This window comes from Mesorhizobium japonicum MAFF 303099 (assembly GCF_000009625.1).
Lineage (GTDB): Bacteria > Pseudomonadota > Alphaproteobacteria > Rhizobiales > Rhizobiaceae > Mesorhizobium > Mesorhizobium japonicum.
On the sequence record NC_002678.2, the window covers coordinates 5,188,071 to 5,245,741 of the forward strand.

Genomic DNA, 57,671 nt, shown 5'->3' on the forward strand with positions numbered 1-57,671 from the left:
CAAGGCGGCGCTGTCCGACGCGGCGTTCCGGCCCGCGGGAATGCCGCCGGCGGCATTCACCCCGGATTCGGTGATTCTCGGTTCGCCGGGGTGGCTTGTCTCGCACGAGGGGGGCGAGCATGCCCGGTTACGCACGATCGTGGCGCCGGCCTTCAGCAACCGCAGGGTGAAGGTGCTCGCGCAGCAGGTCGAGGCGATCGCCGCGCAGTTGTTCGAGACGCTGGCGGCCCAGCCCCAGCCCGCCGACCTGAGGCGCCACCTCTCCTTTCCGCTGCCGGCCATGGTCATCAGCGCGCTGATGGGCGTGCTCTACGAGGATCACGCCTTTTTCGCCGGGCTGTCCGACGAAGTGATGACGCACCAGCATGAAAGCGGCCCGCGCAGCGCGTCGCGCCTGGCCTGGGAAGAACTGCGCGCCTACATTCGCGGCAAGATGTGGGACAAGCGCCAGGATCCGGGCGACAACCTGCTGACGGATCTGCTCGCGGCGGTCGAGCAGGGCAATGCGACCGAGGAAGAGGCGATCGGCCTGGCGGCGGGAATGCTGGTGGCGGGGCACGAGAGCACCGTCGCGCAGATCGAATTCGGCCTGCTGGCCATGTTCCGCCATCCGCAACAGCGCGAACGCCTAGTCGGCGATCCATCCCTGGTGGACAAGGCGGTGGAGGAAATCCTGCGCATGTACCCGCCGGGCGCGGGCTGGGACGGCATCATGCGCTATCCGAGGACCGACGTGACTATCGCGGGCGTGCATATTCCCGCGGAGAGCAAGGTGCTGGTCGGCCTGCCGGCGACGTCGTTCGATCCGCGCCATTTCGACGACCCGGAAATCTTCGACATCGGACGCGACGAAAATCCGCACCTGACGTTTTCGCACGGGCCGCACTACTGCATCGGCATGGCGCTGGCCAGGCTGGAACTCAAGGTGGTGGTCGGCTCGATCTTCCAGCGCTTTCCCGCGCTGCGCCTGGCCGTGGCGCCCGAAGAACTGAAGTTGCGCAAGGAGATCATCACTGGCGGGTTCGAGGAGTTCCCGGTGCTCTGGTGACGCGCGGACGCCGCCCGGAATCGCGATCTACTCCGCAATTTGCCGGCGCGCCCAGCGCGCGCCGGTCAGATCAGCCAGCCAACAGGTAACCAAGATGGACGTGCAAGAAACCACGGCAGCATGCCGGGACGCCTTCGCCGAACTTGCGTCGCCAGCGTGTATCCAAGACCCGTATACGTTCATGCGGTGGTTGCGCGAGCACGATCCGGTGCATCGTGCGGCGTCGGGCCTCTTTCTGTTGAGCCGCCACGCCGACATCTACTGGGCGCTCAAGGCCACGGGCGATGTGTTTCGGGGACCGGCGCCGGGCGAACTGGCGCGCTATTTCCCGCGTGCGGAGACCAGCCTGTCACTCAATCTCCTCGCGTCCACGCTAGCGATGAAGGAACCACCGACGCATACGCGTCTGCGCCGGCTGATCTCGCGCGATTTCACCATACGCCAGATCGACAACCTGCGGCCGAGCATCGCACGCATCGTCGCAGCGCGCCTGGACGGCATGGCGCCCGCGCTGGAGCGCGGGGAGGCGGTGGACCTGCATTGGGAATTCGCGCTGGCTGTGCCCATTCTGGTCTTCGCCGAACTGTTCGGCATGCCCCAGGATGACATGTTCGGGCTCGCCGCCGGCATCGGCGCCATTCTGGAAGGCCTGAGCCCACACGCCAGCGATCCCCAGCTCGCCGAGGCGGACGCGGCCAGCGCGAGGGTGCAGGCCTACTTCGGCGACCTCATACAGCGCAAGCGCACCGATCCCCGCAACGACATCGTGTCGATGGTGGTCGGCGCACACGACGACGATGCCGACACGCTGTCGGATGCGGAGTTGATCAGCATGCTGTGGGGCATGCTGCTGGGCGGCTTCGCCACCACTGCTGCGACCATCGACCATGCGGTCCTAGCGATGCTGGCGTATCCCGAACAGCGGCACTGGCTGCAGGGAGACGCCGTGGGGGTGAAGGCATTCGTCGAAGAAGTCCTGCGCTGCGACGCGCCTGCCATGTTCAGCTCCATCCCGCGTATCGCCCAGCGCGACATCGAACTGGGCGGCGTGGTGATCCCGAAGAACGCGGACGTGCGCGTGCTGATCGCGGCCGGCAATCGCGACCCGGACGCCTTCTCCGATCCCGACCGCTTCGATCCCGCGCGGTTCTACGGCACCACTCCTGGCATGTCGACCGACGGGAAGATCATGCTGAGCTTTGGCCACGGCATCCACTTCTGCCTCGGTGCGCAACTGGCCCGGGTGCAGTTGGCCGAGAGCCTGCCGCGGATCGAGGCGCGCTTCCCCACGCTGGCATTGGCCGAGCAGCCGACCCGGGAGCCATCCGCGTTCCTCAGGACGTTCCGCGCGCTGCCGGTGCGACTGCATGCTCAGGGGGGCTGAGATGCGCGTCGTGATCGATCAGGATCTATGCGGAACCACCGGGCAGTGTGTGCTGACGCTGCCGGGCACCTTTCGCCAGCGCGAACCGGACGGCGTGGCGGAAGTGTGCGTGGCGACGGTCCCGCAGGCGCTGCACGCCGCCGCGCGGCTCGCGGCCAGCCAGTGTCCGGTCGCCGCCATTCGGGTCATCGAAAGCGACGCTGGCGAGCGCGCCAGCGCCGACCCTGCGCCTTCTCCGGCGCAGGCTGAGCGGCATGCCGCGAAAGACCAACGCAACCCAGGAGGACGGTTTGAAGGCAAGGTGGCCGTGGTGACCGGCGCCGGCGCCGGCATCGGCAAGGCATGCGCCCTCGCCATCGCGCGCGAGGGCGGCAGAGTGGTGGTGGCCGACATTGATGGCTCGGCGGCCGTCGCCTGCACCGCGCAGATCGCGGCCGAAGCGGGCCACGCGCTGGCCCTGGCCATGGACATCGCCGATGCGCAGGCGGTGGCAGCGCTGTTCGAGACGGCGGAGCGGCACTTCGGTGGGGTCGACCTGCTGGTGAACAACGCGAGCGCCATGCATCTGACACCGCGCGACCGCACGATCCTCGACCTGGACCTGGCGGTCTGGGATCAGACCATGGCGACCAATCTGCGCGGCACGCTGCTCTGCTGCCGGCAGGCCATCCCACGAATGATCGCCCGCGGCGGTGGCGCGATCGTCAACATGTCGTCGTGCCAGGGGCTCAGCGGTGACACCGCGCAGACGTCCTACGCCGCGTCGAAGGCGGCGATGAACATGCTGTCGGCCTCGCTCGCCACCCAGTACGGTCATGCGCAGATCCGCTGCAACGCGGTTGCGCCGGGTCTCATCATGACCGAGCGTCTCCTCGCCAAGCTGGACGAGTGCATGCAACGGCATCTGAGCCGGCACCAACTCCTGCAGCGCGTCGGCCGCCCCGAGGACGTGGCCGCGCTGGTGGCGTTCCTGCTCTCCGACGATGCTGCGTTCATCACCGGCCAGGTCCTGTGCATCGACGGCGGCATGCTGGCGCATGTGCCGACGTACGCCGACGGTGGCAACAGCCGCGCCGCGCGGCCTGCCGGCGACACCGCCAAAGCGGCCGCGGGGCCGCGCTGCTGATGGACATGCTGCTCAACCCGCTGGACCGTCGGCACCGGCTGCGGGACGACATCCCGGTCGTGCCCGGCGCTTTCCCCCTGGTCGGACATCTTCCCGCCATCGTATGCGACCTGCCGCGCCTGCTGCGGCGCGCGGAACGGACGTTGGGCAGCCACTTCTGGCTGGATTTCGGCCCTGCCGGACACCTGATGACCTGCGTGGATCCGGATGCGTTTGCACTGCTCCGGCACAAGGACGTGTCCTCGGCGCTGATCGAAGAGATCGCGCCCGAATTGCTTGGCGGAACGTTGGTCGCCCAGGACGGCGGCGCGCACCGGCAGGCGCGCGACGCGATCAAGGCGGCGTTCCTGCCCAAGGGGCTGACCCAAGCCGGCATCGGCAACCTGTTCGCGCCCGTCATCCAGGCGCGGGTGCAGGCGTGGCGCGACCGCGGCGACGTAACCATCCTGCGCGAAACCGGCGACCTGATGCTCAAGCTCATCTTCAGCCTCATGGGAATCCCAGCGCAGGACCTGCCGGGATGGCATCGCAAATACCGGCAACTGCTGCAGTTGATCGTCGCGCCCCCGGTCGACCTGCCTGGACTGCCCTTGCGGCGCGGCCGCGCCGCCCGCGACTGGATCGACGCGCAGTTGCGCCAGTTCGTCCGCGACGCGCGCGCACATGCCGCGCGCACTGGGTTGATCAATGACATGGTGAGCTCCTTCGATCGCGGCGACGATGCGCTCTCCGACGACGTCCTGGTCGCCAATATCCGCCTGCTGCTGCTTGCCGGTCACGACACCACCGCCTCGACGATGGCCTGGATGGTGATCGAGCTGGCGCGGCAGCCTGGGCTATGGGACGCCCTGGTCGAGGAGGCGCAACGCGTGGGCGCGGTGCCGACCCGGCACGCGGACCTGGCGCAGTGTCCGGTCGCCGAGGCGCTGTTCCGCGAGACGCTGCGCGTGCATCCGGCGACCACGCTCCTGCCGCGTCGCGCGCTGCAGGAATTGCAACTCGGCCAACGGCGCATTCCTGCGGGCACCCCTCTGTGCATCCCGCTGCTGCATTTCTCGACCTCTGCGCTGCTGCACGAGGCGCCTGATCAGTTCCGCCTGGCACGGTGGCTGCAACGCACGGAGCCGATCCGGCCGGTGGACATGCTGCAGTTCGGTACCGGCCCACACGTCTGCATCGGTTACCACCTGGTATGGCTGGAAATGGTGCAGTTCTGCATCGCCTTGGCACTGACCATGCACAAGGCCGGGGTGCGGCCGCGGTTGCTGAGCGCCGTCGAAAAAGGTCGGCGCTATTTCCCGACCGCACATCCGTCCATGAAAATCCGCATCGGATTCTCATGAGCTGGCATCGCATGCCCCGTGTGGCGAGGCAGCTACTCGGCGCGCGCGCTCGGTGCGACCCCGCCAACACCGCGGCGGCTCGGACGCTCGCCGTGGCCGTGCCAGATACAAGGACATGAACGACATGCAGACCGATTCCACGCTACACGACGACGCGCAGGCGCGCGGCGCATCCGGCAGGCTGCCGTCGGAGATCTGGATGCAGGACGGCGTAAGGCGGGTCGAACAGGCGCTGGCGCGTCTTCTCTGCGCCGAAGACGACGGTGAGACCGAGCTGATGGCGGCGATGCGCTACGCCACCTTGCATGGCGGAAAGCGCACCCGCGCCTTGCTCTGTCTGGCTACCGGCGCACTGGCCGACACGCCGGCGCCCATGCTCGACGATGTCGGCGCCGCCATCGAGATGATGCACGCCTGTACCCTGGTCCACGACGACCTGCCCGCAATGGACGATGACGTGCTTCGCCGCGGCCTTCCGACCGTGCACGTCAAGTTCGGCGAAGCCACTGCGATCCTGGTCGGCGATGCGCTGCAGGCGCACGCCTTCCTGACCCTGGCGAGCCTGGATGCGCCGAGCGACAACCGTATCGCGCTCGTGCGCGAACTGGCGCAGGCGGTGTCCGCCGAGGGTGCCGCAGGCGGGCAGGCCATGGATCTGTCGCTGGTAGGAAAGCACGTCGAGCTGGACAGGATCGTGGCGATGCACCGGATGAAGAGCGGAGCACTAGTGCGCGCGTCCGTTCGCATGGGCGCGCTATGCGCCATCGCGGAGGATGCCGCCCACGCTGCGCTGTACTGTGCGCTCGATCGCTACTCCGCCTGTTTCGGCCTGGCGTTGCAGGTGGTCGACGACATTCTCGACGCGACAGCGGATACCGCGACGTTGGGCAAGACCCCCGGCAAGGACGCGGCGGCGCAGAAGCCGACCTGTGCGTCGATCATGGGGCTGCAGGCAGCGCGCCAGTTGGCGCTGGATCTGTTGCGCGACGCCGGGGAGGCCATCCCCCCGCTGGGAACGCGTGCGGAACGGTTGGCGCAGATGCTGCAACGGGCCAACGCGTATCTGTTCAAGCACGCGCCATGCGCATGAGCGCGCCCGTCCGCATGGAGTCGCCCCTGTGCCGCTGCGATCGATCGGCCGGCGTGAGCGGTGCATGCTGCACTGTGTCCAAGTCGGCGGCGGCGATCGCAGCGGTTGCCCAGCACAGCCGCGGCTCACGCGGCGCGCTGCGCGCAAGCCTATGCGGCGGACCGGCCCCAGCATGGGGCGCGTCGCCGCGCCGGAGCAGGGCGGCCGTCCGGCGCTGCCCGTGCGCCGGGCCGCGACGGGCCTGCGGCGACGTGCGCGGCGTCTGCCCGATCCAGGTTCCCGTCAACTGTCTGCAGAAGGAACATACCGCGTGAACGCGCTGTCCGAACAGATCCTTTCCGAATTGCGCCACCTGCTGATCGAGATGAGCGACGGCGGCAGCGTCGGTCCGTCCGTCTACGACACGGCGCGAGCTCTGCAGTTCCACGGCAACGTCACCGATCGGCAGGACGCATACGCGTGGCTCATCGCGCAACAACAGGCCGATGGCGGATGGGGAAGCGCGGACTTCCCGCTGTTCCGCCATGCGCCCACCTGGGCGACGTTGCTGACATTGCAGCGTGCCGATCCTCTTCCCGGCGCGGCCGACGCAGTCCAGGCTGCAACCCGGTTCCTCGAGCGCCAGCCCGATCCCTACGCGCATTCGGTGCCGGAGGACGCGCCGATCGGCGCGGAGCTGATCCTGCCGCAGTTGTGCGGCGAGGCCGCATCCTTGCTGGGCGGCGTGGGGTTTCCGCGCCACCCGGCGCTGTTGCCGTTGCGGCAGGCGTGCCTTGTCAAGTTGGGGGCGGTGGCGACGTTGCCGAGCGGCCATCCGTTGCTGCACTCCTGGGAAGCCTGGGGAACGTCGCCGACCACCGCATGCCCCGACGACGACGGCAGCATTGGCATCAGTCCGGCGGCCACCGCCGCGTGGCGTGCGCACGCCGTAACACATGGGAGCACGCCGCAGGTCGGGCGCACCGACGCGTATCTGCAGGCGGCATCGCGGGCGACGCGCAGCGGCATCGAAGGTGTCGTTCCCAACGTCTGGCCGATCAATGTGTTCGAGCCATGCTGGTCGCTGTACACCCTGCATCTGGCCGGGCTGTTCGCGCATCCCGCGTTCGCCGATGCCGTGCGCGTGATCGTCGCGCAGCTCGACGCCCGCATGGGCGTGCGCGGTCTGGGCCCGGCCTTGCACTTCGCAGCCGATGCCGACGACACCTCCGTTGCGTTGTGCGTCCTGCGCCTTGCAGGTCGCGACCCGCCGGTCGATGCGCTGCGCGATTTCGAAATCGGCGAGCTATTCGTCACCTTCCCCGGCGAGCGCAATGCCTCGGTGTCGACCAACATCCATGCCCTGCATGCGTTGCGACTGTTGGGAAAGCCCGCCGCCGGCACCAGCTACTACGTCGAGGCCAATCGCAACCCGCACGGTCTATGGGACAACGAAAAATGGCACGTTTCGTGGCTGTATCCCACCGCGCATGCGGTCGCTGCGCTGGCGCAAGGCAAGCCCCAGTGGCGCGACGAGCGCGCGCTGGCGGCGCTGCTGCAGGCGCAGCGCGATGACGGCGGCTGGGGCGCCGGTCGCGCGTCCTCATTTGAGGAAACCGCCTATGCGCTGTTCGCGTTGCACGTCATGGACGGGAGCGAAGAGCCGACAGGGCGCCGGCGCATCGCGCAGGCGGTGGCGCGTGCGCTGGAGTGGATGCTCGCTCGCCATGTGGCGCATGCATTGCCGCAGACGGCGCTGTGGATCGGCAAGGAACTGTATTGCCCCACCCGGGTCGTGCGGGTGGCCGAACTCGCCGGGTTGTGGCTGGCGCTTCGTTGGGGGCGGCGCGTCCTGGCCGAGGGAGCAGGAGCGGCGCCATGATCCAGACCGAACGCGCGCTGCAGCAGGTGCTGGAGTGGGGGCGTTCCCTGACAGGGTTCGCCGACGAGCATGCCGTGGAAGCGGTCAGGGGCGGCCAGTACATCCTGCAGCGCATCCACCCGAGCCTGCGCGACACCTGCGCCCGCACTGGCCGCGATCCGCAGGCCGAAACGCTGATCGTGGCGTTCTATCGCGAACTGGCGCTGCTGTTCTGGCTCGACGATTGCAACGACCTTGGCCTGATCGCGCCGGAGGAGCTCGCCGCGGTGGAGCAGGCGCTGGGGCAGGGCGTGCCGTGCGCGCTCCCCGGATTCGAGGGCTGCGCTGCTCTGCGCGCTTCGCTGGCCGCGCTTGCCTACGATCGTCGCGACTATGCTCGGCTGCTCGACGACACTCGGTGCTACTGCGCGGCGCTGCGCGCCGGACACGCGCAGGCGGTAGGGGCGGAACGCTGGTCCTACGCCGAGTACCTGCACAACGGCATCGATTCGATCGCCTACACGAACGTGTTCTGTTGCCTGTCGTTGCTGTGGGGGCTGGACATGGCGACCTTGCGCGCGCGTCCGGCGTTTCGCCAGGTCCTGCGGCTCATCTCCGCGATAGGGCGCCTGCAGAACGATCTGCATGGACGCGACAAGGACAGGTCGGCGGGCGAGGCCGACAACGCGGCGATCCTGCTGCGGCAGCGCTATCCGGCTATGCCTGTGGTGGAGTTCCTCAACGACGAGTTGGCCGGCCATACGCGCATGCTGCACCGGGTGATGGCGGAAGAACGCTTTCCCGCGCCGTGGGGAGCGTTGATCGAGGCCATGGCGGCCATCCGCGCGCAGTACTACCAGACCTCGACCAGCCGCTACCCCAGCGACGCTGCGGGGGGAGGCCAGCGTGCGCCCGCCTGAACGGCGGGATGCGGCTGCGTGCGCGCGCTGCCGTCGGTCCGATCCGATGCAACGCCGTCCCCCGATGCGACGGATGGAGCGAGCATGAGCGATAGCGACAACATCCCGAGCCGGCGCAAGGACGACCATCTGGACATCGTGCTGGATCGGCGAACGGCGCCGGCCACGGTCGCCGCCGGCTGGGAGTACATCCGTTTCGAACACTGCGCATTGCCCGAGTTGGACCTGACGCAGATCGACCTGCGCGCCTCGCTGCTGGGCAAGACCATGCGCGCGCCGCTGCTGATCAGCTCCATGACCGGCGGCGTGCTACGCGCCGAGGCCATCAACCGGCATCTGAGCGAGGCAGCACAAGCCTTGGGGATCGCCATGTGCGTCGGTTCGCAGCGCGTGAGCCTGCAATCCCGCAACTCCCAGGGGCTGACGCGCGCGCTGCGCCGCATGGCCCCAGACATTCCCTTGCTGGCTAATATCGGCGCCGCGCAACTGCGCGAGGCCGACGGCCTGGACCTGGCGTGCCGGGCGGTGGATGCGCTGGAGGCCGATGGACTCATCGTCCATCTCAATGCGCTGCAGGAAGCGGTACAGCCGGAGGGCGACCGCGACTGGCGCGGCGTCCTGGCGCAGATCGCTCGCGCCGCGCGCAGCGTGGACGTGCCGATTGTGGCCAAGGAAGTGGGGTCGGGCCTGTCCGCCTCGGTGGCCTGCGCGCTCGTCAAGGCGGGCGTGGCGGTCATCGATGTCGCCGGCGCCGGCGGCACCAGTTGGGCCGCGGTGGAGGGCGAGCGCGCCCGCGATGCCGCCGACCGTGCAGTGGCGATGGCGTTCGCCGACTGGGGGATTCCGACCCCGGCCAGCGTGCAGGCGGTACGTCGGGCGCTGCCAACTGTGAAGCTGATCGCGTCGGGCGGGATCCGCGACGGCGTCGACGTGGCCAAGGCCATCCGCCTGGGCGCGGACATCGCCGGGCAGGCGGCCGGCGTGCTGCGCGCGGCGACGGTGTCCACCGAGGCGGTTGTCGCGCATTTCGAGATCGTCATCCGCCAGTTGGCCGTTGCCTGCTTCTGCACCGGCTCGGCTGATCTGGCGGCGTTGCGTCAGGCGCGGTTGTTGCCCTCGGCGCATCTGCCCGCCGGTTGATGCCGGCGTCGCCCGCACGTGGCGGCGGGCGCCTAGCAGGCTGCTGAATACCTACGCCAAAGATGACTACTGATCCACCTTGGCGAGGCGGTTCAATGCGCGGGAGCTCGTGATCACCAGAAGGGAAGTCGATGCCCAGGACGTGGCTTGGTTGGAGACGCTAAGGAACGTCAAACTGACGATTCTTGTAACGTGGTCGGGGATCGAGAGCGACAGGATCGAACCGGTCTCGTCCCGCATAGCGGAACGATAGCTCCACCGGAAGCATTCGGTTCTGCCACAGCATCGGCCAGGCAAAAATAACTTGCGTTGCGCAGATAAAATGCCCTGATCCTGCCATTCCTCCATGGGCACGTGGGCGGGGAGAAATCTCATACAACTGGCAGCGAAGGGAGGCTCGGCCCAATGAGCGGGGTGGCGCGTGAAGAAGTTAATCCGGTGTCATCGGCAACGTTCCCGCCGCTCGAGAATTCAACTTTCCGTCCGATCTGGATTGCCACACAGGTATCCAGTCTAGGGTGGCTGATTCAAATGGTTGCCATCAGTTGGCTGATGGCGACCATTTCGACATCGGATGTGATGGTCGCCTTGGTGCAGGCTTCGACAACCTTGCCCACATTCCTCCTGTCAATTATCGCCGGCGCCCTAGCGGACAATTACAGCCGCCGCAATCTCATGTTCGCTGGCTGGTGCGTGATAGCATCGTCCTCGACGATGCTGACTGTTCTTGCAGGTCTCGGAATTTTCAATCCATGGATGGTTCTTGCATTCAGCTGTTTGGCCGGAGTAGGCGCCGCTTTCACCGACCCCGCCTGGCACGCGTCGGTTGGCGATATCCTGCGAAAGCGCGATGTTCCGGCCGCCGTCACGCTTATTTCGGTCGGATATAACGCCGTCCGAAGCATCGGTCCCGCTCTCGGTGGAGTCGTCGTTGCTTCCTTTGGCCCTTTGACGGCTTTCGCAGTGGCGACGCTTACATATCTGATGCTGCTGTGGACCATAGGGCGCTGCAAATGGCAAGTTCGCCCGTCACCGCTGCCGAGTGAACCATTGACCACGGCGATCCATGACGGAGCGCGCTTCACTGCCCTGTCATCCGAAATCAAGGCAGCAATTGCCCGCGGTGCCCTCTTTGGGCTGACGAGCATCTCTATACTAGCGCTCTTGCCTCTCGTCGCCCGCGATCAGCTGGGGGGAGGGCCAGTCGTTTACGGCATCCTGATGGCCGGCTTCGGGACCGGCGCCTTGTTCGCCGGCATCTGCAACAACATTCTGAGACGGAGGCTGTCCCAGGAACGTTTGACGACACTGTCGTGCATCGCCTGTGCGGCTTGTTGTCTATCGCTTGCTTTCACCCCCTCGGTGGCGGTGGCGGCTATCGCGCTGGCGCTCGGCGGCGCGGGCTGGGTCGTGACCTGGACCGGGCTGGACGTAAGCGTCCAGTTGGCGAGTCCAAGGTGGGTCGTTGGTCGCACGCTCTCGATCTATTACGCCCTTTCATCCGGCGGCATCGCGGCTGGCAGCTGGCTGTGGGGTACGGTGGTCGAGAGCTATTCGCTGAGCTCGGCTCTGGAGCTTTCAGGTGGCGCGCTGCTGCTGGTCGCTGGCACCGGCTTCCTGCTGCCCATCCGTCAATGGAAAGATTCCGATCAGGCTCCTCTTGGCTTCGAAACGCCTCAGGTTGCCCTGGATTTGAAGCCCCGAAGCGGGCCGATCGTCGCCAAGATCGAATATTCAATACCCGAAGCAAATGTCGAAGCGTTCCTGGAGCAGATGCGGGAACGGCGGCGAGTACAAAGCGGCGTTGGTGCGCGACACTGGAATCTCCAGCGCGACCTCCAGCAGCCTTCGCGTTGGACAGAAACCTTCCGCACCCCGACCTGGATGGACTACCTTCGCCTGAACCACCGCCTTACGGCAGCCGACAAGGAGTTGGACCAGCGTCTCCTCGCATTGCACCTGGGAGAGCTTCCTCCTCGAACCACGCTTGCGATCGAGCGGCCGACTGGAGCTGGCCGCAAGCGGGACCAATCGATGCGGTTCTTTTTCCGGCGTTGACATCCGTCCAGGCGTCCGCGCTGGTGAGACAGGATGGGTTGGAAACGAGCCACCGCTCTCACCATCCGTTTTGCAGATCGGCTTCGATCCATTCGAGTGGTTGCCGAGCCGGCATACTGGGCGGCTCAGACGTATCCTTGTCGGAGAGATTCCTCGGCACTCGAGCGTCTTGCAGCGCGTTGCGCTCAAGGTCACCGGCACCTGTTCGGTGCGTTCCCAAACAGAGCAATGGCTTTTCGCGCCGCAACCCCGAGGTGGGTAATTCTGGTTTTTGCTGGGTTTAACTCTACGAAATATGAACAGGATCGGCTTCACGGCCCGTCTGGTTCGCACTGGCCACAGAGGAATACACAGATATGGCGACCGGAACAGTGAAGTGGTTCAACAGCACCAAAGGTTTTGGCTTAATCCAGCCCGATGACGGCGGTCAGGACGTTTTCGCCCATACTCCAGCTGTAGAACGGGCTGGACTTTCAAACCTCGTTGATGGGCAGAAGATCAAGTACGAGATCGAGCAGGACCGCCGTAGCGGCAAGTCCTCCGCAGGTAGTCTCAGCAAGGGTAGGCTGATTTTCTCGTCGGACCCGCAGAGCGCGAAGGATAAGTCAAGCCGAAGGTACCATCGTCATTCGCGGGGCGTATCGCGACGGACTCTCTTTTACGAGACGATCCTGATGCGTCACGCAAACGGTGAATCACGAACGCTCTCGCCGCAAACCCCTTCCGCCCGGAAATCTGCCCCGGTTACGGCTCTCGGCGTATCCCAGAGTTGGGAGAAGCTTCTGCCAGACTACAACTGTAACCTCATATCGGTTTAGCAGGTCAAGCGTCGGTGGTACCCTGATTGGGTAACTTAACGACTTTGGAGGCCGAGCAATGGATCGCGATAACAAACGGGCACGCGCAGCTGCAAGTTCATCCCAAGACGTGGGGAATCGCAGTACCCTCCGTGACCTTCCATACGGACCATTGACCGATGTTGCAGAACGGCTGGTAAGCGCTAAACCCGCGCGATACAGCGCGAAATCTTGGGACCTTCAAAGAACTCGGGAGGCGAGAGCGCATAGCCGTTCGGGGCACTCGAACCGAGCCAGAAACTGACCTCGCGAAGTTTGAAACGCGGACCAATCAGCTTGGACGATCAGCCGTCGATCTGGGAGATAAATTGACTGCCGGGTTGGGACACACCTCGGATGAAGTAGCATTGGAGCAATTCAGAGCAGTCAGTAACGTGTCTCATTACCTTCGGCCAGAGACACAAGATAGTATTGTTAATCGCATTGGCAACATGGATCCACCTTCGCAAGCTATCGGAGCGCTTTACGCTGCGCAAAACTTCAGCAAGTTTAACGCTGAAAATAAAGCTCGCATTTTTGATCAGGCCGCTGAATTGGCTACCGATCCGGATGGCCACGTCAGGTCGACAGCATCCAATGCTATGTACGCGATGTATCACCAGTTAGATCCAAATCAACAGGGCCAAGCTCACTCAATTCCCGGCATGCAAGACATCTTGCCGCAGATGCCTCCTCCGCGGCATGCAGCAGAGGAACGCAGTGCGGATCTGGACGCCCACATAGCAGGTATTGGGGCTGCAGTCCGTGATACAGTTGGCCCGCAAACCTCCCACGAACAGCTGCAGCGGGGTGGTCAAGTCGGCCGGGACATAAGCCACTCCTACAATCACGCCCGAGAGGATCTAATGGAGGCTAGGAGAAGCAGAGATCGCACCGGCCGTTGAGGTCTCGGCCATGGCAGTAACGCTTCCTCTCCCGAATTCCGTTCACGGCCTTGCTGTTTCCAATTCCCTGGCCGTCGACGTAGCTGCTTAGTGAAACTTTCAAAATCCACGTCTGCCGGGTGGCGCGATGCAAGCATCGCACCACCCGCTGCGGCATCGATCTGTCGAGCGTCGGCATCGCGACCTCGGTTCGGTGTCTGAAGCAAGCGCAGCATCAGCACGGCTAATTCGGCCATGGAACAATGTCTTCTACAAAAACGACGTCCCCCAACATAGCCATTAGCATCGCGTGCTCACTCGCCTTGGGGTTCTGTGCGGCAAGTCTGTACGCAACCTTCCGCCACGGGGGTAGCGGCGAGGCTCTGATGGCGTTTGATGTCCGTGCCTTTTGGTTTGAGACGCCCTTCTATTTGGGTATTTGTTCAGCAGCGCCTGCACGCCGTCGGCGCTCAGCTTGCCGCCGTGCGTGTTCGGAAAGAGAGCCGTTGCGCCCCGCTTCCTGGGCTCGTTGAGCCAGCCCCGAAGGGCTTGCTGTGCAACCTTGGTGAGCGGCGTACTTCGCTCGTTGCGGCCCTTGCCAACGCATCGCACGTGGGCACCGTGCCCCAGCATCACCGAGTCCCGGTCGAGATCGATGATCTCCGAGACCCGCAACCCCGTTTGCGCGGCCAGCAACAGCAGAGTGTGATCACGCCGTCCCAGCCATGTGCTGCGATCCGGACAGGCCAGGATCGCTTCAATCTCGGGCCTGGTGAGAAACTGAAGCTGTCGCTTGTCGCATCGCTTGCTCGGGATCGCGAGCACGCGTTGAATCTGGGCGCTATGGGCCGGCTCCTCGAACGACGCATATCTGAAGAAAGACCGAATGGCCGTGAGGCGGAGGTTCCGGGTCCTCACTGAGGCGGATCGCAGTGTCTCAAGGTCCTCCAGGAATGCACCGATGAAAGGCGCGTCCAAATCCCGCAGTGTCAACTGCGACGGAGACCTGCCAAGGCGTGTCTGCGCGAATGCAAACAGGAGCCGGAAGGTGTCGCGATAGGAGGCGATGGTGTTGGAGCTTACGCCTCGATGTCGCATGAGCCGATCGGTGAACCACCGCTCGATCAGCACGGCCAGATCGTTCGAGGCACTCATGAGCGAACCTCCCACCGCTCATCCAGCAGTCGCGCGGCATGGGTCATTAGCTCCGGCGCGGCGGATAGATACCAGTAGGTGTCGCGAACATTGGCGTGGCCGAGAAAGGTCGAGAGGACCGGCAGTTCCCGCTCGACATCTTCGCCCGCACGCAGTTGCACTGGGCATGCCCTGTGCTCGGCTATTCGAGCTTCTCCAATGCCTGCCTAATGTCATCTCCGGCGTCCTCCGGCAACGGCAAAATAGGGCGCGGTGGCTGGACGTGCGCCAGACCGAGGTAGTCGGCGATGACGAACATAACGCGGAAGCTGCCGTAGTGTTTGAACAAGGTCCAGAGCGGCCCGAAAGCGCGGTTCAACCGAGTGGACTCCACCGCGTCGCCGGACTGCGCTGCACGCGTCAGCGCAAGCGCCGGGACCGGCAGCAGACCTGCCGCAACGCTGTACCAGGTGTCACATCCGGCAAGCAGGGCATCCGCCGCGCCCCAATCGCCGCTGTATCCGATTGTGAACGTGTCAGGCGTCATCGACCGCAAACGTGCCAGTTCCCCCGCGTAATCGTCATTCGCCGCCAGAGGCATTTTCACCGCGACGATGTTGGACACCTCTGACAGCCGGGCGATCAATGCGTCGCTGAATGTGAAGCGCGTGGTGCTTGGATTGTTATATATGCACAAAGGCAATTCCCCCGCCTCGGCCACCGCGACGAAGTGCTGGAAGACTTCGTCCTCGTTCAGGGGAACGTAGGACATCGGTGCCAGGAGCAGGCCGTCAGCGCCAGCGGATTTGGCATCGCGCGCCAGAGCCTGAGCTTCATTGGTACGCAATGCACCCACACCCACGACAAGAGGCGTTTTGCCGCCGATGCATTCCACGGCAGCCTGAACGGCACGCTTGCGTTCTTCCCTGGTGAGGTAAGCATAACCGCCCGTGCTCCCCAGAAGGCCGATGGAGTCCGCTCCGGCGCGTTGAATACGCTCGAGAAAACGAGCCAGACCCTCGGTGTCGACATGCCCTTCCGCATCGGTTGGCGTAAGGGGGAACGCCGACAGGCCGCGAAACAAAGTCATCATCCATTCCTTTCGAAACTACATACGGGAAAGCAGCATACGCAGCCCGGCGAACGCGAAGAACATCGCCAACAGACTTTCGATCCAGCGGCGGCAGCGGCGATATAGAGCCACCATAGGCGGTGTGGAGAAGACAATGGCGTAGCCGCAGAATATCGTGACACTTAGGATGGCGCAGCCACCCAATATCGCTGCGATGCTTTGCCACGATGAATTCGGACCGATCCCCAGCGTGACGAGCGCGATCCATGCCAGCACGGATTTTGGGTTCGCCAAATGCATCAAGAGGCCCTTCCTATAGAGCTCACCCCGCGAAAGAGCGACTTGGTCGGTCGATGCGCGCACCGCCAGCTTCTCGTTCGACGTAAGCGCCGACCGTCCCGCCCTGAAGGCGAGGAATAGCAGGTAAAGCCCCCCGAAAACCTGCAGAACGAGCAGTGCCTGGGCGTACCTGGCCAACAGGGCGGAGATGCCGGTGGAGGCCATAAAACCCCAAAAGATCGAGCCGCTGACGACGCCGGAGGCGAGCATGAGCGCAGCACCTCTGCCGCGCGCCATCGCAACCCCCATAATGCGCATGTTGCTCGGGCCGGGGCTCCCCGCGGCAATGACATATGCAGCAAAGACGATGAGCAACTGATGGAGATCGACATTCATTCTCTCAGCCCTTGATAATCTCGATCGGATCGATCGCGCCGGATGCCCCGGGCGGCCATGGATCCACTCGCTCGACCGGAAACCTCATCCGGCGATGGCAATTTCTTGGCTCGCGATTTTGCAGCCAGGCATCAAGGCATTCAGCCCTCCGACCATGGCATCCGTCGCCTCTGCCAATGCATCGTCCGGCATGGTCTCCAACGCCTCCAGTACGAACCACATCCGGCCTGTTAGGGTCTTCAGGCGGGTTCGAGTGCCCTGTCGCCAGTTCCAGCGTCGGCAGGTGACGCCAATGTCGTCGCGCCAGATGACCTCACCGGGCAAGGGAGGATCGTTGACCGCCTCTCCATTCACCATGGTGTCGAACGTCTCACTCCCGTCAGCGACCGTCAGGTGGGGTCTTCCGACATAGGCGTCAAAATTCTCTCCACCCACCGGGACTGCGTATTTCAGGCTGATGGCGTTGTAGAGATCGACGATCGGGTTGATCGTCGAAAGAGTGCCGTCTTTCAGAACCCGCTTTCTGAGGGCCTGGGCTGAGCACGGCGTACGGTTAGGCTTCGCGCCAAAGACGGCGTAGGCGTCGGACCAACTCGCCAGATGAGCTTCTGCCCAAGCCGGGCCATCCGCCAACGCGCAATCGCAGGCTTCACCAAGCAATCGGGGATCGAAACGTCCTTCTTCAGCTGAAGTGGCATCGACGTAGACGCTCACGGCTCTAAATCCCGATGCAATACTCTTAATTCGAGCGTCGATGATGGGACCCTCAAACATCCAGGCAACTCCATCAGTTCGAGCGCAAGCAATCCATGACCGGCGCGACCAGTCACGATCGCTTCCCTGACTGCAAGCCAATATTGCAGTTCACTGGTCCAAACTAAACTGCCACTTTTGGAGATTTTAATTGGTCCAGTATGAGGAGGGTTCTCGCAGCACGGGAGCGACGCGTCGAATTTATCAATCCCTGATCAAGCAGATCCAGGCCGGAGCGTACGGGTGTCGGTGACGCCACCCAGTTCTCCGCAAGCAAGCGGCCCACAAGTTCCCCATGATCCGGTCATGCTGTTGTGAACCCTAGAGCAGGATGATTTTAGGTTGAACAAATCCGGCGTTTTCGAAGTAGTTGTTGCATTCGGTTGCGGTGAGGCCATCGAGGATTTCGCCGATCGCGCTGCAGACAGTATCGACGGTTCGGCGCGCCGCCTTTCTGAGCCAGTGCTTGAGCTTGGCAAAGCTTGCTCGATCGGGTTCAGATCGGGCGAATATTTCGGCAGGAGCAGGAGTCTGGCACCGACGCCGCGAATGGCGCGGCGCATTGCCTTGCCCTTGTGCGAGCCGAGATTGTCCATGATCACGATGTCACCGGGTTTAAGGGTCGGAACCAGAACCTGCTCGACATAGAGCCGGAACCGCTCGCCGTTGATCGGTCCGTCGATCAGCCATGGCGCGTCCAGGCGATCATGGCGCAGTGCCGCCAGGAGTCATGGTCTGCCAGTGGCCGTGCGGGACCTCGGCATAGAGCCGCTCCCCGACCGGCGCCCAGCCGCGCAACGGCGCCGATGAACACCAGGCGTGAAGGATCGATCGCTGCGCGATACTTCAACCATTGCTGACGCCGGCGCGCGATGTCGGGACGCCTCTGTTCGGCCGCGACCAGCGTCTTTTTTTATAACTAAGCTTCTCCTCGCGAACGAAGGCCCAGACCGAGCGATAGTCCACCTTCAGGCCGCGTTCGGCCAGTTCCGCGACCAGCCCACGCAAGGTGAAGGCCTCATTGCGGCAGCGCTCAACCAACCAGTCGCGGTGGGCGCCGCGGATCTTCTTGGGCTTGTGTCCACCGATCTGGCCGGGGCTGACGCTGCCTGTTTCTCGAAAGCGCCCCACCCATCTGATTACCGAGCTGATGCCGACATCATAACGCGCCGCTGCTTGCCGGCGCGAAAGCCCCTCCTGCTCAACCGAAGCGACAACCCGGTCCCGAAGATCGTTTGAATATGGCTTGCCCATCCATGCCGGCCTCCTTCTCCCAGCCAGCATCTTGAATCTGATTTGCAGACCCTTGGGAATCCCCTTCGATTCAATCCAAATTCATCCCGCTCTAGGGCATTATGGTCGATGCCAGCGCCACCAGGGTGCCGTCGTACTGTTCGAAACCCCCCGATTGTTACCGCGGTTTTGCTTGACGCGCGCGATGACCTTAGCTGAGGCCTAGGATGAAGCGCCGATTGGAGGGACGGATCGACCGCGCGTTAGATGCGTAAAGCGTCGTAAACCGCTTGATGTCTGCGGTGTCGACCTCGACCGGTTCCATTGCAACCATCCACTCCACGTTTTCGGTGCAGGGCGGAGTCGTTAATGATCCCTCATAGGTCCAATAGCCGAGCGAGGCCGGCAAAAGCCCGTTGGGATCGAACTCGTCAACTGCCATCTCCTCGCCGGGCCGGGCCGGAAAGACCTTGGCGAGACCGGCAAAGCTGTTATTTGTCGCGCCAGGCATAAGAAGGGCGCTCAGCACACCCAGAGTATCGCTCTTTGTGTCTTTATGGACAAAATGCGCTTCCATCGGGAAGCTCATGCCCGCCACGTGATGCTCGCTCGGCGCGTGGAAATGCAACTGTGCCAGTTGGTAGACGCGATCCCCGCGGGTCAAGGTGCTGCCTTCCGGCATGTTGATTTGAATGGTGTGGCCGTTGTTCACCATCCTGCCGCCGCCCTTGAGCCAACTGATGTCGATGCGCGGTATATCCGCCTTTACTGTGCCGGCGATGTCGATGGGTGACTGCTGCCTGCCCGCCGAACAGGCGAAATTTCTCGTGTCCAGATCGGCCCAATGCTCCGGCCCGACCGAGCCGCCATATCCCCAATGGGCGCTGGCCGCACGCGCGGTCTGGGCGCAGATCGGGCACACGCCCAGCGCGATGAATGCTCTAATCAGGTTACGACGATGCATATTGCCTCGCTCCTTGATGCGAACCTTATGTCCTTGCTTCCAATTGGTGCAGTCAAGGCACAGCCGCAAGGGCGGGCGTAGGTTGAGCCGCGCCACCAGCGTACACGCCAGCCAGTCCTCGTCGAACTGGTAAACTGGAAGAAGCGTCGCCGCCGGCGATCGTTGGAGGCTACGCTCGCCGGTCCGTGGAAATGGCTGGCGACGTGGCTCAGATTCACCGTGCCGCCGCTGATCAGGCCAACAACCAGCACAGCCGGCGTCGCCGGTCCGGCTGTTACTCGGCGGTATGTGGCGCGTAACGTTGAAGCGGGAGTGTCGGGCAGGCAGTGCATTGCAAAGGATCCCCTCTTTGGCGAGACGAATTCCTCCATTCCAACTGATTCCCGACCTCTCCGCCACCCACTGTGTAGCCTGCCCGCCACGCTCCCAAGACCATAAAGGCATGGATAAAACTCGCGAATACGCCTTGGAAAGCAGGTCTCAAAGGGCAAGGGGACCTTCCATCTGGAAAATGCCAAGCAAAGCTCGCGTTCGGACGATCCATGCGGTTGCCAGGCTGGCTGCCTCCGGTCAGGCGAGATCCGGATCCTTCCGCGAGGATAGCTGTAAACGTCCACAGGCTGCATCGCTGTGCGCTTTGCCCTTCGATGGCGGGAACACAACCCGCACGGAGGCGACGAATGATTCAGCTGATCACACCTGGCCTCTACAGCGAATTCGCAGGCGAGCTCAAAGAGATGCACGGGCTCAGATATCGGGTTTTCAAGGAGAGGCTCGATTGGGAAGTTCAGACCGGAGGCGAAATGGAAACAGACACCTTTGACGACTTGAAGCCTGTCTATCTGCTGCTCAAGGGATCCGATTGGCGAATTCGTGGCTGCGTGCGCCTCTTGCCAACCACTGGGCCGACCATGTTGCGCGACACATTCCCGGCGCTGCTGGGTGAAGCTGTGGCGCCCGCGAGTCCCGACATATGGGAAAGCAGCCGTTTCGCGCTCGATTTGCCCCCATCAACGCCCAAGGCGGCAGGCGGCCTTGCCCAAGCAACCTACGAGCTCTTCGCCGGCATGATCGAATTCGGCTTGGCCAACAATCTCACCCGGATCGTGACGGTGACCGATACGCGTATGGAACGGATCCTTCGCCTCGCAACGTGGCCATTGTCGCGCATCGGAAAGCCGCAGCCCGTCGGCAAAACGGAGGCGGTGGCCGGGTTTCTCGAGATCTCTCACGCCAGCCTGTTGCGCATCCGCTGGAGGGGACGTCTGAATGGGCCGGTACTGTGGCGACCGATTCTCGGCCTGCCGCACGGCCCATGCGGTAGCTAAGACGTGGTGCGTGGCCCCAGGGATCGGAAGAGAGGGTTTGCTTCTCGTCGCCGAAAGGAGTCATTGCGTCCGGCCTGGAGAAGCAAACCGAGGAATGATGCATGAAGCAGCGTCCGCACAATTGAACGGCGAGATCAAAGAGTGCGCTGGGGCTACCCATTCGCACTCGGCCCAAGTATTCCCCGTCTCCTCCGGCCGGCTTGCATGCTATTAACGCAGGTGAGGGCGCCGGCCATGATATGCGCAGCCCGTTGAAGGCGGAAGCGTACGCCCCGGTTCACATCACCCGCATTGGACTGAGATTTAGTTCATCCATGGCGTGGATGATGGCTATCCCAACAATCAATTTTACCGAACTGACTGGATTCCATTAGAAGACTCTAACTGAGCGCATGCCGGGCGGCGTCCCTCGTCTGCGTCGGCTAAGGCTGCCGGGAAGACTTCGGAGAAGAACATGTGCGGAATTGTTGGCATCGTTGGGCAACAGCCGGTGTCGGAACGCCTGGTCGACGCATTGAAGCGTCTGGAATACCGCGGCTATGATTCGGCCGGCATTGCGACGATCACCGATGGCACCTTGCACCGCCGGCGCGCGGAGGGCAAGCTCGTCAATCTCGAGAGGAGACTCAAGGAAGAGCCGCTGGGTGGTACCATCGGCATCGCCCACACCCGCTGGGCAACCCATGGGCCACCGACGGAACGCAATGCACACCCGCACTTCACGGATGGTGTGGCCGTCGTCCATAACGGCATCATCGAGAATTTCGCCGAACTGAAGGACGAATTGGCGGCGACGGGAGCCGAGTTCCAGACCGACACCGACACTGAGGTCCTTGCGCATCTCTTGGCAAGGCACCGCCGGGAGGGCATGAGGCGTGGTGAGGCGGTGCATGCCATGCTGAAAAGCGTCAGGGGTGCCTACGCGCTTGCCATCCTCTTTGAGGATGATCCGTCGACCATCATCGCGGCGCGCAATGGACCACCGCTGGCGATCGGTCACGGCGACGGCGAGATGTTCCTGGGCTCCGACGCGATCGCGCTTGCTCCATTCACGAATGAAATCACCTATCTCATCGACGGTGACTGGGCCGTTGTCGGCAGGACGGGCGCTGATATATTTGATTACGACGGCCACCCCGTCGCGCGTCCGCGCCAGACCTCCGTGGCCGTGGCCACTCTGGCCAACAAGGGCAGCCATCGCCACTTCATGGAGAAGGAAATCCTCGAGCAGCCCGAGGTCATCGCCGATGCGCTCGGTCATTATATCAATTTCATCGAAAATGGTGCCGATGCGGTTTCTGGCATCGACTTCGCCAAGATCCCGAGCTTGGCGATCTCTGCCTGCGGCACCGCATATCTCGCCGGGCTGATCGGAAAATACTGGTTCGAGCGCTATGCGCGCCTGCCGGTCGAAATAGATGTTGCATCCGAATTCCGCTATCGCGAGATTCCATTGTCGCCGCAGTCTGCGGCTCTGTTCATTTCACAGTCGGGCGAAACCGCCGATACGCTGGCATCGCTGAGGTACTGCAAGCAGCTTGGGCTGAAAATTGGCGCTGTCGTCAATGCGCGCGAATCGACCATCGCTCGGGAGGCCGATGTGGTCTTCCCGATCCTTGCCGGCCCAGAGATCGGCGTCGCCTCCACCAAGGCCTTCACCTGCCAGCTAGCCGCTCTTGCCGCACTCGCCATCCACGCAGCCAAGGCCCGCGGAACCGTGACCGAAGATGAGGTGCAGGCGCTCGTCGAGAGCCTCGCCGAAATGCCGCGCCTCATGAGGCAGGTACTGGACAGCATCCAGCCGGAGATTGAGCTTCTGTCGCGCGAACTGTCAAAGTGTCATCATGTCCTTTATCTCGGCCGTGGCACAAATTTCCCGCTGGCGATGGAGGGGGCGCTGAAGCTCAAGGAGATTTCCTACATCCACGCCGAAGGCTATGCGGCGGGTGAATTGAAGCACGGTCCTATCGCATTGATAGACGAGAACATGCCAGTGATCGTCATCGCGCCACATGATCGCTTTTTCGACAAGACCCTCTCCAACATGCAGGAAGTGGCCGCCCGCGGAGGGCGCATTATCCTCATCACCGATGGAAAAGGGGCAGCCGCATCGAAACTCGATACGATGCACACGATCGTGCTGCCGGCCACCGACGAGATTATCGCGCCGATGATCTTCTCGCTGCCGATACAGCTTCTTGCGTACCACACGGCGCTCTTCATGGGCACAGATCTCGACCAGCCACGCAACCTGGCAAAATCAGTCACCGTCGAATGATGTGACGCCTTCATTAGTCGCAACGCTCGCCCATTCGGAAAAAACTCCAAGCACTTCAACCGGGGCTCAAGCGCGCCGCTACCGCCTTGCCGTTATTTGCTGGAGCATGCCGTTTAGCGACGATTGGTTATCCCTTTGGCCTCCCCTCACGCTGCTTGGCTGTGCCTACTGGCAAACCCGGTCGAGAAAAGCATCGAATACGCAGCAATAGCGCTAACCACAAAGCGATCCTCCTGCCGCATGCGGATAAAACCCTTCGCTGTCCCTATTTCGTCCTCGCTCGATGATTGCGGCTCGCCGCGGTCTTCGTCGGTGAGACGGTTGCCCTTTGACTTTGCCAGGCGGCCAGCTGCGATGTGCGGGCTGTAGGAATCCCGTGTAACCTCGTTCTGGATCTAACGCTCACCGATAGGCCCGGCCAGTCGCAAGAGGACCGGGCGATGATCGGACACTTCCAGGAACCGCTCGATGGTTCGGTCGAGCGCGAGGATCATGAAATCGTGGCCGCACGGCAGGAGATTGGGCGAGATAAAGACATGGTCGATCAGCGACTTGAAGGGCGCCTTGACGCAGGTGATTTGCTTGTCCGAAGCATCCTGCGCGGCGAGCGCGGTCAGGCCGGCGGCGGTCAGCGCGGTCTCCGGAAGCCAAGGTTGCATTGAGTCGCCGCCGATTCAGTCGTTATCGAAGCTGGGACACTAGGCGAGTTCGGCGATTGCTTCGGCGATCACGCGCCCACCCATCTGCCGGCGGCCTCCACCGTGTCGCCGGACTGCGCCGCACGCGTCAGCGCAAGTGCCGGGACCGCCAGCAAACCTGCCGCAACGCTTTGCCAGCTGTCACATCCCGGCAGGCGGGGCATCGGCCGCGCCCTAATCGCAGCTGTATCCGATTGCAAACGTGCCAGCGCTTATCTGCCGCAGGCGTGGCAGGTCCCCCGCATAATCGTCATTCGCCGCCTGAGGCACCGAGATGAAGCTCTTCCTCCCGTTAGAATGAACGTTCGAAACGGAGGATGCCGCCGACACTGCTCTTTTTGTTGGCATTCGCCCAGCTAATGGAAGGGTCGACCTTGCCGACGGCGAAGTCGCCGTAGCGGTCATAGTCGAGTTCGGCTGTAATTGTGAAATCTGCAAGAAACGTATAGGCGACGTTTGCAGCGACACCATAGTTCCTGAGCTGATCACCCGAGAGCTGAAGATTCAACGAAGTTGTCTCATTGAGCTTGTAAGTGGCGCCGGCCCAGAAAGCCCAGTTACCGCCCCAACTTTTGTAGAACCCGCGACCATGAGCGTCGATTGCGTTAGTGACGTCATCGTTGAGCTTGCCGCTGGAGCCGTAGCCGAACATTCCGAATAGCGAGAGTTGGTCGGTAACATCGACGTCGATGCGGACCTTGCCCGCGACCGATTCGTAGTTGCTATCATAAGCGACAACGCCGGTGATCGCGCCCCAGTGTTGTGTGTATTTCACTCCGCCGACTAGGTGCGGAACGTAGCTGTCGATGGTGCCGACCAGGCCCGAGCCTTCTTCGAGTGAAACCACAGCCGAAAAGCCGTTACCGGCGTCAAAGTAGTACTGAACCACATTAGTATCGAAGGCGCCGTACGGGATAAGCATCTGATTGAGCACGTCGCCCGCGTAGCCAATAAACATGTCGAAGGCGGACCAGTCCTTGCCAACTCGGAGGCCACCAAGCTGAACCCAGGCGAAAGTCAACGTGATGCCTTGGCTGAAGGCATGGTATCGAGGACTGTCCGAACCGGAATAGGCGGTGTGCTTGCCGTAGTTCATGCGGGTCTCGATGTAGGTCTGCAATGTACCGAGTTCGGTCTCTTGCCCGGTCCAAGTTTTGAATGTGAAGCGCGTGTGGTTTTGCCATATGCCCTGGGCCTCGCCAGTCTTCACATCCGTGGTTCTAGCTTGGTCATACGACACGACATCGCCGAGGCCGATGTCGTAACGGACATAGCCGCCGATGCGCAGGCAGGTCTCGGTGCCGGGGATGTAGTAGTAACCAGCGCCGTAAACGCCGCAGATCTTGACGTATTCAACGGGCTCAGGCTCGGCCAGGACGATGGCGTCGGCGGCTCGGGCACAGGAAACGGCGATCAGGGCCGCAGCTGAGCCGAGCAGGAGGCTCGTGATGTTCATTCTTGATCTCCGTTCAAATATTAAAGAAGGGGACGTCAACGAACGAGCCAGCCCCTTCCTGTCCCCACAATCGAAAACGATGCACATCGCGCTGCGCCCATCGCAGTATGACGCACGGGTCATAATAATGATTCAACAACAGAGGCGATGAAGCTGAATCATACTTTAACACGATAAGATGTTGTTCTCATATCACCTGCTTGAAATGCCCGGGGGAGGAATCAAACACTTCTGGGTCGATCGCCATGATTATCTCCGATAGCTGCGGGCGTACCGGCTTCAGAAAATCACCCCGCAAGCGACGTGCCAACCTCACGACCAAGCTACGATTGACACTCAAGTTTGCCGTCGGACCTTGGCTTGCGTTTCCTTTTTTGCTCTGAGGGTCAAGCTGAGCACGAAAAGCAAATGTTTCGGACATGGTTCGTCTGTTCGCTTCGCGACAGTATCGTTCAATGGCGATAGCTTTTGTTTGTTTTGAGCCTCGACATTGTTGACATCATGCGAGTGCACCGCTCGGTACGTCAGCCGAGATGCCCCACTGATGCCGACATGCCTAGGCGTAAGCGTCCTCGTTAGGGCGAAGGGCCACACCTCGGCGGTGGCGAGGTGCACCAGCTTTCCAGCTAGTCCGGACAAAGTGGTTCCGAAAGGCGGGAAGGTCGAGACGAGCCGTTGTAAGCCCCTCTCTGAATCGGAAGCCGTGCACGGGCCATTTTTGTTTTTACGGAAGCACATGCGAATTCGCTCGATTGTCAGTTGCGAGCGATGCTTGAGTTGCGCTTCACTCCGGCGCTTTGCCGGGCCACAGGAGCGCGATTTGTCGGTGATCATGCGCCTGGCGTAGCGCATTGGTTCATCAAGCTTGCAGCCTTGGCAGGGGCGGACCTGGACGGTCTCCTCGAGCACAATTCCCGCTCTGACAGACGGTGCGCCACGGCCAAAGCCTCGTGCCGGCAATTAATACGACGAACTCATCGAGATGCCAGGTATCGCTACGTGACGCCGTCTTACGCACCAGCCGGCGAGCAAAAGTCTGGTCCCAACGCCGAATCGACTGGTCGGATGCGGCAAGCTGCGTTCCATCGGACGCGGAAGGGAGGGGATAGGATAGGATAGGATAGGATAGGATAGGATAGGATAGGATAGGATAGGATAGTAACACCAAACGGTGGGCGGGAAAGTCTCGACGGGAAACCCATGGCGCTTGTCCCTGACCAGCGCGTGCTCATACCATCGCTGTCCAGCCAAGGCTGAATGGGGCTATCGCTGCGAAATAATCGGGCCCAAAGCGGACCGGACTGATATAGCGCAAAGACACAGGAGAGCGCAGTGGTAAGGATGGAAGGCAACAACATGGGACGGTAACTGTTGCAGACCACAAAACATCGCGAAGCCCGCCTGCCTTGGTACACCATCTATCCGACTGTCGCGGAGTTCTCTGGGGCGGTCGGCGCCGACGCTTATGAGGAATGGCTCAGGAACCTACCGGCTAACGATCCGGCGTCACTCTACTTGCACGTTCCGTTCTGCCGATCAAAGTGCTGGTATTGCGGCTTCCCCACCACCATCACCCGCCATGATGCGCCGATCGTTAATTATCTGGCGGCGCTGCGTGACGAGATACGTTTGGTCTCGGAGCACGCGCCGCAGGCGCTGCCCGTGAGCGATGTGCATTTCGGCGGCGGAACGCCAACTCTCATGGGGCCAGTTGAATTCCTCGCCCTGACGGAATTCCTGCGCCGCCACTTTGCGCTTGCGGAAACAGCTACGATCGCCGTCGAGATCGATCCACGCACGTTCACGGCCGATATGGCCGAAGCCTTGCAAGCAGCCGGCGTGAACCGCGCGAGCCTCGGCGTGCAGAGCTTCGATCCCATTGTTCAAAAAGCGATTAACCGGGTCCAGAGTGAGGCGCAGACGGCGGCTGCCGTCGAAATGCTGCGTCGGCATGGAGTGACAAGCATCAACTTCGACCTCATCTTTGGTCTCCCGCATCAAACGGTGCAGTCTTGCGTCGAGACCACGAGGGCGGCGGTCGCCATGCGCCCCAACCGGCTTGCGGTGTTCGGCTACTCGCACATTCCGTCCTTTATTAAGAATCAGCGCCTCATCGAGGAGGCATCGCTTCCGGGCAGCGCTGCCCGCGCCGAACAGGATGCGGCCATTGCCGTGACGCTGATTGCCGCCGGCTACCGAGAGATCGGGCTCGACCATTTCGCCTTGCCGGACGACGATCTCGCGCTGGCACAGAAAACCGGTCGCCTGCGGCGCAACTCGCTGGGCTACTCGGCCGACACCTGCAAAACCCTGATCGGTTTCGGCGCGTCGGCTATCGGGCGTGTCGGCGAGGGCTACGTCCAGAACGAGGTTACACGGGATTCCTACTGCCGGCACATCGCAGCTGGCCGTCTGGCGACGTCAAAGGGCTACCGTCTCACCGACGAAGACCGCGCGCGAGCCGCAATCATCGAGCGACTAATGTGCGATCTCGAGGCCGATGTGCCGGCAATCTGTGCCGCCCACGGATCTGATCCGATCCATTTTCTCGATTCAGCTGAACGCTTGGCGATGCTTGCCAAGGACGGGATTGTGGACATCGAAAAGGGTTTTGTCCGCGTACGGCGGCAGCATCGCTTTGCGATGCGCGTTGTCGCTGCCGCATTCGACGCTTTTCTCGACCGGGTTGCCCGCTGAGTCAGCCAACCAAGTGTGAGGAGGCCAAGGCGACGCCGAAGCGAAATTTGACGCCCATGCGGTTTCCTTTCTTCGAGGTCAGGATTTCACAGCCTTCGCCGGCGTAGCAGGCCTCAAGCGGCTTCCCGCCCTCGAAGAAAGCCACGGTGTCGCCATCGATCGTGATCCGCTCGAATTGGTGCGATAGCCGATCTCGTAGTAGGCACGTACTCATCTGCGCTCTGGTCGCCGCTCTCCGCCTTATAAGCCATGACTGGATCGAGCGTTCCATCGTCATTCGACAGGGCGCGCTGCTTGATCTGGTCGTCCTCAAATGTAGATCGGCTGGACCGCGGGATCGTGGCTATATGCGTGATCTTTCTCAGCTGCTTGATCGTGGATATTGCCGCTCCCGCCGACGGCCACGATGTGGAAGGGCTTGCCCTCCACGGCGATCTCGCCGTTCCTGGTGAACGATCCCGCCGACACGATATAGGGCTTGAGGGTCGGTCACGACGATGTTGTCCCCTGCCGCGGCGATGCACGGCCGTGCCCGTCCATCGAATAGAGGTCGTGAGCTTGAGCGAGTTGGCGATCTTGCCAGCCACGAAGCTTGGCGTTCTGGTGACGCTCAACAAGGCGACCGCAGCAATGGAACGTGCTGCCAGAGAAGCCGAATCCGTTGAGGCGGGCGGCAAGCTGCGGCCGCGCGTGCAAATCTGTAGGGTCAGGGAACTATTGAAGGGCAGAAAGCCCACGCTTCCACCTGTCTATGACATTATCTCTGCCGCTGCCGCCCGGCAGGTGGCCGCCGCGGTTGCCAACGCGACAGGAAATACGGGACCCGCCGTCCTTCAAATATTCCATCGCCGGCAGCGGACAGAAAGCCACGAACGATCAGTCGCCGACACCTGTGAACAAGCCGTGTGCGACATTGCAATCATCCATTTATTGGCTCAACTGCCCACATGGCCGTGAATGAACTGGATTTGTTGGTTTTCCAGATGGCAGTGGAAAGCGTCCGCTCACTCTGCTTGAGCTTCAATGACAAAGCGGCGGAGATAGCCGCGAGGAGCCGCGGAAACCTGCTTTTCGATGTGCGGATCGATGATGACGCCGAGGTCCAACGGCTCGCAGCCATCCGATATCGAGGTGGGCAGATTGGTGTGGTGACGTTGGACAGACAAGGCCTTATTAGCCGCTACTGCGTCGTCGACGGTACCTTCTCCCGCTTCATTGCACCGTTGGAGAATTGGACCAACATGCCGGTGTCAATGCAGGCCAAAATCGATGTCACTCACCATGCCGGCCTCTTCCTAGGCGCGTTGCGAAATGCCGGTCATATGCTTCGCAACTAGGGCGGAACGCGTCTGTGGATCTTTGCACCCGCCTGGGCGTTTGAGCAGGCGGCTCATCGAGGTTCTGCAGCGCGCGGATGTGCCACGGCCGGGGTGATAGCCGCCTCTGCCCAACAGATCGCCGGCGAGGGCTTGTCGGACAATGAATGTCGTCAATTCACAGTCCGAGAAATGGTGTCTGGCTCACAAGAAGCACAGCGAATTGAGACTGAAACGCAGTCCAGCTGGGAAACCCAGCGCGAAGGCCGGAAGGTAACTTATCTGCGATAGAGGCAACGGGAAGGCGCCTTCCACTTATAAGGCAGCGCCCAATATGTCGGTACTCGCCTGAGGAATTCCCATGGCGGGCAGGGCTACCTCGCGATCCGATCTCGATAGGCTTGTTGTACCTCAGACCGGACTCGATGTTACGAATTTCCTCAGCGGCTTGCCCGCATGCCACCGCCAGCTCCCCGACCACGTGCTCACGATAGGCACGAACGATATGAGTCCCCTCCGACATAGCAGTCCACGGGAATGCGCGAATATTGATACACCTCGAAAGAGAGCAACGGCGCGCCAAACAGCCCCTCATCGCACCAAGTCGTACATAGGGCGCATTCCTGTTCCGGCCGTCCCGGGCGATGCTCGATCCATCTCTCCAGAACAGCGGAGCAAGCCAGTGACGCCCACGAAGCTTCTGATTGGGCAGATCGCCATTGTGTTCGCCATCGTTCTCCTCGGCGTGTGGGCTGCCACGCAATGGTGCGCTCATATGCTAGCCTTTCAGGAACAACTCGGCGCGCCATGGTTTGTCGCGGCTGGCTGGCCGATCTACGAGCCGTGGAAACTGTTGGAATGGTGGTTCCAATTCGATGCCTATGCGCCCGAGGTATTCGACAAGGCGGGCATGCTTGCGGGCACCAGTGGATTCATGGGCTGTGCCGCTGCGATCGCTGGTTCCCTCTGGCGCGCGCGCCAGCGCGGCTTGGTCACCACCTATGGCTCCTCTCGATGGGCGGCGACGCGGGAGATCGAGAAAGCAGGGCTGTTTCAGCCGGCAGGCGTCTTCCTCGGCAAACTGAAGGACCGGTATCTGCGTCATGACGGGCCTGAGCACGTCATGGCCTTTGCGCCGACACGTTCCGGCAAGGGCGTCGGACTGGTTGTCCCAACCCTTCTCTCCTGGTCCGGCTCGGCCGTCATTCACGACATCAAAGGCGAGAACTGGCAGCTGAGCTCCGGCTGGCGGTCGAGGTTCTCGCATTGCCTTTTATTCAATCCGACTGATCCGCGATCGGCCCGCTACAACCCGCTGCTGGAGGTACGCAAAGGTTCGGACGAGATTCGCGATGTCCAAAACATCGCCGACATTCTAGTCGATCCGGAAGGCGCGCTGGAGCGGCGGAATCATTGGGAGAAGACCAGTCATTCACTCCTGGTCGGCGCTATCTTACACGTCCTCTACGCCGAAGAGGAAAAGACTCTTGCCCGCGTCGCCACCTTTCTGTCGGACCCGCAACGCTCGTTTGCCGCGACTTTGCGGCGAATGATGACGACCAACCATCTCGGCGCGGCCAATAAGCCTCAGGTCCATCCCGTCGTGGCCTCGGCGGCACGAGAGGTGTTGAACAAATCGGAGAACGAACGTTCAGGCGTCCTCTCGACCGCCATGTCTTTTCTCGGCCTCTACCGTGATCCGACCGTGGCGGCGGTAACATCGGACTGCGACTGGCGCATTGCCGATCTGATGGATGCGGAGTGGCCGATGTCGCTCTATCTGGTCGTGCCGCCATCGGACATCTCGCGCACCAAGCCCTTGGTGCGACTGATCCTGAACCAGATCGGCAGGCGGCTGACGGAGCGCCTCGAGGGTGACCCAAAGAAGAGCCGCAAGCATCAACTGCTCATGATGCTGGATGAGTTTCCGGCGCTCGGTCGCCTCGACTTCTTTGAGACCGCGCTCGCGTTTATGGCCGGTTACGGAATTCGTGCCTACTTGATCGCGCAATCGTTGAACCAGATCTCCAAAGCGTATGGCGACAACAACGCCATTCTGGACAACTGCCATTTGCGAATTGCCTTTTCCTCCAATGATGAGCGCACGGCCAAGCGAATCTCGGACGCGCTTGGCACGGCCACGGAACTCAGATCCATGCGCAACTATGCGGGCCACCGGCTGGCACCTTGGCTCTCGCATGTCATGGTGAGCCGCCAGGAAACCGCCCGCCCGCTGCTGACACCGGGCGAGGTGATGCAATTGCCGCCCGCGGACGAACTGGTGCTGGTTTCGGGATTGCCCCCCATCCGGGCCAAAAAGCTGCGATACTATGAGGATCACAATTTCACCGAGCGGGTGCTACCTTCGCCGGTGTTGCGCGACGGACCCTACGCGGACTGCCCGATGTCGCGGCCGGACGATTGGACTGGGCAAGTACGCGGCGTCGACCGTCGTCTTGCGTCCGACGATGAAAGCGCTGGCGCCGCGCTTGCGGACGAGGGAGGTGTTCAGCAGCAGCGCCATCCTGGCCTACCCGAAGAACATACCGCCGTCACCCAGGAACCGGACCAGGACGATCTGTCCAGACCCGCAGACGATGATAGCGAGGCGATGGCGGACAAGCGCGTCATGGACCGGATCTCCACCGTCGCAGGTGCCTATGGCATCAACGAGGGAAGGGGCGATGATAAGGATATCGTCCCCGGCTTCTGAACGCTTTCCGCAGCTCGGGCGTATCTCAGCGTAGATAACGGCCGTAAGCAATTTTGGGCATCTCGATAATGCTTGTTCCGCCGCCGGCCCGCCAGCGCCGGCCAGTTGGAACAAGCGCATGAAGCCCCACCGCATTCGTCACCAGTTTCTGCTCGAACCGGAATTGAGCGAGAAGCTGGACAACCTCAGCCGCGATCCCTCGACCACAAAATCCGCGGTCGTCGCGAAGGCCGTAGAAGCTTTCATCGAGCGGCGTGGCGAGAATGAACTCGATCGGCGCTATGGCATGAGGCTGGACCGTCTTTCCCGCGAGCTCGGTCACGTCAGGCGCGATGTCGACATGACATTGGAAAGCTTGGCGCTCTTCATCCGCTTTTCGATCACGCTTCATGCCCACACGCCTGTTCCGGACAAGGCGACGCAGGCGATTGCCCAGGAGCGTTTCGACAAATTCGTCGAGCAGGTCGGTCGCCAGATCGCATCGGGGAAACGCTCGCTTGGCAAAGACAATGGCGGAGGAGGGGAAGGATGAGCGCTCATCCAGAGGCCGACCACCGACGCCGCGCCATGCTGCGCACCGCCATGGGTCCGACGATCACTGAGGCGCTGGCCGATCCATTGGTCATCGAGGTGATGGTCAATCCCGATGGTGCGCTGCGGCTCGACCGGCTGGGAGAAGGCCGAATCGATACGGCCGTGCATATGCATCCTTCCGAGGCGGAACGCATCATCCGCCTGGTCGCTTCCCACGTGCGTGCCGAGGCGCATGCGGACAATCCGATTGTCAGCGCCGAATTGCCATCGGGCGAACGCTTCGAGGGACTGCTGCCGCCTGTCGTGCTGGCGCCTTGCTTTGCCATCCGCAAACCAGCCGCAAAGCTCTACACGCTGGCCAACTATGTTGCGGATCGCATCATGTTGCCGCTGCAGGCCGATGCGTTGATAAAGGCAGTCCGAGAACGGCGCAACATCCTTGTCGCCGGAGGCACGTCGTCGGGTAAGACGACGCTTGCCAATGCGCTGCTGGCCGAAGTCGCCGAATGCGACGAGCGAGTGATCCTCATCGAGGACACCCGCGAACTGCAATGCGCAGCAAAGGACTGCGTTGCCCTGAGAACCAGGCGGGGCTCGGTCACACTCGCCGATCTCGTGCGCTCGACGCTCCGGCTCCGTCCCGACCGCATCATCGTCGGTGAAGTCAGGGGCGCGGAAGCGCTGGACATGCTCAAGGCATGGAACACCGGGCACCCCGGCGGCATCGCCACGGTTCATGCCAATTCGGCGCGCTCTGCCCTCTATCGCATCGAGCAGCTTGCACAGGAAGCTGTCGTCACCGTGCCGCGCCGCCTCATCGCCGATGCCATCGATCTCATCGTCTTCATCGCGGGGCGCGGCTCGTCGCGCCGCATCGATGCAATCGCTGAGGTCACAGGTCTCGACGGCAGCGGCGACTACGCCGTCTCCCCACTCACGCCTCCGCAACTCCAGCAACTCTGAAAGGCCCCCTTATGCGCAAGAAGCTCCGCTTTCTTTCGTTTGCCGCGCTCGCGTTTCTTCTCACAGTTCCGGCGCACGCTGCCGGCTCCGGCATGCCTTGGGAACAGCCGCTGCAGCAGATCCTGGAATCGGTGCAGGGACCGGTCGCCAAAATCGTCGCGGTGATCATCATCATCACCACCGGCCTGACCCTTGCCTTCGGCGATACTGCAGGCGGTTTCCGCCGGCTGATTCAGATCGTCTTCGGCCTGTCGATCGCCTTCGCCGCATCGAGCTTCTTCCTCTCGTTCTTCTCCTTCGGCGGCGGGGCGCTCGTCTGATGACCGCCGGAGTGCAACATATCGAGGGCTTCGAGGTTCCCGTTCACCGGGCATTGACTGAACCGATCCTGCTGGGCGGCGCGCCGCGGGCGGTGGCGATCCTCAACGGCACGGTGGCTGCTGCCATCGGACTAGGCTTGCAGCAATGGATTGCCGGGCTAGTGCTCTGGCTTGGCGGCCACACGCTCGCGGTCTTTGCCGCAAGGCGCGATCCCGACTTTGCCAGCGTGCTTGTCCGTCACCTTCGCCTGAGGGGATGGCTCGCATGCTGAACCTTTCGGAATATCGCGGCAAGGCCGACCGGCTTGCCGACCATCTGCCCTGGGCAGCACTGGTGGCGCCCGGCATCGTGCTCAACAAGGACGGCAGCGTTCAGCGGACTCTTCGATTTCGCGGGCCCGATCTGGAAAGCTCGACCGAAGCCGAACTCCTCGGCATCTGCGCCCGGGCCAACAATGCGCTTAGACGCCTTGGCTCCGGCTGGACATTGTTTTTCGAGGCCGAGCGCATCGAAGCGCTGGGCTATCCGTCCTCGCGTTTCCCGGACGCGGCGTCATGGCTGGTTGATGAAGAACGGCGTGCTGCCTTCGAAGGCAAGGTCGCGCATTTCGAGAGCCGCTGTCACCTGACCTTGCTGTCCATGCCGCCACCGGACGCCCAGGCGCGGGCGGAAAGCGCGCTCGTCGACTCGCATCATTCAGAAGGCGAAAGAGACTGGCGCCAGGAGATGGCGCGGTTCCGTGACGAGACCGACCGTGTGCTGGATCTTCTGTCGGGCTTCATGCCCGAAGTGCGTCCGCTCGATGACGCCGAGACGCTGACATACCTGCACGACACGATCTCGACCCGCCGCCATCCGGTCGCCGTGCCGGAAACGCCAATGTATCTGGACGGCATCCTGGTCGATGTGCCGCTTACCGGCGGCTTGGAGCCGATGCTCGGTGAGCAACATCTTCGCACCCTTACCATCCTCGGCTTTCCGAACCTCACCCGGCCCGGAATCCTCGATGCCCTCAATCATCAGGATTTCGCCTATCGCTGGATGACGCGCTTCATTCCGCTCGACAAGACCGAGGCCACCAAGACGCTGACCCGCTTGCGCCGGCAGTGGTTTGCCAAGCGCAAATCGATCGTCGCAATCCTGCGCGAGGTTGTAAGCAACGAACCCGTTCCGCTCGTCGACAGCGACGCCGACAATAAGGCGCTCGACGCCGATGAAGCACTTCAGGCGTTGGGCGGCGATCATGTCGGCTTCGGGTATCTCACTGCAACGGTGACGGTATGGGACGAGGATCGCCAAGCCGCCGCTGAGAAACTTCGCGCGGTCGAGCGCATCATCAATGGGCTCGGGTTCACCACCATCCGCGAAAGCGTCAATGCGGTCGAAGCCTGGCTCGGCTCGCTGCCGGGTCATGTCTATGCCAACGTTCGTCAGCCGCTCGTTCACACGCTGAACCTTGCCCATCTCATGCCGCTTTCCTCGGTGTGGGCCGGTCCTGCGGCGAACGAGCATCTGGCTGAAGTCACTGGACGAGAGGCCCCGCCGCTCCTCATCGCCGAAACCAGCGGGTCGACTCCGTTCCGGCTTTCTTCCCATGTCGAAGATGTCGGCCACATGCTGATCGTTGGACCGACCGGCGCCGGAAAATCGGTGCTGCTTGCCCTGATCGCCCTGCAGTTTCGTCGCTATGCCGGCGCGCAGGTCTATGTCTTCGACAAAGGCAATTCGGCGCGCGCGGCAACGCTCGCCATGGGTGGAGAGCATCATGTCTTGGGTTCGGACGGTGCGCTTGCCTTCCAGCCACTGCGCAATATCGGTGATCAGGGTAGGCGCAGCTGGGCAGCTGAATGGATCGCCGGCCTGATTGCCCATGAGAACGTCACCCTCACGCCGGAGGTGAAGGAGGCGATCTGGTCGGCGCTCAACAGCCTCGCCACCGCGCCGGCGCAGGAGCGCACGCTGACCGGTCTGTCGGTCCTGCTTCAGTCCAATGCACTGAAGTCCGCCTTAATGCCCTACACGCTCGACGGTCCCTTCGGCCGATTGCTCGATGCCGACGACGATCGGCTGGCCTTGTCGGATGTGCAGTGCTTCGAGACCGAGGAGCTGATGCATAGCCAAAGCGCTGTGCTGCCTGTGCTCACCTATCTCTTCCATCGCCTTGAGGAGCGGTTCGACGGGCGACCGACGCTGCTCATGCTCGATGAGGCCTGGGTCTATCTCGACAATCCGCTTTTTGCTGCCCGCATCCGCGAATGGCTGAAGGTGCTGCGAAAGAAGAACGTATCGGTGATCTTCGCCACGCAGTCGCTTGCCGACATCGCCGGCTCTGCAATAGCGCCGGCGATCATCGAGAGCTGCCCACAGCGCATTTTTCTCCCCAATGATCGTGCCGTGGAACCGCAGGCACGGACTGCCTACGAGCGCTTCGGTCTCAACGACCGGCAGATTGAACTGATCGCCCGGGCCACGCCGAAGCGGCACTACTATTTGCAGTCGCGCTGCGGCAACCGTCTCTTCGAGCTCGGGCTCGGCCCCATCGCGCTTGCACTTTGCGGCGCCTCGGGTCCAGCCGCGCAAAGCCTGATCGACAGGGTCCTGTCCAAGCACGGGCAGGACAGCTTTGTCTTTCGCTTCCTCGGCGCCCGCGGCCTGGATTGGGCGGCCGAGCTTCTCCAGCAATTCCCTCAACCAACCAAGGAGCAATCGCCATGATGCGGCGCCGCTTTCTCTCGGGCCTGATCACCCTTTCGTTGATCGCCAAGCCGATGGCCGACTACGTGCAGCCGGCCTACGCGCTCATCGTGTTCGATCCGTCGAACTACGCACAGAACGTGCTCACGGCGGCGCGCTCGCTGGAGCAGATCAACAACCAGATCCAGTCGCTCCAGAACCAGGCGACCGTGCTGCAGAACATGGCACGCAATCTTCAGGGTCTGGATTTTTCTTCCGTGGGTCAGCTTACCGGCTCGCTCCAACGGATCGACGGTCTGATGGACCAGGCGAGTGGCCTGAGCTTTGATCTCAACAAGCTTCAGGACCAGTGGCGTAATCAATATCCGGAAAGCTACGACGCCACGATCAAGGTCAGCGATGTGGCGAGCGCCGCACGTGACCGCTGGCAAAGCGCAATGCAGGCATTCCGTCAGACCATGGGTGTTCAGTCGCAGATCGTCGAGAATGTTCGCGGTGATGGTGACCTGCTTGCCGATCTCGTCAACCGCAGCCAAGGCGCGGCCGGTGCGCTTCAGGCAAGTCAGGCCACTAACCAGCTCCTTGCGCTTTCGACCAAGCAGCAGATGCAGATCCAGACGCTGCTCGCAACGCAGTTCCGCGCTGAGGCCGAGGATGCGGCGCGCAAGGCGCAGTCCGAGGAGGCCGCGCGCGAGACGACAAAGCGCTTCCTCGGCACAGGCAGGGCCTATCCCGGCAACTGATCACCAATCTCTTGACGACGAGGAAGGCGGCATGAACGACCTTGGGGTCATTGATCGCTTCATGGAGACCTTCATCCGCTACATCGATAGCGGGTTCGGTCTGCTCTCGGGCGATGTCGCCTTCCTTACCACGACCCTGATTGGCATCGACGTCACACTTGCCGGCCTCGCCTGGGCATTCGGCGGCGAACCCAACATATTCGGCCGGCTCATCCGCAAAGTGCTCTATGTCGGCGTCTTTGCCTTCATCTTGAATAACTTCAAGAACCTCGCCGACATCATCTATCGGTCTTTTGCCGGTCTCGGCATCAATGCGTCATCCGGCAACCTATCTGCCGACAATCTCCTGCATCCGGGCCGCATTGCCGCAACCGGTTTCGAGGGCGCCTGGCCGCTTCTCGATCAGGCAAGCCAGCTTCTCGGCTTCCCAGAATTCTTCGGCAACGCGCTCACCATCTTCGTGCTGCTCGTGGCCTGGTTCCTGGTCATCATCGCCTTCTTCATCCTCTCCATCCAACTCTTCATCACCATCCTCGAATTCAAACTCACCACTCTGGCCGGATTCATTCTTGTGCCCTTCGCGCTTTGGAACCGGTCAGCGTTTCTCGCCGAGCGCGTGCTCGGCAATGTCATCTCGTCGGGCATCAAGGTGATGGTGTTGGCCGTCATCATCGGCATCGGCTCCACGCTCTTTGGCGAGTTCGCTTCCGCGCTGCAAGGCAAGGAGCCGGATCTGGCCGCCGCCATGTCACAGGTCCTGGGCGCCTTGGCGCTCCTTGGTCTCGGCATTTTCGGACCTGGGATAGCCTCCGGTCTTGTCTCGGGCGCGCCGCAGCTTGGCGCGGGCGCCGCACTTGGAACCACGGCAGCCGCAGCCGGTGCATCGCTCGTTGCCGCAGGCGCAGCATTTGCCGGCGCGCGCACGGCAACCGGCAGCGGTCTCACCGCACTCCGTGCCGGCACGACCATGGGGTCAGCGGCTTCTACGGCCTGGCAGATCGGGCGCGCAACATCGCCCGAGTCCGGCCTGTCCGGTGTAGCTGCTGGAATGCATGGTGTGACCAGCGCCGCCGCCGGCGCCGCAATGCGGGCGGCACGATCTGCCGCAGGAGGCTTCGGGCGCAGCGTTGATGCCGGGCGCGAAGCTGCCTGGACCGCGACCGGTGGTGCGCCGACCGCATCCATGACCGGAAGCCCTACTGGTCCGGTCGCCGATGCCGCGCCCGGCTGGGCCAGGCGCCTGCGTTCCGAACAGACAGCCCGTGCCCACCGTCACACCGCCATGCAGGCCGTCCGTGAAGGCGACAGGCCGGGAGGCAGCGCCAATCCCTCTCTCAACGACAAGGACGACTAAATGCTATTCAAGCGACCCATTCAACGTTACGGCAAGACGCCCGAGCCGGTCACGCCGTATCAGAAGGCCGCGCAGCTCTGGGACGAGCGCATAGGCTCATCTCGAGTGCAGGCCCGCAACTGGCGGTTCATGGCTCTTGGCTGTCTGACCTTGGCGGCCGGACTTTCCGGCGGACTCGTGTGGCAGTCGATGCAGAGCCGCGTCGTGCCTTACGTCGTCGAGGTCGACGGCTTCGGCGAGGCACGCGCCGTTGCGCCGGCAATCCGGGACTACGAGCCCTCCGATGCCCAGATCGCGTGGCATCTCGGCCGCTTCATTCAGAATGTCCGTTCCGTTTCCACCGATCCGGTGCTGGTGCGGCAGAACTGGCTTTCGGCCTATGACTTCGCCACCGACCGCGCGGCGCTCTTTCTCAACGAGTACGCCAAGGCGAACGATCCTTTCGGCCAGATCGGCACACGCAGCGTGTCGGTGCAAGTGACCAGCGTGGTCAGGGCTTCCGACAGCTCGTTCCAGGTCAAATGGGCCGAGCAGGTTTTTGAGCGCGGCAGCCTTGCCAGCACGACGCGCTGGACCGCGATCCTCACCATCGTGATCCGCCCGCCAAGTAATACTGACCAACTGCGCAACAACCCGCTCGGCGTCTTCATCAATGCGATCGACTGGTCGCGCGAGCTCGACAGTGCTGCGCCGACGTCCGTTTCCCCAAAAGGAGTCCACCAATGAAGAATAGAATGTCGTCGGTCCGTGCCGTGCTGATCCTGTCGGCCTCTACAGCAGTCCTCTCCGCCTGCGCGTCGAAGCCGGTACCGCCGCCTGAGATTTCCTATGATGCTGCCGATTTCAAACCAGCCGCAATCGAGAAGCCGCCGGAGAAGCCGGTCAAGATAGTCGAAGTGCCAAAGCCGCTGCCGTTGCCAGGTCAGCTACAGCCCGATCCGGGCAGGGTGGCCGATGACAAGCGCTCTCCTGAAGAACGGGTCTCCGATGCCAATAAAGCAGCGACGCAGCAACCCACCAGGTATGGGTACGTGAATGCGGTTCAGGTCTATCCATTCGCCGATGGCGCACTCTATCAGCTCTATGCCGCGCCGGAGCGCGTTACCGATATCGCACTCCAGCCGGGCGAGAAGCTAACAGCCGTGTCGGCCGGCGACACGGTGCGTTGGGTGATCGGCGATACCGTCAGCGGCACCGGTGACAATCAGCGCACCCATGTGCTGGTAAAACCCTTCGCGCCGGGACTTAACACAAATCTGGTGATCACCACGGAACGACGCACCTACCATTTGCAGCTTCAAAGCACCGAGAAGACCTCAATGGCGGCGATCTCCTGGACCTATAGCGAGGACCAGATCATCGCGCTACGCCAGCGCAACGCTCAGGCCGAGGCGGCCGCGCCAGTATCGTCGAATGTGACGCTGGAAAACATTCGCTTCCGCTACTCGATCAGCGGCGACACACCGCCCTGGAGGCCGACGCGCGCGTTCGACGATGGCAGCAAGGTCTATATCGAATTCCCCCGTCGCATTGATCAGGGCGAGGCGCCGCCCCTCTTCATCGTCGGTGCTGACGGGAACAACCAGCTCGTCAACTACCGCATGCGCGGCAACTACTACATCGTCGACCGTCTCTTTGCCGCCGCCGAACTGCGGCTCGGCACCAAGCAACAGCAGGTGGTGCGCATAACAAGGACCGACGGCCGGAAACCGACGCGGCGCATGGCACTCTTTCCACGTCTTGGCAGGTGAAGGGGAACTTCATGACCGATACGTCCCGCCCCAATACCCCTCCAAAACTCGATCCCGAGCAGCTGCAGTTGCGAGCCTCGCCCCGCCGCGCTGTCCGATTCAGGCGCGGTGTGATCATCGCCATCGCTGCAGTCGGATCCGGTGCCATTCTGGGCGTCACGATGATGGCGCTTCAAGGACCGGCATGGCGTATCAAGCACCAGGCAGAGGACCGCTATAACACCGAGCGCAAGCCACCCGCCGAGGGACTAGAAGCGCTTCCCAAGGACTATTCCGGGATCATGCCGAAGGCCCCTGTGCTCGGACCGCCACTGCCCGGCGACCTCGGTCGCCCCATCCTTGAACGCCAACGTCAGCTCGGCATCGCGCCAGGGCAGGATATCTCCGCCGAGGAGCAGCGCCTTGCCCAGCAAGCAATTGAGGCGCGCGAGTCGCAAGTCTTGTTCCGGATCGACAATCGACCCAGACAGACAGATGTCGCCGGAGGCGGGCCGAGTGCGCAGCAGCCGTCTGAGGCGCTTCCGCAATCCGGAGCGACGCGCACGTCAGCTTCCGTTGCCCCAGCCGAGGGTGACCAGAACAACCAACAGCGCAAGCTCGATTTTGTCAGTCAGCGAAACACAAGCGGGATCTACAATCCGCATGCGCTGCAGACGCCGGCCTCGCCCTACCAACTGATGGCCGGCAGCGTGATCGCGGCCAGTCTCGTCACCGGCATAAATTCCGACTTGCCTGGCCTTGTCGTCGCGCAGGTCACCGAGAATGTGCACGACACAGTCACCGGCAGCATTGTGCTCATTCCGCAAGGCTCACGCCTCATCGGCACTTATGACAGCGTCGTGGCTTTTGGGCAGAGGCGCGCATTGCTGGTCTGGCAGCGAATAATCCTGCCCGACGGTTCCTCGATCGAAATCGACAATCTGCCAGCGACGGATACTGCCGGCTATGCTGGGCTTGAAGACAAGGTCGATTTTCACACCTGGCAGCTGATCAAGGGAGTTGCTCTAGCGACGCTACTGGGCGTTGGTACCGAGTTGAGCTTTGGGGAAAACGAAAGCGACCTAGTTAAGGCGATCCGGGAATCCACTCAGCAAAACATCAGTCAAGCCGGCCAGCGCATCACCGAAAAGAACCTGAATATTCAACCCACCATTATCGTCCGCCCCGGTTGGCCCCTACGCGTGATTGTACACAAGGATCTTGTGCTGCGCCCATACCCGACTTGAACAGGAGTAATCATGGCAGATCTGAAACTTGGAAAGCTTCCGGACCGGACACCTTCGAAGATGACCATCACCGTTAGCGCGGACCTGAACCAAGCACTCAAGGACTATGCGGCGCTTTACCGCCAGACCTATGGCGAGTCTGAAACGGTAGCGGAACTCATACCTTTCATGCTGGCAGGGTTTCTGGAAGGTGACAGAGCGTTTGCCAAGGCCAGAAAGGAAAGCTTGCCCGCCGGCATGTCAGAGAAATCGCGACGCGTGTCAGGTTCAGATTCCGAGTAATCGAAGCATAAAGTTGGTCAATTGGCGCAGCCGCCCGGGTGCCTAATTTCCCGGCGGTCGCGGCCTACCGATCCGTCATGTAAGGCCTATGCGCGAACTTCGAGCAGCTGGAGGTCAAGTAAGTGCCTGGGCGGCCCGGAAACCGCGAACAGGCGCAGGGCGTGCTAGCCGCACTGATTCATGGTTTCAGACCCGTGGGAACGCCGTGCGGTTGTTACTCAGAATGAGCTCATCTCAAAGGGGCATTCAAGAGCCGCAGCGCTGAGTAGCGGAAGCCGCAATGGGGTGCGTCGCTGACATTCAGTGAAAGACTGGGCCGAACAATCCAACCTGCTTGGGCGGATACGAAGTGGAGCCCTGCCTGCAGGGTTCCGGCGGGTCCCAGCCCTCTGCCATGCGACCCCCTTTGGGAAATACCCGCGTCGTCACAGCATCGTAAAGTGGCGTCATATGCACTATCGAATTGTTAGCTGCTGGTTTCGGCGATTTTGAGGAGGTTCGCGATCGACTGAAGACGGTGACGTTCGTCTGTGGCACTCAGACTGCCACTGAGTGCCTGGCCGTTCCACTTTCGAAATATTTGTCGAACTTCGCTGCAATGCTCCTTACAAAGGGACGACTTTCCGCCGATACGACGTAACTGTCACCTTGGAGTTCAAGCGGTCGAGCAGGGTCGCCAATGGCGATGGAGCTTGCTTGGAAAAGAAGCTTTTGTCCGGCTTCCCCGAAGCGTTCCACCAGATCGGCTGCTGAAAAGCCGAAATCGCACATCAAGCGCTCGATGATCCAGCCGCGAACACGGTCATCTTCGGAAAACGCGATGCCGCGGACCGTGGCCAGATGTCCCCCCTCGACCATGCGTCCATATTCGGCTGTCGACGGCATGTTCTGCGAATAGCCCTGTCGAAACCGGCTGATCGATGACGGCCCGAGCCCGATCAGTGTTTCGCAGCGATCCTCGGTGTAGCCCTGGAAATTGCGGCGGATTGTTCCCGCGCGAGCCGAGACTGCAAGCGCATCATCCGGCTTGGCGAAATGGTCTATTCCAATCGCCTCGTATCCGGCGCCCATGATCAGACGGGCGGCAATTTGCCACTGAGCGAACCGTTCGGCCGGACCCGGCAACCATGACTCGTCGATCATAGTCTGATGCTTCTTGAACCAGGGCACATGCGCGTAGCCGAACAGCGCCATCCGGTCCGGCTCCAGAGTCAGCGCCTGCGCCACGGTGGAACAGACGCTCTCCCTGGTCTGATGCGGCAGGCCGTAAAGCAAATCGAGGTTCACGGACCCTACGCCGCGAGAGCGAATGCCGTCTACAACCGCCTTGGTCTGCAAAAAGCTCTGCTCGCGATTGATCGCCTTCTGCACCTTCGGATCGAAATCCTGAACGCCGAGGCTCGCCCGCGCCATGCCGATCTCGGCAAGTGTATCAAGGCGGGCTTCGTCCATGTCGTTGGGTTCGATTTCGACGCTGATCTTCGCATCGGCAAGAAAATCGAAGCTATCCCGCAGGACAGTTCCCAAGGCTACCATATCCTCGGGCTTCAGCATGGTCGGCGAGCCGCCGCCGAAATGCACGGCGCGGACATGGGCCTTGCCGCCGACAAGACCGGCGACAGTCGCGATCTCCGCGTGAAGCGAGCGGAGATACGAAGCCACCGGCTCGTAGCGGCGGGTCTGCTTTGTATGGCACGCACAGAACCAGCACAGCCGGTCGCAATAAGGGATGTGCAGGTAGAGCGAGACCTCGTCACCGCTTTCGAGCGCCTTCAACCAGCTTCGATAGACATCAGCGTCGACGCCAGGATGGAAATGCGGCGCGGTCGGGTAACTGGTATAACGCGGGACGTTCTCGCCAAGCTTGGCAGCTAATTCCGGTCTCATTTGGTGGTCCGCCGTTTTTGCCTCGCCGGAAGTCTGGACGCGTCGAAGAGCCAATGCCCTGATTTCGGTCAGCCTCCAGCACGGACAAACTGCCGCAAGGATTTCTCTGCCATCGCTTGCTATCCTGTCGAAACTTGGGATCGGTAGCGCGAGCGTAATGACAGTACGGCAAGACATTCACAGTTCCGGCATTCCCGTTCTTTGCCTGTCTTGCGCAGCACGACTTCGCGGCGTCTGCGCTGCGCTCGATCCAAACCATTTGGTTGGGCTCGCCAAAACTTCGTCGCGGCACAAGCTCGAGCCGGGGGTCGAACTGATCGCCGACGCCGAGGCCGTCGACAGCTATTCAAACTTGCTTTCAGGCGTTGTGAAGCTGACGAAGTGCCTTTCGGACGGCCGCCAGCAGATTGTCGGTCTTCGGTTCGCACCGGATTTTCTGGGACGGCCCTTCAAGGTGAAAAGCACGATCAATGTGGAAGCGGCAACCTCCGTCTCGCTGTGCTCGTTTCCGAAGGCGGCCGTTGAACGGATAATGAAGGAATCACCGGGACTCGAGCATCGCCTGCTCAAGCAGACGCTGGACGAACTCGACGAGGCACTTGAATGGATGGTGACTCTCGGGCGCAAGACCGCACCGGAGAAGGTGGCGAGCTTTCTCCTCATGATCGCCCGGAATATGGATTCCAGTATCGACCCGGCGGCTGGGTCGGCATGCTTCGATCTGCCGCTGACACGTGCCGACATCTCTGATTTCCTTGGACTGACGAACGAGACCGTGAGCCGCCAGCTTACGCGATTGCGGGCTGACGGCGTGATCCGGATCGAGAACAAACGCCATGTAACGGTCGACAGCATGAGCCGGCTGGAGCAGCGCTGCGGCGGCCGAGGCGCGCGGCAACCGGCCTTTGAATGAGACCTAAGCGTCGGGGCCTTCGTCGCTTATTACGATCCGCGGCAGGACATGCTCGCGTTCGAAAGCGATGTGTCGCCGCAAGCCTTCGAAGAAGCCGCGTAGCATGAATCCGACAGCTTCCGCGCTCTCTATCGGATCACCATGACCGATCGCTAGGAGCGTTTCGGCCACCTCGCCAGCGAAGCATTGATCCTCAAGGTGCTCGATGCGCAACCGGCTGGTAGAGGCAAGTTTGGCCTCGGCCGGGGTCAAGTGCGCCTCATACGCAGGGAAAATCACCCTCTCCTCAAACCCATGAATGTCACGGAGCAGCGGAACGATCTTCTTGGCCGTTCCAAGACATTTGAGGCGGTCGACGTTCGGCAGTGCATCGGCAATGCTTTCCAGCGAGAAGCAGAGCTCCAGCTTTTCCCGATGGGCAAGCTTCATGACCTCGCCCGGAATCGCCTCTGTGCCGGCCTGGCGCGAGAAAGCCGCACTTGTCCATGAGCGGGTTGGCCCGTGCTGCGTTTCCTTGTTCAAATCGCCACCTTCTGATTGCACCGAACTCGATGCTGCCCGAAGCAAAATCGTGCGGCTCTGACATGGATCAGGGCGAGCAGGCGGCAACTACGGAATTAATGCACCGCGGATTTGGCGTCCGCGCATTGGAATCCTGGTCGGGGACATGTCATGAAATTCGGCACGGAGATCGTCGTTCTAAGCCTGTTTGCTTTTGCGGCCCTGGTGGCTGCCGGCTTCGGCGTAGAAGGACCTTTTCGCCAGCATATGGGGGTTTTGTTCGTCGCCGTGGCTGGCTTTACCGCGATCCTGCTGCGCAACACAGATTTCAAGCCGGCGGCTCCGGTCGACACCTCCGCCTACATGGATGGCCCAATCCGCTACGGAGCCATTGCAACGGTATTCTGGGGCGTCGTCGGCATGCTCGTCGGTGTGATCATTGCCCTGCAGCTGGCATACCCTCACCTCAACATCCAACCCTGGTTCAATTTCGGCCGGCTGCGGCCGCTGCACACATCCGGCGTCGTCTTTGCTTTCGGCGGCAACGCTTTGCTTTGCACGTCTCTCTATGTCGTGCAGCGCACGTGCCGCGCCCGGCTGTTTGGCGGCAAACTGGCCTGGTTTGTGTTCTGGGGTTACCAGCTGTTCATCGTCATGGCCGCGACCGGCTACCTGCTCGGCATCACCGAGAGCCGCGAATACGCGGAACCCGAATGGTATGTGGACATCTGGCTTACCATCGTCTGGGTCGCCTATCTCATCCTGTTCCTCGGCACGATCCTGAAGCGCAAGGAGCCGCATATCTACGTCGCCAACTGGTTCTACCTGTCCTTCATCGTGACCATCGCGATGTTGCATGTGATCAACAACCTGTCGATGCCGGCCTCCTTCCTCGGCTCGAAGAGCTACTCCGCCTTCTCCGGCGTCCAGGACGCCTTGACGCAATGGTGGTATGGCCACAACGCCGTCGGTTTCTTCCTCACCGCCGGGTTCCTCGGCATGATGTATTATTTCGTGCCCAAGCAGGCGAACCGGCCGGTCTATTCCTACCGCCTGTCGATCGTCCACTTCTGGGCGATCATCTTTCTCTACATCTGGGCCGGCCCGCACCACCTGCACTACACCGCCTTACCCGACTGGGCGCAGACGCTCGGCATGGCGTTCTCGATCATGCTGTGGATGCCGTCATGGGGCGGTATGATCAATGGCCTGATGACGCTGTCTGGCGCCTGGGACAAGCTGCGCACCGATCCGATCATCCGCATGATGGTGATGGCAGTCGCCTTCTACGGCATGTCGACCTTCGAAGGTCCGATTATGTCGATCAAGACGGTCAATTCGCTGTCGCACTACACGGACTGGACCATCGGCCATGTCCATTCCGGCGCGCTCGGCTGGGTTGGCATGATCTCGTTCGGCGCAATCTACTACATGGTGCCGAAACTGTGGAATCGTGAACGTCTCTATTCGCTGCGGCTCGTCACCTGGCACTTCTGGCTGGCGACGCTCGGAATCGTCGTCTACGCCGCGGTGATGTGGGTTTCCGGCATCATGCAGGGCCTGATGTGGCGCGAATACAACGAGCAGGGTTTCCTCGTCTACTCCTTCGCCGAAACCGTCGCCGCCATGCATCCCTTCTACGTCATGCGCGCCATCGGCGGTGCGATGTACCTCACCGGCGCCCTGCTCATGGCCTGGAACGTGACCATGACCATTCTTGGCCACGAGCGCGAAGAGCAACCAATGCCAGGTTCCGAGCCCGCCCTCCGGCCTGCCGAATAGGGAGCCAGACAATGGGCTTGATGGACAAACACGCGATCATCGAGAAGAACGCCACGCTTCTTCTCGTTGGCTCTCTTCTTGTGGTGACCGTCGGCGGCATCGTCGAGATTGCGCCGCTCTTCTATCTCGACAACACGATCGAGAAAGTCGAAGGCATGCGGCCCTACTCGCCACTGGAACTCGCCGGACGCAACATCTATGTGCGCGAGGGCTGCTACCTCTGCCACAGCCAGATGATCAGGCCTTTCCGGGACGAGGTCGAGCGCTACGGCCACTACAGCCTGGCCGCCGAGTCGATGTACGATCATCCCTTCCAATGGGGATCGAAGCGCACCGGGCCCGATCTCGCCCGGGTCGGTGACCGCTATTCGAACGCATGGCACGTCGCACATCTTTCCGATCCACGTTCCGTGGTGCCGGAATCGATCATGCCGAGCTATGCGTTCCTGAAGGACGCTCCGATCGAGGTGAAGGACTTCTCGACGCATCTGGTTGCGAACGCGCGTGTTGGCGTCCCGTACTCCGATGACATGATCGCGCACGCCAATGCCGATCTGATGGCCCAGGCCGACCCGAATGCCGATGCCTCCGGCGTCGAGAAACGCTATCCGAAAGCCAAACTCGGTGATCTGGACGGCAATCCGCAGCAGGTGACCGAGATGGATGCCCTCGTCGCCTATCTGCAAATGCTGGGAACACTGGTCGATTTCAAGACCTATGACGATGCAGCCGGCTACCGCTGAGGGGGACGCAATGAGCTATAATTTGATGCGGGAATTCGCGGACAGCTGGGGTCTGCTTGCCATGGCGCTCTTCTACGTCGGCGGCATTGCCTTTGCCTTGCGTCCCGGCGGCAAAACACAGGCCGATCAAGCCGCCCAGATTCCACTCAAGGACGACTGATCATGAGCAGCGAGCATATCGATGAAGTCTCGGGCATCTCAACGACCGGTCATGAATGGGACGGGATAAGGGAACTCAACAACCCATTGCCCCGATGGTGGGTGATAACCTTCTACATCACCGTCGCTTGGGCGGTGGCTTATACAATTGCGTATCCGGCTTGGCCGATGCTGTCTTCCGCGACCAAGGGTGTGCTTGGCTATTCTAGCCGCAACGCTGTCAAGATTGAGCTGGCGGCTGCCGAAGCCGCCAAGGGCAAATATGTCGCGGCCATCCAGCAGAAGACCGTATCCGAGATCGCAGCCGACGACGCGCTGCGTGAATTCGCGGTAGCGGCCGGCGGAGCTACCTTCAAGGTCAATTGCGTGCAATGCCACGGCTCGGGCGCCCAAGGGTCGAAGGGCTTTCCAAACCTGAACGACGATGACTGGCTGTGGGGCGGCACGACCGAGCAGATCCAGCAAACGATCGCGCACGGCATCCGTTTCGCATCCGACCCGGATACTCGGCAGTCGGAAATGCCCCCCTTCGGTGACATCATCACGCCCGAACAGATCGCACAGGTCGGCGCCTATGTCGCCAGCCTCTCGGGCAAGGTCCAGGATGCAAGTCTTATCGAGCCCGGCGCCAAGGTATTCGGGGAAAACTGCGTCGCCTGTCATGGCGATAATGCGAAAGGCAACAAAGAGCTCGGCGCGCCCAATCTGACCGATGCGATCTGGCTCTACGCACCCGGCGAGACAGCCATCGCCGTCCAAGTCCGCGCGCCGAAGCACGGTGTCATGCCGGCCTGGATCGGGCGTCTCGGCGAGACCAAGGTTAAGGAACTTGCGGTTTATGTCCATTCGCTTGGCGGCGGAGAATAGGAACGGAAGCCTATTCTCGGCCCTCCCCGCCAAGCGACGGGGCCCGGCACGAGTCGGGCCCCGACACCATTCCGGCATGCGGCGATTGACCTGCAGCAAGGCGGCGCGGCCCACACGGCGAAGCGGGCTCACTGCAGACCGGACGTCTGTCGAAGCAGACAAGTCCGTCGCACAACGATGTCATAGGCCGCGCGCGAGTGGAGATGCACGTGCTGGATAAGACGCAGATGGAGCGGCTCGAGGCAAAAGCGGTCAACTCCGCCAAGACACGACAGCCGCTCTATGCTCCGCGCAAGAAAATCTTCCCTAAACGCGCCTCGGGCAGCTTTCGCCGCTTCAAATGGCTGGTGATGGCGATCACGCTGGGCATCTATTATCTGATGCCCTGGTTGCGCTGGGATCGAGGTCCGTTTGCTCCTGATCAGGCCGTGCTGATCGATCTTGCCAACCGCCGTTTCTACGTCTTCTTCATCGAGATATGGCCGCAGGAATTCTACTATGTCGCCGGCCTTCTGATGATGGCCGGCATCGGCCTCTTCCTGATCACGTCCACCGTCGGCCGCGCCTGGTGCGGCTATACCTGCCCGCAGACGGTATGGGTCGATCTTTTCCTAGTTGTGGAGCGGGCGATCGAAGGCGATCGCAACGCTCGCATGAAGCTCGACGCCGGCCGCTGGACCGCGCGCAAACTGGTGCTGCGTGTGTCGAAACACGCCATCTGGCTGGTCATAGCGGCAGCTACCGGCGGCGCCTGGATCCTCTATTTCGCCAATGCGCCGACGCTGATCGGCGACGTATTCAACGGCACCGCCGCTTCGGTCGCCTACGTCACCATCGCGGTGCTAACGGCGACCACCTACACGTTCGGCGGGCTGATGCGCGAGCAAGTCTGCACCTACATGTGCCCGTGGCCGCGCATCCAGGCTGCCATGCTCGACGAGAATTCGCTCACTGTGACCTACAATGACTGGCGTGGCGAACCTCGTTCGCGGCACGCCAAGAAGGTCCAGGCTGCGGGGCAGCCGGTCGGTGACTGCGTCGACTGCAATGCCTGTGTCGCAGTCTGCCCGATGGGGATCGACATTCGCGACGGCCAACAACTCGAATGCATCACTTGCGCGCTGTGCCTTGATGCCTGCGACGGCGTCATGAACAAGCTCGGCAAGGAGCGCGGGCTGATCTCCTATGCGACGCTGTCCGACTACAACGCCAACATGGCGGTGGCGACCGCAGGCGGCTCCGGTCCCGTGAACCCTTCACTCGTCAGAACGGCCGACAGCACATTCTCCGCCAGGTTGGCGCATTTCCATATTCGCAAGATCTTCCGGCTGAGGACCTTCTTCTACATGGGCGCGTGGACGGCGGTCGGGCTTGCCTTGATCTATTCGCTGCTGACGCGCGACCGACTCGAGATCAACGTCCTGCACGACCGCAATCCGCAATTCGTGACCCTGTCCGACGGCTCGATCCGCAACGGTTACACCGTCAAGCTGCTTAACATGATCCCCGAGCCAAGGACGATCGTCGTCACGATGCAGGGCTTGCAGGGAGCCGAAATGAGCGTCGTCGGCAGTGATCTGCCGGCAGCTCGCTTGTTCGCCATCGCGGTCGAACCCGACCGGCTGAACATGCTGAAGGTTTTCGTGCGCCAGCCAGCGGGTGAGGTTCGGCACGCTGCACAAACCTTCAAGTTCCGCGTCGAGGACAGAGCGAGCTTCGAATCGGACGAATACACCGCCACCTTCAACGCACCGGAGATCGCCAGATGAGCACCAATACGCAAAAGACGCGTGAGTTCACCGGCAGGCACATGCTGCTCACCATTCTCGGCTTTTTCGGCGTGATCATCGCGGTCAATCTCACGATGGCGACACTCGCCAGCACGAGCTGGACCGGCCTTGTCGTCGAGAACACCTATGTGGCCAGCCAGCAATTCAACCGAAAGGCCGAGGAAGGGCGCGCGCAGGCGGCACTCGGCTGGACCGGCAAACTGACGATCGCTCGGAGTGAGGTCCGCTACAGCTTGAGCGATACCACCGGCAAGCCGGTCCCGTTGCATGGCGTCAAGATACTGTTTCGTCATCCCGCCTACGAGGCTGGGGACAAGGCCGTCACTCTCGCCCTCGTCTCGGACCAGGAATTTGCCGCGCAGCACTTGCCAAGGGATGGCGTCTGGATCGTCGAAGTCGACGCCGATGCCGGTCTGACAGAGCCCTATCGCGACGTTCGCCGGATCATGATTTCGCAAGGAGCGCTGCAATGAGCTGTTGTGCACCCAGCGCGGAACTGGCGCTGGATCTGACCAGTACCACATCGGTCCTGCCGTCTAGCCAGGAGATCAGGTTGGCGAGCCGATCGCTTGGCGACAATCTTTGGCAGACCGACCTTTCAGTGCCGACGGTTCACTGCGCGGCGTGCATCCAGGCCATCGAGACGGCTCTCGGAAGGCTCGATCGCGTCGAAGGCGCTCGTGTCAACCTGTCGACGAAACGGGTCGCGATCCGGTGGCGTGGGGACTCTGTGCCTCCGTTTGTCGCCGCGCTGGGACGGCTGGGCTTTCAGGCGCACCTGTTCGAAGCCGACCCTGATAAGAAGGACAAGACGCTTGCCGAGCTGATCCGCGCGGTCGCGGTCGCCGGGTTCGCCGCCGGCAACATCATGCTTCTTTCGGTCTCGGTCTGGTCCGGCGCCGAAGGTGCTACCCGCGACCTGTTTCACTGGGTCTCTGCATTGATCGCCATCCCGGCGCTCACCTTTGCCGGCGGCATCTTCTTCCGCTCGGCCTGGAATGCACTGCGCCACGGCCGCATGAACATGGACGTGCCGATCGCGGTTGGGGTGTCGCTCGCTTATGCCATGAGCCTCTACGAGACGATCAATCATGGCGATCACGCCTATTTCGACGCGTCCGTATCCCTGCTGTTTTTCCTGTTGATCGGCCGCACCCTGGATCACGTCATGCGCGAACGGGCACGGACCGCCGTGAAAGGCCTGTCCCAGTTGGCCGCACGTGGCGCCATGGTGCTGCGCGGCGATGGCGCGCGCGACTACCTGCCGGTTGGCGAGATCGAACCGGGCATGCAACTGCTGGTCGCCGCCGGCGAAAGGGTGCCTGTCGACAGCAGGGTCATTCGCGGCGCGTCGGATCTCGACTGCTCGCTGGTTTCCGGCGAGAGCACACCGAAAACCGTGGCGTCCGGGGAACAGGTTCAGGCCGGCACGCTCAATCTTACCGGCCCGCTGACCATCGAAGCGACCGCTGCCGCAAAGGACTCCTTCCTGGCGGAAATGGTTCGGCTGATGGAAGCCCCCGAAGGTGGTCGTGCGCACTATCGGCGGATCGCCGACCGTGTCTCGGCGCTCTACGCGCCGGTGGTCCATCTCACCGCCTTCGTGACGTTCCTTGGCTGGATGGCGGTAACCGGCGACTGGCACCGGGCAGTGACGATCGCGATCGCCGTTCTCATCATCACATGCCCGTGCGCGCTCGGTCTGGCCGTGCCGATCGTGCAAGTGGTCGCGGCGCGCCGCTTGTTCGAAGCCGGCGTGATGGTCAAGGACGGATCGGCCATTGAGCGCCTGGCAGCGATAGACGTGGCGGTATTCGACAAGACCGGCACGCTAACGCTCGGTCAGCCCAGGCTGGTCAACGCGTCGACCATCGATCCGGCGATGCTGGCGATCGCAGCCGACATGGCGGCGCACTCCCGTCACCCGTTCTCGAAGGCCATCGCCGCATTCGCGGGTTTTGCCGGCCAGCCGAAGCTGGAAGCCGTCAGCGAGCACCCGGGTCTCGGCATCGAAGCGACGACCGCGGACAGCACCTGGCGTCTTGGCCGGCGCGGCTGGGCCGGATGGAAAGCCCGGACCGGTGGCGAAGGCAAGTATGGCGGCTATGGCGGGACGGTGCTTTCGAAGAATGGGAGGATCGTCGCCTCCTTCACGTTCGAGGACGCTACGCGCGCCGACGCCAAGGCGGCGGTCGGGCAATTGAAGGATGCCGGCGTGTCGGTCGAAATGCTGTCCGGGGATATAGTCCATGCCTGCGGCGAGGTTGCCGGGACGTTGGATATCGAGAGTTTCGTTCCGGCGCTGCTTCCCTCCGGCAAGGTTGAGCGGATCGAGGTGCTGGCCAGGGCGGGCCACAAGGTTCTGATGGTGGGCGACGGGCTCAACGACACGCCGGCCCTCGCTGCCGCGCATGTCTCGATCGCGCCGGCAACCGCCGCCGATATTGGCCGCAACGCGGCCGATTTCGTGTTCCTGCGCGAAAGCCTGCTGGCGGTGCCCCTGGCGCTGGATGTCTCGCGGCAAGCGGGAAGGCTGATCCGGCAGAATATCGCCATTGCGATCGTCTACAACGCTGTCGCCGTGCCGATTGCCATTCTCGGGCACGTCACGCCGTTGATCGCGGCGATCGCGATGTCGGCCTCATCGCTGCTGGTCATCGGAAACGGGCTGCGGCTGCAGGGCTTTAGGCTCGCCGAGCTGACGAGGGCTTCTTCGGCAACGCATTCCGGCATTCACCCATCAGCGCGGTCATCATGACGATACTCGTCTACCTCATGCCAGTCGCCCTATTTCTTGGCGCACTGGGGCTGACTGGCTTTCTGTGGGCGTTGAAGAGTGGCCAATATGAGGATCTTGACGGAGCCGCTGAGCGCATCCTCCGGGACGACAAGCCGGAACGCTGAGCCAGACCGCTGTTCCTGACGCTGTGCTGACGCCTCCCGTCAGCCGACTCGGAATAACGATTGAAGCTCCACAACCAGTTAAGTCGCTTAACGTAGATTTGTGAAAAGCCCCTGTCCCTCGAAGGACTGCGTCGCCGGTCCCGCCCCAACATAGACGCGGCCAATGTCATAACGTACGCAAAGCTGATGTTCATGTTCACGATAGGTGCGGACACGGGGTTGCAGTTACACTTGTTTGGGTTCAACTGCAGGTTTCGTGCACCCAATTTCGTCCAGATAATCGGCCCACCACTGCACCATACTGACGCGCTTTTCCCAGTGCTCTGCCCTGGCGTAAGTGCGCCGAACGTCGTTCTTTTCAATATGGGTCAGCTGTCTCTCTTGCGTCTGGATGCCACTTGCCGCATTCATTCAACAGAGTTGATGCCGTTGCTCGGAAACCGTGAGCCGCTGCTTTTTCTTGCTGTAACCCATGCGACGCAGGGCGGCGTTAAGTGTATTGTCGGAAATCGGACGAGAACCCGATCGCACACTTGGAAACAGCAGCGCCTCGCCGCCGGAAATGTCTCTGAGATCGGTCAGGATTTTGATGGCCTGCCTCGAAAGTGCAACGCGGTGCGGCCGCCGCATTTTCATGCGTGCTTCCGGGATGGTCCACACCGAACCTTTGAAGTCGAACTCTTCTTATCCGGCGGCTCGCAACTCGCCGGGGCGGGGAAACAGTAGGCGCAGTTATGCGACGCTAAGTTTCCGGAAATAGCTTAGGAAACAGTTCGTCCAACGTGTCGACCGGGAAGCGTAGCGATACCGGTCCTTTCGGGGTATCGGACGCAAGCAGGCCAAGCTCGAGCACCTCGGTAAACACGCGGCGGGCCGTACGTTCCGGCAAGCCAGCGATACGTGAGGCCTCACCGCGATCGAACTCGCCGCGCAGAAGCGCCTCCTCGAGCAGCCGGAAAGCTTCGGGCTTCAGGTCGTAGCGTTGAACGAACCGCTGCAGGCGCCGGGCTAGTTGGTTCAAATCGAACAGGCTCGACATGAAACTGACCTGGTCGATGCATACGCGTAGAAACCATAAGGTAAAATCCGCCAGCGCCCGCATAGAAAGATTGCCGCGGCCGTCGCGATCGCCTTGGCGTGGCATGTCGGCGTGATCCATCATGCGTTTATAGTCGCCGCGGCTTTCCAGACCCCGCGCCAGGCCTCGGGAAATCGACCACAGCCCATGCGCGGCGATTCCTGCCTCATGGGCCATGGCGTGACTCATCAAGCGGCTGACGCGTCCATTGCCGTCTGGGAAGGGATGAATGTAATTGAACCGATGATGCGCGGCCGGAATCGCCAATATCCTAGCCGCTTTGCCCGTACGTTGGAAGCGGTACCGGCTAGCGAAATGCTCCATGAACGCTTCGACGCGATCGCTTGACGGCGGCTGGTGGCGGCCGACAGTGACATCATGTTCAGGCTGTGATCGCCACCGACCCGGAACCATCAAGAATTCTCTGTCTGGGCCGCGAATGCGCAACATCGCCTCATCGGCGTCACGGTAGAATTCCGCATGCAGCCAGCGCAAAAAATCAAGCGAAGCCGGTTCTGGGAGCTGACCCTCCGCTGCCAGGCGATCGATTTCCCCCTGCAGTCGAACATGGGCCGCGGCTTCCACCTGCAGGTTGCGTCGTTCCTGGTCTTTGTCGAATTCGCCGGCGAGGGCGCGTTCGATGTCGCGGGGGCGCGTGTTGTGGCCCTCGATCAGGTTGCTGTAATAGGTGTTCATGATGCGCACGAGATCCGCCAGGTTCGCGGCCGTGCGCGGATGCAGCTTGGCGCCGAGAACCGCCGAGCTTGCTGACAGCTCAGCCAGCGCGTCGGAGATAGGCTCCGCGACGTCTTCCAGGCGCGCCGGCTCGATGCGCTGTACGGTCTCTTCCATGATTGGCCGATGTTAGATCGCGCTAAGTACGCATATGTCAACAGAAATTTTAGCTGAGCGCCCATAACTGGCCGATCATTTGGCCGATGTTAGCCGCTACCTCAGCTTCATCGAGACGGTTGATCGACGACGCCAATGCCGATGCCGATGATGGCCGATATTCGCTATGCTTAGCGCATTGATAGTATGTACAAATTTGCGATCGGTAGGTCGATTTGGCCGATCGCTTGGCCGAACTTCGCCGGTCGCGCTGACTAGGGATATACGACCAGGAAAATACAGGCGACTCCAAATGATTCTCCAGAGACTGCGGAAGCACGCGACGCTGCGACCAGGCTGCGCGAGGACTCGAACGAGGCAGCCCAATATCTGCTGAGCTCTGCGAGAGCGTGTGGAAGCCCGATGCGGGGGGCAGGTTCTCACGTTTGCGTTCGAGTGCGATCCATTCGCTCTCAAATCGCGACTGGCGTCTTTGACGCTGGATTTGAATCCACAATAGATACGTGCCGACAATACACCTGTAAGCAACGTCTGCCAGTCATAGAGCGCGCCTTAGCAATGCCAAGAAGATTCTGTGGTCGCGTTCAGAATCAGATCAGATATTGTCTGATGCGGCAATGCCTAAACTTGAGAGAGAGCTGAAAGCCAGCGGGACTCTTAAGGTGGGAACAGCGAACGAGCGCGGTTCGCCACCCGCTAAGACTGCGGCATTTACTTGCTAGGGAGACCTCGACGAAATTTGGATACCGCCGACGGCGAGGAAGCGTTCGCCAGGAAATCCGATCGACCGCATGTATTCTCCGCCCGCAATACCCAGCATGTTTGCAGAGAGGTCGAGCCATTCGGCCACGAGACCTATTGTGGCCGCCAGGGCTCCGGAATCGCGCCACACCAAGCTCTCCGGATTGTTGTACGCCGCTGAGACCTTGTCCATGTCGGCCACAAACCGAAGCGTGCAGCCTGCGGCCCCCGGAAGCAGTTGGACCACCTCCGCCCGATTTAATGCCGCCGAGCCAGCGCGGTGGTTGAGCTCAGCGAACCCATGCCTGGGCAGGTACAGCCTCGGCTGCCCATCGTTTGCGCACATCTGGCAGACTATATGGATGCAGTGAAGCCCGCCCGCCGCTGGCGCTGGCCGCCGGTCAATCTCGATCCCGGCGCGTCCGACACCGTCGTTCGTGACCGTTCTGGCCGAATGCCAGAGCACCGCCTCGATGTCCGACCAAGCAATATCGCCCCCGACGCTTGATCGGCGGGCCTGCAGCATTTCCTTGAAGGCGTGCTCATGCGTTGGCTGCGGCGGGTCCAGCACCGATAGGGTGCAGTCGGGAGGCAGCCACGCAACCCATTTCCCTGCTGGCGTTCGAGGGTGGGGTTCGTCAGTGAGGAGTCCAGCCAAGGGCCTGCCATGTGTTGAAGTGCTTGGTGCAGCCGCGGCACCTGCCGCAAGCGTAGTTGCCGGTATGACAGGAATGCGCCCAGGCAAGCGTGCCCTGATCGATTCCCGATCGACGCACCAGCTCGACCGCATCGAGTTCGATGGCGGGCGCCTCGACGACTATCCCGCCCTCCTGCATGGCCATGAGCTGCGATGCCCGCTCCACGAACTCGGGCCGACCGTCGGCGTGGGCGCCATCGGTGGCCAGAGCGCCTATCAGCAGCCGCGACACGCCATGGCGCACCGCCGCCATTCCGGCCAGCGTGACGAGCAGTTGGTTCCGGAAGGGCCACCATTCCGACACCGGCGCCGCGGCGTCGGGCGCGGTACCGGCCATATCGCCAGAACCCAGGGACGAGCAGTCGACCCGGATCACCTCGTGCGAGATGCCGAGTAGTTGGGCCACGTGGCCGGCGGCGTCGATCTCGGCTTCGGCCGGCTTCTGGCCGTAGTCGATCGTCAACGCGACGTCGGGCCGAAGCCACCATGCGATGCTGACAGAGTCCATGCCGCCCGACAGGAGCAAGGCGGTAGTCATCGCGGCAGTCTCCAGACAGCCTGGTAGATGGCCGTCGCGAAGTCGCTGGTCACCGTCGCCCCGGAGCCTACGAACATCTTGAGATCCTCCTCCCGCGAATTCTCGGCCAGCGCGACGACCGGTATGCCCTTGCGGATGGCGTAGCCCGCCTCAAAGACGGTCCCGGGGTCCATCCCGTTGACGATCGCCAGCAGTACGTCGCAGTCCTCGATGCCGGCGAGATCCGCCGGAGCGACGACCTCGGCGGCGCCCGGTCCGACCTCGTGGATGGGCGAGAACACCTGGGCACCTGCTTGCAGCAGGGCGCGCCTGCTTTCCTCCACCAGCCAGCGCTGCCCGAGGTCGAAGAACGGCGCCGCCAAGTA

49 protein-coding genes and 5 pseudogenes (2 of these 54 cut by a window edge) are annotated in these 57,671 nt (G+C 62.0%); 37 read left to right on the plus strand and 17 right to left on the minus strand.

Annotated elements, in window-relative coordinates; genetic code table 11:
• From MAFF_RS25970 to MAFF_RS26020, 11 genes and pseudogenes are all read left to right on the plus strand, one after another.
• On the plus strand, positions 1-1,048 hold the 3' portion of the coding sequence (locus MAFF_RS25970; protein ID WP_010913992.1) for a cytochrome P450. Its footprint begins 155 nt before the window's first position; the window shows 1,048 of its 1,203 coding nt (coding positions 156-1,203); the start codon falls outside the window, past its left edge; it ends in the stop codon at positions 1,046-1,048.
• A gap of 94 nt (positions 1,049-1,142) precedes the next feature.
• Positions 1,143-2,432 carry a cytochrome P450 gene (locus MAFF_RS25975; protein WP_010913993.1) on the plus strand — a complete coding sequence of 430 codons (1,290 nt, stop codon included), beginning with the start codon at positions 1,143-1,145 and terminating at the stop codon, positions 2,430-2,432.
• 1 nt (position 2,433) lies between these two features.
• Positions 2,434-2,715: pseudogene (locus MAFF_RS41340) on the plus strand (ferredoxin); the annotation flags it as partial.
• Positions 2,716-2,733: 18 nt separating this feature from the next.
• Entirely contained in the window at positions 2,734-3,558 is an 825-nt protein-coding gene (locus MAFF_RS25980) for an SDR family oxidoreductase (protein ID WP_027033417.1), read from the plus strand.
• Positions 3,558-4,901, plus strand: a complete 1,344-nt coding sequence (locus MAFF_RS25985) for a cytochrome P450 (protein ID WP_006329090.1) — start codon at positions 3,558-3,560, stop codon at positions 4,899-4,901. Before MAFF_RS25980 ends, MAFF_RS25985 begins: the two co-directional genes overlap by 1 nt.
• Before the next feature lie 124 nt (positions 4,902-5,025).
• Entirely contained in the window at positions 5,026-5,991 is a 966-nt protein-coding gene (locus MAFF_RS25990) for a polyprenyl synthetase family protein (protein ID WP_010913995.1), read from the plus strand.
• Positions 5,992-6,301: 310 nt separating this feature from the next.
• Positions 6,302-7,852: a hypothetical protein gene (locus tag MAFF_RS26000; RefSeq protein ID WP_010913996.1), complete on the plus strand. Its 1,551-nt coding sequence runs from the start codon at positions 6,302-6,304 to the stop codon at positions 7,850-7,852.
• A complete protein-coding gene (locus MAFF_RS26005; RefSeq protein ID WP_010913997.1) occupies positions 7,849-8,751 on the plus strand; it encodes a terpene synthase family protein in 903 nt (300 codons plus the stop codon). Before MAFF_RS26000 ends, MAFF_RS26005 begins: the two co-directional genes overlap by 4 nt.
• 84 nt (positions 8,752-8,835) lie before the next feature.
• Positions 8,836-9,891 (plus strand): type 2 isopentenyl-diphosphate Delta-isomerase, encoded by a 1,056-nt coding sequence (fni, locus tag MAFF_RS26010; RefSeq protein ID WP_010913998.1) that lies wholly within the window; start codon positions 8,836-8,838, stop codon positions 9,889-9,891.
• Positions 9,892-10,296: 405 nt separating this feature from the next.
• Positions 10,297-11,949 carry an MFS transporter gene (locus MAFF_RS26015; RefSeq protein ID WP_044549218.1) on the plus strand — a complete coding sequence of 551 codons (1,653 nt, stop codon included), beginning with the start codon at positions 10,297-10,299 and terminating at the stop codon, positions 11,947-11,949.
• Between the two features lie 356 nt (positions 11,950-12,305).
• Positions 12,306-12,509: pseudogene (locus tag MAFF_RS26020) on the plus strand (cold-shock protein); the annotation flags it as partial.
• Positions 12,510-13,969: 1,460 nt separating this feature from the next.
• Here the strand turns inward: MAFF_RS26020 and MAFF_RS26030 are convergent.
• The 7 genes and pseudogenes from MAFF_RS26030 to MAFF_RS26060 form a co-directional block, all read right to left on the minus strand.
• Positions 13,970-14,824 (minus strand): tyrosine-type recombinase/integrase, encoded by an 855-nt coding sequence (locus MAFF_RS26030; protein WP_010914000.1) that lies wholly within the window; start codon positions 14,822-14,824, stop codon positions 13,970-13,972.
• Positions 14,821-14,976, minus strand: a pseudogene (locus MAFF_RS38310) (tyrosine-type recombinase/integrase); the annotation flags it as partial. The pseudogene MAFF_RS38310 and the gene MAFF_RS26030, both read right to left, overlap by 4 nt.
• Before the next feature lie 29 nt (positions 14,977-15,005).
• Positions 15,006-15,893: a dihydrodipicolinate synthase family protein gene (locus MAFF_RS26035; RefSeq protein ID WP_044551355.1), complete on the minus strand. Its 888-nt coding sequence runs from the start codon at positions 15,891-15,893 to the stop codon at positions 15,006-15,008.
• Positions 15,894-15,911: 18 nt separating this feature from the next.
• Positions 15,912-16,550 (minus strand): LysE family translocator, encoded by a 639-nt coding sequence (locus MAFF_RS26040; protein WP_010914002.1) that lies wholly within the window; start codon positions 16,548-16,550, stop codon positions 15,912-15,914.
• An 84-nt stretch (positions 16,551-16,634) separates the two neighbouring features.
• Positions 16,635-17,324, minus strand: a complete 690-nt coding sequence (locus MAFF_RS26045) for a B3/B4 domain-containing protein (protein WP_010914003.1) — start codon at positions 17,322-17,324, stop codon at positions 16,635-16,637.
• 300 nt (positions 17,325-17,624) lie between these two features.
• Positions 17,625-18,557: pseudogene (locus MAFF_RS38315) on the minus strand (IS630 family transposase).
• A gap of 190 nt (positions 18,558-18,747) precedes the next feature.
• On the minus strand, positions 18,748-19,500 hold the full coding sequence (locus MAFF_RS26060; protein WP_010914007.1) for a carbonic anhydrase: 753 nt from the start codon (positions 19,498-19,500) through the stop codon (positions 18,748-18,750).
• A 680-nt stretch (positions 19,501-20,180) separates the two neighbouring features.
• Between MAFF_RS26060 and MAFF_RS26065 the strand changes: the two genes are divergently transcribed.
• The gene (locus MAFF_RS26065) at positions 20,181-20,828 is read left to right on the plus strand and encodes an acyl-homoserine-lactone synthase (RefSeq protein WP_044549225.1); all 648 of its coding nucleotides are present in this window, start codon (positions 20,181-20,183) and stop codon (positions 20,826-20,828) included.
• A 454-nt stretch (positions 20,829-21,282) separates the two neighbouring features.
• Positions 21,283-23,106 (plus strand): glutamine--fructose-6-phosphate transaminase (isomerizing), encoded by a 1,824-nt coding sequence (gene glmS / locus MAFF_RS26070; RefSeq protein ID WP_010914009.1) that lies wholly within the window; start codon positions 21,283-21,285, stop codon positions 23,104-23,106.
• 395 nt (positions 23,107-23,501) lie between these two features.
• Here glmS and MAFF_RS39360 read toward each other — a convergent pair whose 3' ends face one another.
• Together MAFF_RS39360 and MAFF_RS26080 are read right to left on the minus strand one after the other, a co-directional pair.
• A complete protein-coding gene (locus tag MAFF_RS39360) occupies positions 23,502-23,765 on the minus strand; it encodes a hypothetical protein (protein WP_044549227.1) in 264 nt (87 codons plus the stop codon).
• 331 nt (positions 23,766-24,096) lie between these two features.
• A complete protein-coding gene (locus MAFF_RS26080; RefSeq protein ID WP_044549229.1) occupies positions 24,097-25,260 on the minus strand; it encodes a porin in 1,164 nt (387 codons plus the stop codon).
• 1,371 nt (positions 25,261-26,631) lie between these two features.
• Here MAFF_RS26080 and hemN (MAFF_RS26085) point away from each other — a divergent pair.
• Entirely contained in the window at positions 26,632-27,957 is a 1,326-nt protein-coding gene (gene hemN / locus MAFF_RS26085; protein ID WP_010914012.1) for an oxygen-independent coproporphyrinogen III oxidase, read from the plus strand.
• A gap of 1 nt (position 27,958) precedes the next feature.
• Here hemN (MAFF_RS26085) and MAFF_RS40885 read toward each other — a convergent pair whose 3' ends face one another.
• The gene (locus MAFF_RS40885) at positions 27,959-28,234 is read right to left on the minus strand and encodes a ZinT/AdcA family metal-binding protein (protein ID WP_010914013.1); all 276 of its coding nucleotides are present in this window, start codon (positions 28,232-28,234) and stop codon (positions 27,959-27,961) included.
• A 281-nt stretch (positions 28,235-28,515) separates the two neighbouring features.
• On the opposite strand from MAFF_RS40885, the gene MAFF_RS40890 reads away from it, so the two are divergent.
• The 14 genes from MAFF_RS40890 to MAFF_RS26160 all read left to right on the plus strand — a co-directional run bounded on the left by MAFF_RS40890 (position 28,516) and on the right by MAFF_RS26160 (position 41,854).
• Entirely contained in the window at positions 28,516-28,914 is a 399-nt protein-coding gene (locus MAFF_RS40890; protein WP_006329204.1) for a hypothetical protein, read from the plus strand.
• Positions 28,905-29,294, plus strand: coding sequence for a hypothetical protein (locus MAFF_RS26100; RefSeq protein WP_027033449.1), 390 nt, complete (start codon positions 28,905-28,907; stop codon positions 29,292-29,294). The genes MAFF_RS40890 and MAFF_RS26100 overlap by 10 nt, the downstream gene beginning before the upstream one ends.
• 661 nt (positions 29,295-29,955) lie before the next feature.
• Positions 29,956-31,986, plus strand: coding sequence for a conjugal transfer protein TraG (locus MAFF_RS26105; protein WP_006329207.1), 2,031 nt, complete (start codon positions 29,956-29,958; stop codon positions 31,984-31,986).
• Between the two features lie 118 nt (positions 31,987-32,104).
• Positions 32,105-32,518, plus strand: coding sequence for a CopG family transcriptional regulator (locus MAFF_RS26110; RefSeq protein ID WP_044549235.1), 414 nt, complete (start codon positions 32,105-32,107; stop codon positions 32,516-32,518).
• The gene (gene trbB, locus MAFF_RS26115; protein WP_010914019.1) at positions 32,515-33,483 is read left to right on the plus strand and encodes a P-type conjugative transfer ATPase TrbB; all 969 of its coding nucleotides are present in this window, start codon (positions 32,515-32,517) and stop codon (positions 33,481-33,483) included. The genes MAFF_RS26110 and trbB overlap by 4 nt, the downstream gene beginning before the upstream one ends.
• A gap of 11 nt (positions 33,484-33,494) precedes the next feature.
• The gene (locus MAFF_RS26120) at positions 33,495-33,803 is read left to right on the plus strand and encodes a TrbC/VirB2 family protein (protein WP_010914020.1); all 309 of its coding nucleotides are present in this window, start codon (positions 33,495-33,497) and stop codon (positions 33,801-33,803) included.
• Positions 33,803-34,075 carry a VirB3 family type IV secretion system protein gene (locus MAFF_RS26125; RefSeq protein ID WP_027033451.1) on the plus strand — a complete coding sequence of 91 codons (273 nt, stop codon included), beginning with the start codon at positions 33,803-33,805 and terminating at the stop codon, positions 34,073-34,075. The genes MAFF_RS26120 and MAFF_RS26125 overlap by 1 nt, the downstream gene beginning before the upstream one ends.
• Entirely contained in the window at positions 34,069-36,519 is a 2,451-nt protein-coding gene (trbE, locus tag MAFF_RS26130; RefSeq protein ID WP_010914021.1) for a conjugal transfer protein TrbE, read from the plus strand. Before MAFF_RS26125 ends, trbE begins: the two co-directional genes overlap by 7 nt.
• The gene (gene trbJ, locus MAFF_RS26135; RefSeq protein WP_006329222.1) at positions 36,516-37,241 is read left to right on the plus strand and encodes a P-type conjugative transfer protein TrbJ; all 726 of its coding nucleotides are present in this window, start codon (positions 36,516-36,518) and stop codon (positions 37,239-37,241) included. Before trbE ends, trbJ begins: the two co-directional genes overlap by 4 nt.
• Positions 37,242-37,272: 31 nt before the next feature.
• Positions 37,273-38,595: a P-type conjugative transfer protein TrbL gene (trbL, locus tag MAFF_RS26140; protein WP_010914022.1), complete on the plus strand. Its 1,323-nt coding sequence runs from the start codon at positions 37,273-37,275 to the stop codon at positions 38,593-38,595.
• Entirely contained in the window at positions 38,596-39,321 is a 726-nt protein-coding gene (trbF, locus tag MAFF_RS26145) for a conjugal transfer protein TrbF (RefSeq protein ID WP_010914023.1), read from the plus strand.
• An 8-nt stretch (positions 39,322-39,329) separates the two neighbouring features.
• Positions 39,330-40,346, plus strand: a complete 1,017-nt coding sequence (gene trbG / locus MAFF_RS26150; RefSeq protein WP_425280320.1) for a P-type conjugative transfer protein TrbG — start codon at positions 39,330-39,332, stop codon at positions 40,344-40,346.
• An 11-nt stretch (positions 40,347-40,357) separates the two neighbouring features.
• Complete coding sequence (locus MAFF_RS26155) at positions 40,358-41,572, plus strand: TrbI/VirB10 family protein (RefSeq protein ID WP_044551357.1); 1,215 nt, start codon at positions 40,358-40,360, stop codon at positions 41,570-41,572.
• Positions 41,573-41,584: 12 nt separating this feature from the next.
• A complete protein-coding gene (locus MAFF_RS26160) occupies positions 41,585-41,854 on the plus strand; it encodes a DUF2274 domain-containing protein (protein ID WP_010914026.1) in 270 nt (89 codons plus the stop codon).
• Positions 41,855-42,391: 537 nt separating this feature from the next.
• Here MAFF_RS26160 and hemN (MAFF_RS26165) read toward each other — a convergent pair.
• Positions 42,392-43,741, minus strand: a complete 1,350-nt coding sequence (gene hemN, locus MAFF_RS26165) for an oxygen-independent coproporphyrinogen III oxidase (protein ID WP_010914027.1) — start codon at positions 43,739-43,741, stop codon at positions 42,392-42,394.
• 157 nt (positions 43,742-43,898) lie between these two features.
• Between hemN (MAFF_RS26165) and MAFF_RS26170 the strand changes: the two genes are divergently transcribed.
• Positions 43,899-44,654, plus strand: coding sequence for a Crp/Fnr family transcriptional regulator (locus MAFF_RS26170; protein ID WP_010914028.1), 756 nt, complete (start codon positions 43,899-43,901; stop codon positions 44,652-44,654).
• 3 nt (positions 44,655-44,657) lie between these two features.
• Here the strand turns inward: MAFF_RS26170 and MAFF_RS26175 are convergent, their stop codons facing one another.
• The gene (locus MAFF_RS26175; RefSeq protein ID WP_010914029.1) at positions 44,658-45,197 is read right to left on the minus strand and encodes a hemerythrin domain-containing protein; all 540 of its coding nucleotides are present in this window, start codon (positions 45,195-45,197) and stop codon (positions 44,658-44,660) included.
• Positions 45,198-45,326: 129 nt separating this feature from the next.
• Between MAFF_RS26175 and ccoN the strand changes: the two genes are divergently transcribed.
• From ccoN to ccoS, 8 genes are all read left to right on the plus strand, one after another.
• A complete protein-coding gene (gene ccoN, locus MAFF_RS26180; protein ID WP_010914030.1) occupies positions 45,327-46,937 on the plus strand; it encodes a cytochrome-c oxidase, cbb3-type subunit I in 1,611 nt (536 codons plus the stop codon).
• A gap of 11 nt (positions 46,938-46,948) precedes the next feature.
• The gene (gene ccoO / locus MAFF_RS26185; protein WP_010914031.1) at positions 46,949-47,680 is read left to right on the plus strand and encodes a cytochrome-c oxidase, cbb3-type subunit II; all 732 of its coding nucleotides are present in this window, start codon (positions 46,949-46,951) and stop codon (positions 47,678-47,680) included.
• Positions 47,681-47,690: 10 nt separating this feature from the next.
• A complete protein-coding gene (locus MAFF_RS26190) occupies positions 47,691-47,840 on the plus strand; it encodes a CcoQ/FixQ family Cbb3-type cytochrome c oxidase assembly chaperone (RefSeq protein ID WP_010914032.1) in 150 nt (49 codons plus the stop codon).
• Positions 47,841-47,842: 2 nt separating this feature from the next.
• Entirely contained in the window at positions 47,843-48,706 is an 864-nt protein-coding gene (ccoP, locus tag MAFF_RS26195) for a cytochrome-c oxidase, cbb3-type subunit III (RefSeq protein ID WP_010914033.1), read from the plus strand.
• A 203-nt stretch (positions 48,707-48,909) separates the two neighbouring features.
• A complete protein-coding gene (gene ccoG, locus MAFF_RS26200) occupies positions 48,910-50,475 on the plus strand; it encodes a cytochrome c oxidase accessory protein CcoG (protein WP_080511944.1) in 1,566 nt (521 codons plus the stop codon).
• Positions 50,472-50,969 (plus strand): FixH family protein, encoded by a 498-nt coding sequence (locus MAFF_RS26205; protein WP_010914035.1) that lies wholly within the window; start codon positions 50,472-50,474, stop codon positions 50,967-50,969. The genes ccoG and MAFF_RS26205 overlap by 4 nt, the downstream gene beginning before the upstream one ends.
• Positions 50,966-53,254, plus strand: a complete 2,289-nt coding sequence (locus tag MAFF_RS26210) for a heavy metal translocating P-type ATPase (protein WP_010914036.1) — start codon at positions 50,966-50,968, stop codon at positions 53,252-53,254. Before MAFF_RS26205 ends, MAFF_RS26210 begins: the two co-directional genes overlap by 4 nt.
• Complete coding sequence (gene ccoS / locus MAFF_RS26215; protein WP_006329249.1) at positions 53,251-53,400, plus strand: cbb3-type cytochrome oxidase assembly protein CcoS; 150 nt, start codon at positions 53,251-53,253, stop codon at positions 53,398-53,400. Before MAFF_RS26210 ends, ccoS begins: the two co-directional genes overlap by 4 nt.
• 411 nt (positions 53,401-53,811) lie before the next feature.
• Here the strand turns inward: ccoS and MAFF_RS41210 are convergent.
• The 5 genes and pseudogenes from MAFF_RS41210 to MAFF_RS26240 form a co-directional block, all read right to left on the minus strand.
• Positions 53,812-54,066 (minus strand): annotated as a pseudogene (locus tag MAFF_RS41210) (tyrosine-type recombinase/integrase); the annotation flags it as partial.
• Between the two features lie 76 nt (positions 54,067-54,142).
• Positions 54,143-55,330: a Fic family protein gene (locus MAFF_RS26225; RefSeq protein ID WP_010914038.1), complete on the minus strand. Its 1,188-nt coding sequence runs from the start codon at positions 55,328-55,330 to the stop codon at positions 54,143-54,145.
• 718 nt (positions 55,331-56,048) lie between these two features.
• The gene (locus MAFF_RS26230) at positions 56,049-56,642 is read right to left on the minus strand and encodes a hypothetical protein (protein ID WP_044549239.1); all 594 of its coding nucleotides are present in this window, start codon (positions 56,640-56,642) and stop codon (positions 56,049-56,051) included.
• A gap of 67 nt (positions 56,643-56,709) precedes the next feature.
• On the minus strand, positions 56,710-57,306 hold the full coding sequence (locus MAFF_RS26235) for a 7-cyano-7-deazaguanine synthase (RefSeq protein WP_010914039.1): 597 nt from the start codon (positions 57,304-57,306) through the stop codon (positions 56,710-56,712).
• Positions 57,303-57,671 carry the 3' end of a PfkB family carbohydrate kinase gene (locus MAFF_RS26240; RefSeq protein ID WP_010914040.1) on the minus strand. The gene runs 834 nt beyond the window's last position, so only the last 369 of its 1,203 coding nucleotides appear in the window; its start codon lies off the right edge, out of view — the gene reads right to left on this strand; the stop codon is at positions 57,303-57,305. The genes MAFF_RS26235 and MAFF_RS26240 overlap by 4 nt, the downstream gene beginning before the upstream one ends.

Excerpts from the sequence above, each read along its gene's own strand:
- MAFF_RS25975 (WP_010913993.1), top strand. The coding sequence starts at position 1,143 with ATGGACGTGCAAGAAACCACGGCAGCATGCCGGGACGCCTTCGCCGAA.
- MAFF_RS25985 (WP_006329090.1), top strand. The coding sequence starts at position 3,558 with ATGGACATGCTGCTCAACCCGCTGGACCGTCGGCACCGGCTGCGGGAC.
- MAFF_RS25990 (WP_010913995.1), top strand. The coding sequence starts at position 5,026 with ATGCAGACCGATTCCACGCTACACGACGACGCGCAGGCGCGCGGCGCA.
- MAFF_RS26005 (WP_010913997.1), top strand. The coding sequence starts at position 7,849 with ATGATCCAGACCGAACGCGCGCTGCAGCAGGTGCTGGAGTGGGGGCGT.
- fni (WP_010913998.1), top strand. The coding sequence starts at position 8,836 with ATGAGCGATAGCGACAACATCCCGAGCCGGCGCAAGGACGACCATCTG.
- MAFF_RS26015 (WP_044549218.1), top strand. The coding sequence starts at position 10,297 with ATGAGCGGGGTGGCGCGTGAAGAAGTTAATCCGGTGTCATCGGCAACG.
- MAFF_RS26030 (WP_010914000.1), bottom strand. The coding sequence starts at position 14,824 with ATGAGTGCCTCGAACGATCTGGCCGTGCTGATCGAGCGGTGGTTCACC.
- MAFF_RS26035 (WP_044551355.1), bottom strand. The coding sequence starts at position 15,893 with ATGACTTTGTTTCGCGGCCTGTCGGCGTTCCCCCTTACGCCAACCGAT.
- MAFF_RS26040 (WP_010914002.1), bottom strand. The coding sequence starts at position 16,550 with ATGAATGTCGATCTCCATCAGTTGCTCATCGTCTTTGCTGCATATGTC.
- MAFF_RS26045 (WP_010914003.1), bottom strand. The coding sequence starts at position 17,324 with ATGTTTGAGGGTCCCATCATCGACGCTCGAATTAAGAGTATTGCATCG.
- MAFF_RS26060 (WP_010914007.1), bottom strand. The coding sequence starts at position 19,500 with ATGCATCGTCGTAACCTGATTAGAGCATTCATCGCGCTGGGCGTGTGC.
- MAFF_RS26065 (WP_044549225.1), top strand. The coding sequence starts at position 20,181 with ATGATTCAGCTGATCACACCTGGCCTCTACAGCGAATTCGCAGGCGAG.
- glmS (WP_010914009.1), top strand. The coding sequence starts at position 21,283 with ATGTGCGGAATTGTTGGCATCGTTGGGCAACAGCCGGTGTCGGAACGC.
- MAFF_RS39360 (WP_044549227.1), bottom strand. The coding sequence starts at position 23,765 with ATGCAACCTTGGCTTCCGGAGACCGCGCTGACCGCCGCCGGCCTGACC.
- MAFF_RS26080 (WP_044549229.1), bottom strand. The coding sequence starts at position 25,260 with ATGAACATCACGAGCCTCCTGCTCGGCTCAGCTGCGGCCCTGATCGCC.
- MAFF_RS40885 (WP_010914013.1), bottom strand. The coding sequence starts at position 28,234 with ATGACGATGGAACGCTCGATCCAGTCATGGCTTATAAGGCGGAGAGCG.
- MAFF_RS26100 (WP_027033449.1), top strand. The coding sequence starts at position 28,905 with ATGGCCGTGAATGAACTGGATTTGTTGGTTTTCCAGATGGCAGTGGAA.
- MAFF_RS26110 (WP_044549235.1), top strand. The coding sequence starts at position 32,105 with ATGAAGCCCCACCGCATTCGTCACCAGTTTCTGCTCGAACCGGAATTG.
- trbB (WP_010914019.1), top strand. The coding sequence starts at position 32,515 with ATGAGCGCTCATCCAGAGGCCGACCACCGACGCCGCGCCATGCTGCGC.
- MAFF_RS26120 (WP_010914020.1), top strand. The coding sequence starts at position 33,495 with ATGCGCAAGAAGCTCCGCTTTCTTTCGTTTGCCGCGCTCGCGTTTCTT.
- MAFF_RS26125 (WP_027033451.1), top strand. The coding sequence starts at position 33,803 with ATGACCGCCGGAGTGCAACATATCGAGGGCTTCGAGGTTCCCGTTCAC.
- trbE (WP_010914021.1), top strand. The coding sequence starts at position 34,069 with ATGCTGAACCTTTCGGAATATCGCGGCAAGGCCGACCGGCTTGCCGAC.
- trbJ (WP_006329222.1), top strand. The coding sequence starts at position 36,516 with ATGATGCGGCGCCGCTTTCTCTCGGGCCTGATCACCCTTTCGTTGATC.
- trbL (WP_010914022.1), top strand. The coding sequence starts at position 37,273 with ATGAACGACCTTGGGGTCATTGATCGCTTCATGGAGACCTTCATCCGC.
- trbF (WP_010914023.1), top strand. The coding sequence starts at position 38,596 with ATGCTATTCAAGCGACCCATTCAACGTTACGGCAAGACGCCCGAGCCG.
- trbG (WP_425280320.1), top strand. The coding sequence starts at position 39,330 with ATGTCGTCGGTCCGTGCCGTGCTGATCCTGTCGGCCTCTACAGCAGTC.
- MAFF_RS26155 (WP_044551357.1), top strand. The coding sequence starts at position 40,358 with ATGACCGATACGTCCCGCCCCAATACCCCTCCAAAACTCGATCCCGAG.
- MAFF_RS26160 (WP_010914026.1), top strand. The coding sequence starts at position 41,585 with ATGGCAGATCTGAAACTTGGAAAGCTTCCGGACCGGACACCTTCGAAG.
- hemN (WP_010914027.1), bottom strand. The coding sequence starts at position 43,741 with ATGAGACCGGAATTAGCTGCCAAGCTTGGCGAGAACGTCCCGCGTTAT.
- MAFF_RS26170 (WP_010914028.1), top strand. The coding sequence starts at position 43,899 with ATGACAGTACGGCAAGACATTCACAGTTCCGGCATTCCCGTTCTTTGC.
- ccoN (WP_010914030.1), top strand. The coding sequence starts at position 45,327 with ATGAAATTCGGCACGGAGATCGTCGTTCTAAGCCTGTTTGCTTTTGCG.
- ccoO (WP_010914031.1), top strand. The coding sequence starts at position 46,949 with ATGGGCTTGATGGACAAACACGCGATCATCGAGAAGAACGCCACGCTT.
- MAFF_RS26190 (WP_010914032.1), top strand. The coding sequence starts at position 47,691 with ATGAGCTATAATTTGATGCGGGAATTCGCGGACAGCTGGGGTCTGCTT.
- ccoP (WP_010914033.1), top strand. The coding sequence starts at position 47,843 with ATGAGCAGCGAGCATATCGATGAAGTCTCGGGCATCTCAACGACCGGT.
- ccoG (WP_080511944.1), top strand. The coding sequence starts at position 48,910 with ATGCACGTGCTGGATAAGACGCAGATGGAGCGGCTCGAGGCAAAAGCG.
- MAFF_RS26205 (WP_010914035.1), top strand. The coding sequence starts at position 50,472 with ATGAGCACCAATACGCAAAAGACGCGTGAGTTCACCGGCAGGCACATG.
- MAFF_RS26210 (WP_010914036.1), top strand. The coding sequence starts at position 50,966 with ATGAGCTGTTGTGCACCCAGCGCGGAACTGGCGCTGGATCTGACCAGT.
- ccoS (WP_006329249.1), top strand. The coding sequence starts at position 53,251 with ATGACGATACTCGTCTACCTCATGCCAGTCGCCCTATTTCTTGGCGCA.
- MAFF_RS26225 (WP_010914038.1), bottom strand. The coding sequence starts at position 55,330 with ATGGAAGAGACCGTACAGCGCATCGAGCCGGCGCGCCTGGAAGACGTC.
- MAFF_RS26235 (WP_010914039.1), bottom strand. The coding sequence starts at position 57,306 with ATGACTACCGCCTTGCTCCTGTCGGGCGGCATGGACTCTGTCAGCATC.